The following is a 55,932-nucleotide window of genomic DNA, read 5'->3' as shown; positions in this document are numbered from 1 at the left end:
AACCGGTCGAGTGCCTCGCGCTGGGCTCGGGCCTGCAGGAGGCGGTGCTGGTCGGACTGACCGTGGATCGCGACCAGCGGCGAGGCGACGGTGCCGAGCGTGGTGAGCGGGACCGAGGCTCCGCCGACGAAAGCGCGCGAGCGTCCTTCAGCGGCGACGGTCCGGGCCAGGAGGAGACGGTCGTCCTCGATCTCGCCGCCGGCTTCGGCCACGGCAGCGCCGAGGGCCGGGAGGGCGGAGGTGACGACGGTGCCTTCGACCCGGGCGGCGCGAGCGCCGGTCCTGACCGAGCCGGCGTCGCCGCGGCCGCCGAGCAGCAGCCCGAGCGCGGTCACGATCATCGTCTTGCCCGCGCCGGTCTCACCGGTGACGACCGTGAGTCCGGGCCCGAGCTCGAGGGTCGAGGCGTCGATCACCCCGAGCGAGCTGATCCGGATCTCCTCAAGCATCGGCACCTCCACGGCGCTCGGTCGTGCCGCGCCAGCCGTCGACGGGCAGGTCGAACTTGGCCACCAGGCGGTCGGTGAACGGGGCCTCGTGCAGCCGGACCAGCCGGATCGGGTGCTCGCCGCGGGTGACTTCGATCCGGGCCCCCGGGGCGAGATCGATCGCACGGCGGCCGTCGCACCACAGGATCCCGGCACCGTTGGTGCCGCGGATGACCTCGACGGCCAGCGTCGAGGTCGGTGACACCACGATCGGTCGGGCGAACAGCGCGTGCGCGCTGATCGGCACCATCAGCAGTGCCTCGACGTCGGGCCAGACGATCGGGCCTCCCGCGGAGAAGTTGTAGGCCGTCGAGCCGGTCGGCGTGGCACACACGACGCCGTCGCAGCCGAACCGGGACAACGGGCGGTCGTCGACCTCGATGACCAGCTCGAGCATCCGCTCCCGGGATGCCTTCTCGACGCTCGCGTCGTTGACCGCAAAGGTACGGAAGGTCTCGACCCCGTCGGTCAGGACCCGGACGTCGAGGGTCAACCGGTCCTCGATCGCGTACCGGCGCCCGACGATGGCGTCGAGCACCGAGTCGACGGCGTCGGCCTCGGCCTCGGCGAGGAAGCCGACGTGTCCGAGGTTGACGCCGAGCACGGGGATGCCGCTGCCGTGGGTGACCTCGGCGGCGCGCAGGATGGATCCGTCACCACCGACGACGAGCGCCAGCTCGCACCCGTCGGCGGTCTCTCCGAGCTCGAACCCGGGAGTCAGCGCCGTGGTGTCGACGCCGAGCTCCGCTGCCTCGTCCGCCGACATCCGGACGACGACGCCGTGGGCCCCGAGGGCCTTCACGAACGCGGCGGCGATCTCGCGTGCCTCCGGACGCCCGGTGTGGGTCAGCATCAGGACCCTGCGGACGTCAGTGCCGGTCCCGCTCATCGACGCGGTCATGGATCCACCTTCTCATTGGCGTCGGACAGATCTGCCAGACCGACCTTCCGGAACACGGCGTCGGTGATCTCCTCGTCGGTGACCTCGCTGGGACCTCGCCGGAGCCAGAGGAAGAACTCGACGTTCCCGGACGGTCCCGGCAACGGACTGGTCGTGACCGCGCGGGTGCCCCACCCGCGGGTGCCCGCCGCGTGGGCGATCCCGAGGACGGCTTCGGCCCGCAGTGCCGAGTCGCGCACCACCCCGCCCTTGCCGACCCGATCCTTCCCGACCTCGAACTGGGGCTTGACCATCAGCGCGAGGTCACCGTCGGGCCGGACCACGCCGAGGAGGGCGTCGAGCACGAGCTCGAGGGAGATGAACGAGAGGTCACCGACGATCAGGTCGACCTGGCCGCCGAGGAGCTCGGGCGTGATCTCGCGGATGTTGGTGCGGTCGTGCACGACGACGCGTGGGTCCGACTGGAGCTTCCAGGCCAGCTGCCCGTAGCCGACATCGACCGCGAGGACCTCGGCTGCGCCCCGTTCGAGCAGGACGTCGGTGAACCCGCCGGTGGAGGCACCGGCGTCCAGGCACCGTTTCCCGGTGACCGCGAGCCCCAGCGGCCCGAACGCGTCCAACGCCCCGACGAGCTTGTGCGCGCCGCGGGAGACGTAGTCCGGGCTCAGCGGATCGTCCTTGACGACGATGGCGACATCGGTGGTGACCCCGGTCGCCGGCTTGGTCGCGAGCGCTCCGGCGACGGTGACCCGGCCGGCGGCGATCAGCTCGGAGGCGTGCTCGCGGGAGCGAGCCAACGTCCGTCGAACCAGCTCCGCATCCAGACGAAGGCGGCGAGGAGGCATCGCTCAGACCGACTCGTCCGCCGGGTCGCCGACCGGTTCGGTGGGTGCGTCGAGGGCGCGGCGGAGCTGCTCCTGGGCGCGCTCGAAGACGGCGACCTGGTCGGCGAGGGGCAGCGAGGCGGCAGCATCGACCGACTCGAGAATGGAGTCGACCAACGGCACACCGGTCCGCTCGGCCATCGGTTCCTCGCTCATGGGAGAAGGTTACCGAGGCGGGACGAGTCCGGAGGTGTCCGCCACGGTGCCGGTCGTGTCGAGCCAGTCCCAGGCGACGGCAGCGACGGTGCGCCACCAGTCCGAGGGCGACCCGCCGCCCGTGATCCGAAGACCACCGTCGGTCCCGATCTCGGCCTGCCACCCGCCGGCGCCGGCCTCCGGGTCAGCGTCCGGATGCGCTTCGAGCAGGCCGGCCAGGTCGACGGAGAGGTACGTCGGCCGTTCGTCGGGTCGCGCGGCGACGAGCTCGGAGAGCCCCGTGACCCCGGTCATCACGAGCAGGGTGTCCACGCCCGCGTTGGTGCCGCCGAGGATGTCGGTGTCCAGCCGGTCCCCCACCATCAGCGGCCGTGCGCCACCCGTGCGTCGGACCGTCTCGTCGATCAACGGTCGGTCGGGCTTGCCCGCCACGACAGGGGTGACGTCACTGAACCGGTGCAGGAGGTCGACCAGGACGCCGTTGCCCGGGGCGGTGCCGTACGGCGTCGGGATGGACATGTCCGTGTTGGTCGCGACCCACCACAGACCCTCGCGGATCCGGACGGCCGCGCGCATGATGTCGCGCCAGCGAACCTCGGGACCGTAGCCGTCCACGATCGCCTCGGCGTCCGGATCGTCGACGTCGACCACGACCAGCCCGACCTCGGCCAGCGCCTCGAAGAGGCCCTCAGCCCCCAACGCCGCGACCCGAGCCCCGGGGCCGAGACGGTCCACGAGGACCCGGGCCGCAGCCTGGGACGACGTGACCACGTCCGTGGCCTGAGCCTCGATCCCGAGATCGGTGAGGTGTGCGGCCACGACACGGGCGGGCCGAGCCGCGTTGTTGGTGATGAACGCGAGGTGCGCGCCCGACGTCCGGACCCGCGCCAGATGGGCGGGCGCGCCGGGGACCGCCTCACCCCCGACGTAGACGACACCGTCGAGGTCGAGCATCACGAGGTCGTGCAGGTCGATCAACGGCGCGGTCCCGGTCGACTTCATGGCCGCCACCCTACGATGGCCGGATGGACGCGCAGTCAGTGGTTCCGCCTGCGCTCGCGACCAGTCTGCGACTCCGTCCGTTCACGGCCCGCTCGATGGCGCCGTCCGCGGTGGGCGACCCGGCATCGAACCGCTTCTTCGCCCGCCCACGACTCGGCGTCGTCGGACGCCTCGACGGACGGCGCGGACGGTTCGTCGCCGATTCACAGCCGGCCCTCTACCTGCACGAGTACGTCGACCACGGTCGACGCATCCGAGGCCTGGTCGGCCTCCTCCCGATCACCGACCGCGCCCACGATCCCGGTGCTGCGACCGTCCTGCCGCACGAGGCGGTGCACCCGCGCCAGGTCGACGAGCTCGCGGACCGGATGCAGGCGGTCGGACTGCAGCCGGCACCGATCCTCATCGCGGTCCAGGACGTCGCCGGGCTCCCGGCCTTCCTCGCCGACGTGGCAGCAGAGCCCGCGGCCCGCCAGTTCGCCGACCACGCCGGCCAACGCCACCGGATCTGGGCGATCCGCGACGAGGCGTCCATCGCGGTGGCCGGAGACCTGCTGCAGACGGCACGCGGAGTGATCGCCGACGGCCACCACCGCTACGCCGCGTCGCACCGGCTCCAGGTCCGCACCCCGGGCGGCAGCTACGACGACGCGTTCGTGATGCTGGTCGACCAGGACGACACTCCGTTCATCATCGAACCCATCCACCGGATCCTGCCCCGGGTGCGACTCGACGACATCCGTGCCGCTGCTCGGGCGATCGGTGCGTCCTTCGAGTTCCGCCCTTCGTTCACCCGCCCACGGGAGTTCGAGACCGTCGTCACCGACGGCGAGCAGTGGGCGGTCCTGAGGGAGCAGACCGGACGCACGGCCGTCGAGTGGCTGCACGATCGCGTCCTTCCGGCGCTCCCGCGCGGACCGTGGGACATCCTCTTCGCCCGCACCACGACCGAGGCACTGCACGAACGTCAACGCCGCGGTGGAGTGGCGCTCCTGTTGCCGGCCCCGGAGTTCGTCGACGTCCAGCGGATCGCCTTCCAGGGACGGACCATGCCGGAGAAGGCGACCTCGTTCCAGCCCAAGCCGAGCCTGGGGCCCTTGATGCGCAGCATCCGGGACTGAACGAGACGGGGCCCTGAAATGAGGGCCCGAAATGGCGTGAAAAAGGGTCCTGAAATGGCAGCAGGCCCACCCCGGTACGGGGTGGGCCTGCGCAATGATTGTCCGGCGGTGTCCTACTCTCCCACAACCTCGCGGTTGCAGTACCATCGGCGCTGAAAGGCTTAACTTCCGGGTTCGGGATGGGACCGGGTGTTTCCCTTTCGCTATGACCGCCGTAACTCTTGCCCCAACATCGTCGATATCGACGTGTCGGGAAGTCACAGTTGTTTAGCTGTTTAGTGGACGCGGGCAACTACGCAATTTCAACTCCCTTGTGTGGGGGTCTTTGGCGTTTGTTGGTTTTGTTGAGTGCTTGTGTGACAAGCCCTCGGCCTATTAGTACCGGTCGGCTGGGCATTACTGCTGTACACCTCCGGCCTATCAACCCCATGGTCTGTGGGGGGCCTTAACCCATAACGGGTGGGAAACCTCATCTTGAGACGTGCTTCCCGCTTAGATGCGTTCAGCGGTTATCACTTCCGAACGTAGCCAACCAGCCATGCACCTGGCGGTACAACTGGCACACCAGAGGTTCGTCCATCCCGGTCCTCTCGTACTAGGGACAGCCTCTCTCAAGTTTCCTACGCGCGCGGCGGATAGGGACCGAACTGTCTCACGACGTTCTAAACCCAGCTCGCGTGCCGCTTTAATGGGCGAACAGCCCAACCCTTGGGACCTACTCCAGCCCCAGGATGCGACGAGCCGACATCGAGGTGCCAAACCATCCCGTCGATATGGACTCTTGGGGAAGATCAGCCTGTTATCCCCGGGGTACCTTTTATCCGTTGAGCGACGTCGCTTCCACTTGCCGACGCCGGATCACTAGTTCCGACTTTCGTCCCTGCTCGACATGTCTGTCTCACAGTCAAGCTCCCTTGTGCACTTACACTCAACACCTGATTGCCAACCAGGCTGAGGGAACCTTTGAGCGCCTCCGTTACATTTTAGGAGGCAACCGCCCCAGTTAAACTACCCATCAGGCACTGTCCCTGAACCGGATCACGGTCCGAGGTTAGATATCTAATTCGATCAGAGTGGTATTTCAACGTTGACTCCACACATGCTGGCGCATGCACTTCACAGTCTCCCACCTATCCTACACAAACCGAACCAAACACCAATACCAAACTATAGTAAAGGTCCCGGGGTCTTTCCGTCCTGCCGCGCGTAACGAGCATCTTTACTCGTAGTGCAATTTCGCCGAGTCCACGGTTGAGACAGCGCCCAAGTCGTTACTCCATTCGTGCAGGTCGGAACTTACCCGACAAGGAATTTCGCTACCTTAGGATGGTTATAGTTACCACCGCCGTTTACTGGGGCTTAAATTCTGAGCTTCGATATTGCTATCTAACCCGTCCTCTTAACCTTCCAGCACCGGGCAGGAGTCAGTCCGTATACATCGTCTTACGACTTAGCACGGACCTGTGTTTTTAGTAAACAGTCGCTTGGGCCTGGTCTCTGCGGCCCTTCACGCTTCCCCAGCAAGTGGGTTCACGATCCGGGCCCCCCTTCTCCCGAAGTTACGGGGGCATTTTGCCGAGTTCCTTAACCATGGTTCACTCGATCGCCTCGGTATTCTCTACCTGATCACCTGAGTCGGTTTGGGGTACGGGCGGCGCATAGCTCGCTAGAGGTTTTTCTCGACAGCATAGGATCATCGACTTCCCCATACGGGTCCCCATCAGATCTCAAGCTCGTGATCAAACACAGTGTTGCGGATTTGCCTACAACACGCCCTACATCCTTAGCCACGGACTACCATCGCCGTGGATCGACTACCTTCCTGCGTCACCCCATCGCTTGCCTACTACCAGCTCGGGTCATGCGCTACGCACACACGCCGCTCCCGAAGGATTGGTCGCGGTGTTTCGGGCACTTAGCATCACTGGGGTCAGCATGGGCGCTATTTTGCCGGTACGGGAATATCAACCCGTTGTCCATCGACTACGCCTGTCGGCCTCGCCTTAGGTCCCGACTTACCCAGGGCAGATTAGCTTGACCCTGGAACCCTTGATCAATCGGCGGATATGTTTCTCACATATCATTCGCTACTCATGCCTGCATTCTCACTCGTGTGGCATCCACGGCTGGATCACTCCGCCGCTTCACTCGCCACACGACGCTCCCCTACCCATCCACACAACTGGACCAACCTCAAGGGCGGCCTGTCTTATGTGAATGCCATAGCTTCGGTGGATAACTTGAGCCCCGCTACATTGTCGGCGCGGAATCACTTGACCAGTGAGCTATTACGCACTCTTTCAAGGGTGGCTGCTTCCAAGCCAACCTCCTGGTTGTCACTGCGACTCCACATCCTTTTCCACTTAGTTATCGCTTAGGGACCTTAGCTGATGATCTGGGCTGTTTCCCTCTCGACAATGGAGCTTATCCCCCACTGTCTCACTGCTGCGCTCTCACTTACCGGCATTCGGAGTTTGGCTAACGTCAGTAACCTGGTAGGGCCCATCGGCTATCCAGTGCTCTACCTCCGGCAAGAAACACGCAACGCTGCACCTAAATGCATTTCGGGGAGAACCAGCTATCACGGAGTTTGATTGGCCTTTCACCCCTATCCACAGGTCATCCCCTCCATTTTCAACTGAAGTGGGTTCGGTCCTCCACGACGTCTTACCGTCGCTTCAACCTGCCCATGGATAGATCACTCCGCTTCGGGTCTAGAGCGTGCGACTAAAACACCCTATTCGGATTCGCTTTCGCTACGGCTACCCCACACGGGTTAACCTCGCCACACACCGCTAACTCGCAGGCTCATTCTTCAAAAGGCACGCTATCACCCAACCAAACGGCAGGCTCTAACGGATTGTAGGCACACGGTTTCAGGTACTATTTCACTCCCCGCCAGGGGTACTTTTCACCTTTCCCTCACGGTACTGGTCCGCTATCGGTCATCAAGGAGTATTTAGGCTTAACAGGTGGTCCTGCCAGATTCACACGCCATTCCAGGAGTAGCGTGTTACTTGGGAACACTCTCAACAGACTCGAACTTACGACTACGGGACTATCACCCACTACGGTGCAGCTTTCCAACTGCCTCGCCCTCGATCGAGTTTTCTTACTGTTTCGCAGACCGGCAGATCTACACGAAAGGTCCCACGACCCCGCACACGCAACCCCTGCCGGGTATCACACGTATACGGTTTAGCCTCATCCGATTTCGCTCGCCACTACTCTCGGAATCACTCTTGTTTTCTCTTCCTGTGGGTACTGAGATGTTTCACTTCCCCACGTTCCCTCCACACGCCCTATATATTCAGGCGCGGGTACCACGACATGACTCGTGGTGGGTTCCCCCATTCGGACACCCCCGGATCAACGCTTCGTTGCCAACTCCCCAGGGCTTATCGCAGGCTCGTACGTCCTTCATCGGCTCTTGATGCCAAGGCATCCACCATGTGCCCTTCATAGCTTGTCGCACAAACACTCAACAAAAACAACAACCACCACCCACTCAGTGAGCAGCGCATGCTTCTCGTTGAATGCTGATTAGATCAACAAAACTCAACTACAAAAGACCAGACAAGACACTTAACTGTGATCTCATCTATTTCAAAATTGCTTACAAGATGCTCGCGTCCACTATCCAACAACCAAACAACACACCCACACCAACCATCAACCAGCAATACCGGCATCCGCGTCGATCGGGCAGCTGAGTCACACGCTTGCGGCGTGATTCCTCAGAACCCCAACAGTGTGCTTGGAAAACACGCGGCCCTATACCCATGAACTCTTTCCACTCCAGCAAGCTGGCTGTACTAAAGACAAGAGATACGGCCGCGGCCGTTCGTCGACGATTCCACTAGTGAACACCACGATTCCACCCGAACATTCGCCGGGTGCGAGTGTGTGTGCTCCTTAGAAAGGAGGTGATCCAGCCGCACCTTCCGGTACGGCTACCTTGTTACGACTTCGTCCCAATCGCCAACCCCACCTTCGACGGCTCCCTCCCACAAGGGGTTAGGCCACCGGCTTCGGGTGTTGCCGACTTTCGTGACGTGACGGGCGGTGTGTACAAGGCCCGGGAACGTATTCACCGCAGCGTTGCTGATCTGCGATTACTAGCGACTCCGACTTCATGGGGTCGAGTTGCAGACCCCAATCCGAACTGAGACCGGCTTTTTCCGATTCGCTCCCCCTCACGGGATCGCAACGGTTTGTACCGGCCATTGTAGCATGCGTGAAGCCCTGGACATAAGGGGCATGATGACTTGACGTCATCCCCACCTTCCTCCGAGTTGACCCCGGCAGTCTCCCATGAGTCCCCGGCATTATCCGCTGGCAACATAGGACGAGGGTTGCGCTCGTTGCGGGACTTAACCCAACATCTCACGACACGAGCTGACGACAGCCATGCACCACCTGTATACGAGTATCAAAGAGACCCACATCTCTGCAGGCTTCCCGTATATGTCAAACCCAGGTAAGGTTCTTCGCGTTGCATCGAATTAATCCGCATGCTCCGCCGCTTGTGCGGGCCCCCGTCAATTCCTTTGAGTTTTAGCCTTGCGGCCGTACTCCCCAGGCGGGGCGCTTAATGCGTTAGCTGCGGCACGGAACACGTGGAATGTGTCCCACACCTAGCGCCCAACGTTTACGGTGTGGACTACCAGGGTATCTAATCCTGTTCGCTCCCCACACTTTCGCTCCTCAGCGTCAGGTAATTCCCAGAGAACCGCCTTCGCCACCGGTGTTCCTCCTGATATCTGCGCATTTCACCGCTACACCAGGAATTCCGTTCTCCCCTGAATACCTCAAGTCTGCCCGTATCGAAAGCAAGCCCAGAGTTAAGCCCTGGGTTTTCACTCCCGACGCAACAAACCGCCTACGAGCCCTTTACGCCCAATAATTCCGGACAACGCTCGGACCCTACGTATTACCGCGGCTGCTGGCACGTAGTTGGCCGGTCCTTCTTCTGTGCATACCGTCACTTGCGCTTCGTCTGCACTGAAAGAGGTTTACAACCCGAAGGCCGTCATCCCTCACGCGGCGTTGCTGGATCAGGCTTCCGCCCATTGTCCAATATTCCCCACTGCTGCCTCCCGTAGGAGTCTGGGCCGTGTCTCAGTCCCAGTGTGGCCGGTCACCCTCTCAGGCCGGCTACCCGTCGAAGCCTTGGTGAGCCATTACCTCACCAACAAGCTGATAGGCCGCGAGCACATCCTGTACCGAAAAAACTTTCCAAACCCAACCATGCGATCAGATTTCATATCCGGTATTAATCTCAGTTTCCCAAGGCTATCCCAGAGTACAGGGCAGATTACTCACGTGTTACTCACCCGTTCGCCGCTCGAGTACCCCCGAAAGGGCCTTTCCGCTCGACTTGCATGTGTTAAGCACGCCGCCAGCGTTCGTCCTGAGCCAGGATCAAACTCTCCGTAGAAAACTACAAAAAATTATCTTCCCGACAGGAGATCACTGACTAACACCACCACCAAAAGGTAGCGGCGCCAATTGTCAGAATCATTGTCAAAGAAATCCATCAACCAAAGGCCGTTAGCCTCGGTCGACGGGTTACAAACTAATTCGTCGACTATCCAAACACACTGTTGAGTTCTCAAGAATCACACGCGCTCCGTGCCTGCCCTCTCGGACCGGCTGCGGGACAACCTGCAAAACATTACCTTCTCGTCCTTGCCCGGTCAACTTGACGCTGATCGGAGCCAGTCGGATCCGGTGTCACCGCGCACTGCTCCTGGGACCTGGTGGGGTTTCCCCCGGTCTGGGAGCCGCTCTCGGCGACAGGTGAAACATTACATGGAGGTATCCGGAGCAACAAATCTGGGTGCTGGGCGGTACGTGGAGACGGTCGGATCCCCCGTGATCCAGAAGCGCCACGGGCGTTCCGGCGCTCCACGGAGGCCCACACGTGGGCCGGTCGAGACGGTGTCGAAGGCCGGCCCCGGCACGAACCGGACCGGCCCGGTCTCCAGGCTCGCGCCGTCCTGGGCGCGGTCGAGTGCCAGCGCGCGGGTGAGGCGAGCTGGACCGCGGGCGAGGTCGCGGTCCTTCGAGCCCGGTCGCCGTGCGCGCGCCAGCTCGATCCCGTCGACGACCTCGCCGGCCCGGACCAGGCAGGCCGCCGGCTCGCCCTCGGGGCCGCAGACGATGTTGACGCAGAAGTGCATGCCGTAGGTGAAGTAGACGTAGAGATGCCCGGGTGCCCCGAACATCACCTGGTTGCGTGGGGTGCGACCCCGGAAGGCGTGCGAGCCAGGGTCGTCGGCACCGCCGTACGCCTCGACCTCGGTGAGGCGGACGGTGACCCCCGCATGCGCGAACAGGCCGCCCAGCAGAAGCGGGGCGACCTGTTCGGGTCGAGCTTGGAGAAGCTCAGCGAGTGCGCTCACGAGGAGCCAGCTCGTCGCGGTAGGTCGCCACCCGGGTGCGCAGCTCGGCGAGCTGTTCGGCCACGCGCGCGGGCGCCGTACCCCCGCGACCGTCACGCGAGGTGACGGAACCGGTGGCGGTGAGGACGAGCCGGACCTCGGGGGTGAGCGCCGGCGAGATGGCGGCGAACTCCTCGTCGGTGAGCCCGTCGAGCTCGGTGCCCTTCGCCTCGGCGGCGCGGACGCAGGCACCGGCGACCTCGTGGGCGATCCGGAACGGCGTGCCCTCCCGGACCAGCCACTCGGCGATGTCGGTCGCCAGGGAGAAGCCCTGCGGGGCGAGCTCGGCCATCCGATCCGTGTTGTAGATCAGGGTCGCGACCTGCCCGGTGAACGCCGGCAGCAGGACCTCGAGGGTGTCGATCGAGTCGAAGACCGGCTCCTTGTCCTCCTGGAGGTCGCGGTTGTAGGCCAGCGGCAACGCCTTGAGGGTGGCGAGCAGACCGGCGAGGTTGCCGATCAGACGCCCGGCCTTGCCGCGGGCCAGCTCCGAGATGTCGGGGTTCTTCTTCTGCGGCATGATCGACGATCCGGTCGACCAGGAGTCGTGCAGGGTGACGAAGTCGAACTCCTTGGTCGCCCACAGGATGATCTCCTCCGCGATCCGGGAGATGTCGACCCCGACCTGCGCCGCGACGAAGGCGAACTCCGCCACGAAGTCACGCGACGCCGTGCCGTCGATCGAGTTCGCCGACGACCCGGTGAAGCCCAGCTCGGACGCGACCAGCTCGGGGTCCAGGCCGAGGCTCTGCCCGGCCAACGCGCCCGACCCGTACGGCGAGTCGGACTGCACCCGACGGCGCCAGTCCCCCAGCCGGTCCACGTCGCGCAGCAGCGACCAGGCGTGGGCGAGGAGGTGGTGCGAGAGCAGCACCGGCTGCGCGTGTTGGAGGTGCGTCCGCCCCGGCATGATCGCCGGGCCGTTCGGGCCCTCGAGGTGCGTGCCGGCCTGACCGGCGAGCGCCTCGACCAGGTCGAGGACCAGCCCACCGACCACCCGGCTGTGGTCGAGCAGGTAGCAGCGGAACAGCGTGGCGATCTGGTCGTTGCGGGAACGTCCGGCACGCAGCTTGCCGCCGACGTCCGGGCCGACCTCCTCGATCAGGAGCCGTTCCAGCGCACCGTGCACGTCCTCGTCGGAGGCCGACGGACGCAGCGCTCCGGTGGTGAAGCGGTCGGCGAGCACGTCGAGCCCGCGGTGGAGCTCGAGCTCCTCGTCGGCGGTCAGCAGACCGGCCGCGCCCAGGGCCTTCGCGTGGGCGTGGGATCCGGCGAGGTCGTAGAGCGCGAGCCGCCAGTCGAAGTGGGTCGACCGGGACAACGCTTCGAGCTCGGGCGAGGGACCGCCGGCGAACCGGCCGCCCCACAGCTTGCCTTCGTTGGTGCCCTGCAGCTCGGTCATCAGTCGCTGCCCAGCTCCATGGCCGCCTCGTCGAGGCCGGGGTCGACCGCCTCGGCGGACTCGCTGGCCTCGTCGTTGCGGGTGATCTGCTCGTAGCCGCCGGCCGGGAGCTCACCGAACAGGGTCCCGTTCTCGACCAGGACGGTGCCCTGGTCCAGCGGCTGACCGGCGTAGATCTCGAGCTTCGCGCGCGAGTCGGCGATGTCGAGGTTGCGCATCGTCAGCTGGCCGATCCGGTCGGTCGGACCGAAGGCGGCGTTCTCGACGCGCTCCATCGAGAGCTTCTCCGGGTGGTAGGAGAAGTGCGAGCCCTCCGTCTTGACGATCGTGTAGTCGTCGCCACGGCGCAGCCGCAGCGTGACGGTGCCCGTGACCAGCGAGGCGATCCAGCGCTGGATCGACTCACGCACCATCAGCGCCTGCGGGTCGAGCCACCGGCCCTCGTAGAGCAGGCGACCGAGCTTGCGGCCCTCGTTGTGGTAGTTCGCGAGGGTGTCCTCGTTGTGCACCGCGTTGATCAGGCGCTCGTACGCCGCGAAGAGGAGCGCCATGCCGGGCGCCTCGTAGATGCCGCGGGACTTGGCCTCGATGATCCGGTTCTCGATCTGGTCCGACATGCCGAGACCGTGACGGCCACCGATGATGTTGGCCTCGAGCACCAGGGCGACCGGGTCGTCGTACCGCTTGCCGTTGATCGCGACCGGACGACCGGCCTCGAACGTGATCGCGACGTCCTCGGTGGCGATCGAGACGGACGGGTCCCAGAACTTCACGCCCATGATCGGGTCGACGGTCTCGAGCGAGACGTCGAGGTGCTCGAGGGTCTTGGCCTCGTGGGTGGCGCCCCAGATGTTGGCGTCGGTGGAGTACGCCTTCTCGGTGGAGTCGCGGTAGGGCAGGTTGTGGGCGACGAGCCACTCGCTCATCTCGTGCCGGCCGCCGAGCTCGGTGACGAAGTCCGCGTCGAGCCACGGCTTGTAGATCCGGAGCTCCGGGTTGGCCATCAGGCCGTAGCGGTAGAACCGCTCGATGTCGTTGCCCTTGTAGGTCGAGCCGTCGCCCCAGATGTTGACGTCGTCGGCCTGCATCGCACGGACCAGCATCGTGCCGGTGACGGCGCGACCCAGCGGGGTGGTGTTGAAGTACACCTTCGCCCCGGAACGGATGTGGAAGGCGCCGCAGGCGAGGGCGGCCAGACCCTCCTCGACCAGCTGGGGCTTGATGTCGACCGCGCGCGCGATCTCGGCGCCGTACGCCTTGGCCCGGGACGGGACGCCGGAGATGTCCGGCTCGTCGGCCTGGCCGATGTCGGCGGTGTAGGTGCACGGGATGGCGCCCTTGTCACGCATCCACGCCACGGCGACGGAGGTGTCGAGGCCTCCGGAGAAGGCGATGCCGACGCGCTCGCCGACGGGAAGGGAGGTGAGGACCTTGCTCACGAGTGCTGCTCCTGGCTGTGGATGGTGGTGTCGTTGCTGGTGGTGTCGGTACTGCTCGGTTCGGTGGTGCTGTGCTGGTCGGCGAGGGCGAGGAACCGGCGGGCCAGCTCGTCACCTCCGACGGGATCGCGGCTGATCACGAGCACTGTGTCATCGCCCGCGATCGTGCCGAGGACCGGGGCCAACTCTGCCTTGTCGACGGAGCTGGCCAGGAACTGGGCGGCGCCCGGCGGGGTGCGGAGGACGACCAGGTTGGCGCTCGCGTCGGCGGAGAGGAGCAGCTCGTTGCAGAGCCGCGCCAACCGGGCCTGCGAGGTGGCCGACTCCCCCGGCGCGACCGGCCGGCGGTCGCCGCCCTCGGCGGGGACGGCGTAGACCAGCGAACCGTCGTGAGCGCGGACCTTCATCGCCTCGAGCTCGACGAGGTCGCGCGACAGGGTGGCCTGGGTGACCTGGACGCCGCGGGCGGCGAGCAGGTCGGCGAGCTCGGACTGGGACCGGATCTCGTGGCCGGCGACCAGGTCGAGGATCAGCTGGTGGCGCGCCCCCTTCGTGGCCGGCCGCATCGACTCGTTCACGGACGTCAGCGCTCCTCGAGCAGGAACGCGATGATCGCCTTCTGGGCGTGGCGCCGGTTCTCGGCCTCGTCCCAGATGACGCTCTGAGGACCGTCGAGGACCTCGGCGTCGATCTCCTTGCCCCGGTAGGCGGGCAGGCAGTGCAGCACGATCGCGGCGGGGTCGGCCTCGGCGAGCAGTCCGCTGGTGAGCGAGTACGGCGAGAAGATGGCCAGCCGCGCGGCGGCCTCGTCCTCCTTGCCCATCGACACCCAGGTGTCGGTCACGACGACGTCGGCACCGCGCACCGCAGCAGCCGGGTCGAGCACCCAGCCGACGCTGCCGCCGGTGGTCTCGGCGATCGCCGCGGCCCGGGCGAACATGGCCTCGTCCGGCGCGTAGCCCTCGGGCGCGCCGATGGTGACGTGCATGCCGGCGGTCGCCCCGGCCAGAAGCCAGGAATTGCCCATGTTGCAGGCGCCGTCGCCGATGAACGCCACCTTGAGCCCGGCGAGCTCGCCCTTGTGCTCCCGGATGGTGAGCAGGTCGGCGATCAGCTGGCAGGGGTGGAACTCGTCGGTGAGCGCGTTGACCACCGGGACGCCTGAGTACTCCGCCATCTCCTCGATCGCGCTCTGGGCGAACGTGCGCCAGACGATGACGCTGGCCTGCCGACCCAGCACCCGGGCGACGTCGGCGACCGACTCGCGCTGGCCGATGCCCGCGAGCTTGCCGTCGACCAGCATCGGGTGGCCGCCGAGCTCGGCGATCCCGGCGGCGAAGGACGACTGGGTCCGCAGCGTCGGCTTGTCGTAGATCGTCGCGACGGTCTTCGGTCCGGCGAGCGGCTTCTCCTCGTACGGCGCCGCCTTGAGCGTGGCCGCGAGGTCGAGCACCCGACCCTGCTCCTCGGGAGTCAGGTCGTCGTCGGCGAGGAAGGATCGCACCGTCATGCCGCATCCCCGAACGCCGCGTCGAGGATGGCCGGCCAGGCGGCGAGAAGCGCGGCCGCGTCGTCGTCGCTCAGGTTGAGCGGCGGCGCGATCCGGACGCGGTCCGGGGCGGCGTTGTTGACGATGAAGCCGGCGGCCAGGGCCGCGGCGGCGACCTCGACCGAGCGGGGCTCGGTCAGCACGATGCCGAGCAGGAGCCCGGCGCCGCTGACCTCGCTGACCCGCGCGTCGGCGCTCAGGCCCTCGCGGAGCGTGGCACCGATCGTGACGGCGTGCTCCAGCAGCCCTTCGGTCTCGATCGTCCGGATCACGGCGAGCGCCGCGGCGCAGGCCACCGGGTTGCCGCCGAACGTGGTGCCGTGGTTGCCCGGCTCGAGCAGGGTCGCTGCCCGGCCGAGCCCGAGGCAGGCCCCGATCGGGAAGCCGCCGCCCAGGCCCTTGGCGAGGGTGATGATGTCGGGCACCACTCCGGCGCGCTGGAAGGCGAACCAGTCCCCCGTCCGGCCCATGCCGGTCTGGATCTCGTCGAACCAGAGCAGCGCACCGTGCGCGTCCGCGATCGCGCGCGCCTCGGCGAGGAAGTCAGCGGGCGGCACGACGACGCCGGCCTCCCCCTGGAGCGGCTCGATCAGGACGGCCGCTGTGCTCTCGGTGACCGCTGCCGCCAGCGCGGCGGCGTCGCCGTACGGCACGAACTCCACTGTTCCGGGGAGGGGCTCGAAAGGCTGCCGGTAGGCCTCCTTCGAGGTCAGCGCCAGCGCGCCCATCGAGCGGCCGTGGAAGGAGCCCTCCATCGCCACCACGTGGGTGCGCCCCGTCCGGCGGGTGATCTTGAACCCCGCCTCGTTGGCCTCGGTGCCGGAGTTGGTGAAGAACACCTTGACCGGGACCGGGACGTCGACGAGCTCGATCAGCTTGTCGGCGAGCTCGATCTGCGGCCCGCTGGCGAAGAAGTTCGAGATGTGTCCGAGCGTCTGCAGCTGCTCGGTCACGGCGCCGACCAGGGCCGGGTGGCCATGGCCGAGCGCGTTGACCGCGATCCCGCCGAGGAAGTCGACGTACTCCCGCCCGTCGGCATCCCAGACGTGGCTGCCGGCACCCCTGGTGAGGACCAGCTTCGGCATGCCGAAGGTGTTCATCAGCGCGTGCTGGTACCGCTCGACGTAGGTGCTGGTGGACGCGCTCATCCGTCGGCCTTCCGGATCTTGGTCTCGACACCGGGCAGGACCTGGGTGCCGATCCCCTCGGCGGTGAAGATCTCGAGCAGCACGGCGTGCGGCTCGCGACCGTCGACGACGGTGGCCCGCGGGACACCGCCCTGCACGGCCTGGAGGCAGGCGCCCATCTTGGGCACCATCCCGCTGGCCAGGGACGGCATCAGGACCTCGAGCGACTCCGGGCTGATCTCCTGGATGACGTCGTCGGAGTTGCCGTAGTCGCGGTAGAGCCCCTCGACGTCGGTGAGGACGAGCAGCTTCTCGGCCTTGAGCGCGATCGCGAGGGCCGCGGCGGCCGTGTCGGCGTTGACGTTGTGGATCTGACCGCCGAGGTCCGGCGCGACCGACGAGATCACCGGGATCCGGCCGGCCTCGATGACGTCGAGGACCGCTTCGGGGCGGACCTGGGTGACCTCGCCGACGAGGCCGAGGTCGACCTCCTCGCCGTCCACGATGGTGTTGGTCCGGCTGGCCGTGAAGAGGCCGGCGTCCTCACCCGAGAGCCCGACGGCCAGGGGTCCGTGCTGGTTGAGCAGACCGACGAGCTCGCGCTGCACCTGGCCGACGAGGACCATCCGGACGACGTCCATCGCCTCGGGGGTGGTGACGCGCAGGCCGCCGCGGAACTCGCTCTCGATCCCGAGCCGGTCGAGCATCTGGGAGATCTGCGGACCACCGCCGTGGACGACGACGGGCTTGAACCCCGCCAACCGGAGGAAGGCGATGTCCTCGGCGAACTTCACCTTGAGGTCGTCGTCGATCATCGCGTTGCCGCCGTACTTGATCACGATGATCTTGCCGTTGTACTTCTTCAGCCACGGCAGGGCCGCGGCGAGCACGCCGGCGTTGGTGCGTTCTTGCATGGTCGTCTCGCTCACGATGAGTACGCGCTGTTCTCGTGCACGTAGGCGTGGGTCAGGTCGTTGGTCCAGACGGTCGCGGTGTGCGTGCCGGCCTTGAGGTCGATCGTGACGGTGACGTCGCGGGCCTCGAGGTCGATCTGGCTCGGGTCCTCCGCCGGCGTGGAGGCGCGGCAGACCCACACGCCGTTGAGGGCGACGTCGAGGTCGGCCGGGTCGAAGGCGGCCTGGGTGGTGCCGACACTGGCCAGGATGCGGCCCCAGTTCGGGTCCTTCCCGAAGATCGCGGCCTTGAACAGGTTGGAGCGGGCGACGCTGCGGCCGACCTCGAGCGCGTCGGCCTCGGTGGCCGCGTTCACCGTCGTGATCGCGATCGAGTGGTCGGCACCCTCGGCGTCAGCGAGGAGCTGGAGCGCCAGGTCCGTGCAGAGCTCGGTCAGCTTGGCGGTGAACTCGTCGGCCGTCGGTGCGATCCCGCTGGCGCCCGAGGCGAGCAGGGTCACCGTGTCGTTGGTGGACTGGCAGCCGTCGGAGTCGAGGCGGTCGAACGACGCAGCCGTCGCGGCCCGGAGCGCGGCGTCCAGGTCGGCAGCGGGTACGTCGGCGTCGGTGGTGATCACGACAAGCATCGTGGCCAGCGCGGGGGCCAGCATGCCGGCGCCCTTCGCCATCCCGCCGATGCTCCAGCCCTCACCGTGGACGAGCGCCTCCTTGGAGACGGTGTCGGTGGTCATGATCGCCGTCGCCGCTGCCGAGCCGCCGTCGGCCGCCAGCGCGTCGGCCGCCAGGTCGACGCCGTGCAGCAGCACCGCCTGGTCGTTGAGCAGGCCGATCAGGCCGGTCGAGCAGACCACCACGTCGCCGGCGCCGATCCCGAGCCGGTCGGCGACCCGCTCGGCGGTGGCGTGGGTGTTCTGGAAGCCGGCCGCGCCGGTGTAGCAGTTGGCGCCGCCGGAGTTGAGGACGACCGCACGGACGACCCCGTCCTTGACGACCTCCTTGCTCCACAGCACCGGGTTGGCCTGGCAGCGGTTGCTGGTGAAGACACTGGCGGAGGCGAACGACGGACCGTCGTTCGCGACGAGGGCCATGTCGGGGTTGCCCGACGCCTTGAGGCCGGCGGTGACGCCGGCGGCCCGGAAGCCGAGCGGGGTGGTGATGCTCATCAGGGTGCCAGTCCGATCGTGGAGAGTCCGGTGTTCTCGGGGAGGCCGAGGGCCAGGTTCATGCACTGGACCGCGGCGCCGGCCGTGCCCTTGGTGAGGTTGTCGATCGCGCCGACCGCGACCAGCCGGCCGGCCGCGTCGTCGACGGTGACCTGGAGGTGGACGGCGTTGGAGCCGGCGACCGCCTTGGTCTGGGGCCACTGGCCCTCGGGCAGCAGGTGGACGAACTGCTCGTCGGCGTAGGCGGCCTCGTAGGCGGCCCGGACCTGCTCCGCGGTGACGCCGGGAAGCAGCTTCGCGGTGCAGGTGGCGAGGATGCCGCGCGGCATCGGCACCAGCAGCGGGGTGAAGCTGACCGTCACGGTGTCCGCGTCGGCCGCGTCCGTCAGGAGGGCGCTGAGGTTCTGGGTGATCTCAGGGGTGTGCCGGTGCACTCCCCCGACGCCGTAGGCGGAGACGTTGCCCATCACCTCGGAGCCGAGGAGATTGGTCTTCGCCGCCTTGCCGGCACCGCTGGTGCCGCTGGCTGCCACGACGACGACGTCGGGCTCGACCAGGCCGGCCGCGATCGCCGGGGCGAGGGTGAGCGAGGAGATCGTCGGGTAGCAGCCGGGCACGGCGATGGTGGTCGCCCCGGCCAGCTTCTCCCGGTGGCCCGGCAGCTCGGGCAGGCCGTAGGGCCAGGTGCCGGCGTGCGGGGTGCCGTAGAAGTGCTCCCACGCCGCGGCGTCCTCGAGCCGGAAGTCGGCACCGCAGTCGACGACGACGACGTTCGGGTCCTCGGCCTGGAGCGCGGTCGCGACCGCACCGGACTGGCCGTGCGGCAGGGCCAGGAAGACGACGTCGTGACCGCGCAGGACCTCGATGGTGGTCTCGGAGAGGATCCGGTCGGCCAGCGGCAGCAGGTGCGGCTGGAGCGCACCGAGGGCCTGGCCCGCGTTGGACGCGCCCGTGAGGGCGCCGATCTCGACCTCGGGGTGGGACAGCAGCAGGCGCAGCAGCTCCCCGCCGGCGTACCCGCTGGCTCCGGCGACAGCGACGGACTTCGTGCTCATATGTATGACTATACAGTCCAGTGCATCTTCGTGCATGCCGGTATCGGCGTGAAGCGCGTGAAAGGCGTGAAGCCGGCGTGAAAGCGCGGTGAAACCGGCCGGGTCCACGATAGAGCCATGACGAACCCATCATCTTCCGGACTGGCCGTCGCCGCCACCGGCCTGGTGAAGCGCTTCGGCGACTTCACCGCGGTCGACGGCGTCGACCTCGCCGTCCGCCCCGGGGAGGTCTTCGGCGTGTTGGGACCCAACGGCGCCGGGAAGACCACCACCCTGTCCATGCTCGCCACCCTCCTCCCGATCGACGGGGGCCACGCCAGCATCTTCGACGTCGACGTCGCCGCTGAGCCGCACAAGATCCGCCAGCTGGTCGGTGTCACGGGGCAGTACGCCTCCGTGGACGAGAACCTGACCGGCTACGAGAACCTCTGGCTCTTCAGCCGGCTGCACGGTCGGTCGGTCAAGCAGTCCAAGGCACTGGCCGACGACCTGCTCGGCCGGTTCGGACTCGAGGAGGCGGCGCGCAAGCAGATCAAGGAGTACTCCGGCGGCATGCGTCGGCGCCTCGACCTGGCCGCCTCCCTGATCAGCTCCCCGCCGCTGATCTTCCTGGACGAGCCGACCACCGGGCTCGACCCGCGCACCCGCGGGCAGATGTGGGACACCATCCGCGACCTGGTCGCCAACGGGTCCACCATCCTGCTCACCACCCAGTACCTCGACGAGGCCGACCAGCTCGCCGACCGGATCGCGGTGATCGACCGCGGCATCAAGGTCGCCGAGGGTACCCCCGCCGAGCTCAAGACGAGTGTCGGCGAGTCCAGCCTGCAACTGCGCCTGTCCGACACGGACCTGCTCGACGAAGCCGGCCGGATCGTCCACCGCGTCGCCGGCGTCTCACCGGTGATGACCCCGGAAGCGGGCGCTCTCAACGTCCCGCTCCCCGATGCCAACAAGGCTGCGGACGTCCTGATCGCCTTGCGCGAGTCCGGCATCTCGATCACCTCAGCCGCGGTGCAGCAGCCCTCGCTCGACGAGGTCTTCCTCGCCCTGACCGGCCACGACGCATCGAGCACCGCGAACACCGAATCCGACCTTGAGGAGGCCCTCCGATGAGCGCCCTCGTTGCTGAGCGCAGCATCGCGGCTGCGAAGCAGAACCTGACCAGTCGTCCGTCGCTGGCCGACACCGTCTCCCAGACGCTCACGATGGCGTGGCGGTCGCTGGTGAAGATGCGCCGCAACCCGGAGCAGTTCTTCGACGTGATCATCCAGCCCCTGCTCTTCACCGCGATGTTCACCTACATCTTCGGCGGGGCTGTGGCCGGTTCAGTGCAGGACTACCTGCCGCTCGTGATCACCGGGGTTCTGGCGCAGACGGCTCTCACCGCCTGCATGGCGACCGGTACCCAGATGCGCGAGGACATGGAGAAGGGCGTCTTCGACCGCTTCCGCTCGCTCCCGATGGCCCGGATCGCCCCATTGGCCGGTCCGATGCTGGCCGACGTGCTCCGGTACGCCATCGCCGCGACCTTGACGCTGGCCACCGGGTTCGCGATGGGTTACCGCCCGGAGGGTGGCGTGACCGGAGTCGTCGCCGGCTGGTCGCTGGTGATCTTCGCTGGCTGGTCGATGTCGTGGATCTTCGCCTGGCTGGGCACCGTGGCGCGTTCGGCCCAGGCCGTGCAGGGCATCGGCATGATGATCATGTTCCCGCTGACGTTCCTCTCTGACGCGTTCACCCCGGCCGACACGATGCCCGAGTGGTTGCAGAAGTTCGTCGCGGTCAACCCGGTCACCCTGGTCATCCACGCCACCCGCGACCTGATCAACGACGGGAACCTCACCGCGAACGTCGGCTGGGCCCTCCTCGGCTGTTCCGTGATCGTGGCGATCTTCGCCCCGATGGCGGTGCGGTCCTACAACAAGAAGGTCTGACCCCTCCCGCTCCTGGGGCCAGCTTCAGACGAGCTCCGTGACGACGGCCAACGCTGTCGCGCGGAGCTCGTCGGCGTTCCGGGAGGCGTACGTCGCCCGGACGGCGCCGACCGTCACCGGATCGACCAGCGGGTCGCCGTACGACGGGTCGAGCGAGGGCAGCATCCGGTTGAGCGAGAGCGCCTCGGCGAGGGCCAGCAGGTGCGCCGCCCGATCCGGATCACCGGCGCGCGCCGCCCAGAACCCGAGCGCGGCGAGCGAACAGCCGAGGATCGGGACGTCGACCCAGGCCTCCTCGATCGTCAGGAGGGTGCGGGCGCGTTCGATCAGCGCCTGCCGACGGGGTGCCCGGCCGGCGAGGCGGTCGTGCCGGGCGGCGGCGGCCAGGGCACCGGACTGAGGCAGCAGGGCCCACGGCTCGAAGCCGTCGGCCCAGTCGAACGTCGGGACGCCGCCGGTCGAGAGCCGGTCGATCGCCTCCTCGTACGACGCGATGCCCGCATCGATGTCGCCGCGGGCCAGCAGCACCTCGGCGCGGCCGCAGAGCAGGGCGATCCCGGCACCGAAGACGTTGGCTCCGTGGTCGCTCGCCCCGACCTCGTCCAGGATCGCGTCCGCCTCGTCGAGCTGGCCCTCGCGCAGCGCGACGAGGGCCGACATGGCCAGCACCTGGGCCGCGTCGTCGTCGGCACCGAGCTCGGAGAGCACGCCGTGGGCCTCGGCCGCGCGGGCGCGGACCTGCCCGATCTCCCCCGCCTGGAGCTCCAGCCCGGCGAGCTGGGACATCAGCATCGCCCGCATCCACGGACCCTCCCCCGGTTCGAGGAGCGGCAGCGCCCGGCTGGCTGCCTCGCGGGCGCCGTCGATGTCGCCGAGGTTCTCCAGAGCCTGGCTCGTCCACAGGCAGGCGATCCGCGCGACCGCCGAGTCGGGGTCGTCGGTCAGCGCCCGGATCACCTCGACCTGGTTCAAGCGCTCGGAGGCGAGGATCGCCAGCACCACCCGGACCGTCGCCCGCACACCGGTGGCGCCCTCGCCCGGACCGAGCCGGGTGAGCAGCTCGGTGGCTCCCTCCGCCGCCGGTCGGCCGAAGATGACCGCGTTGGACAGCGCGGCGCTCAGGCAGATCCGGGCCGCGTCCTCGGCGCCGGCCGGGATCTCCCGTCGGGTGACGAGCTCCACGACCGGGTCGGCGAGGGTCAGCACCTTGAGGTGGGACCCCTCGATGGTCCAGAACGAGACCAGGCCGGCGAAGACCCGCAGCGCATGGCCCAGGCGGTCCGCCCGCACCGAGGTGCGCACCACCTCGGCGAGGTTGCCCTCCTCGGCCCGGACCTCGGTCATCATCGCGATCTGGTCCGTGGTGTAAAGCCGCGCCGTGGCGCGGTCCCCCAGGTCGGCGGCCCAGTCCGCGACCCGATTCTCCGCGTCCTCGAGCTCGCCGTGCTCCTCCAGCTGGCGCAGGCCGAACTCGCGGACGGTCTCGAGCAGCCGGTACCGGACTCCGCCGGCGTTCTCGTCGACGACGACCAACGACTGGTCGACCAGGGCGGAGATCCGGTCGAGGGCGTCGGACCCGATCACGGCCTCGGCCGCCTCGAGGGCGAAACCTGCACGGAAGACGGCGAGGCGGCGCAGCGCACGACGTTCGGGGTCGGCGAGCAGGTTCCAGCTCCAGTCGATCACGGCCTGCAGGGTCTGGTGGCGTTCGGGAGCATCCCGGCTCCCGCCCCGGAGCAGCGCGAAGCGGTCCTCGAGCCGGCGCTCGATCTCGGGCACGCCCATCACCCGGACCTTCGCCGCGGCCAGCTCGACCGCGAGCGGGAGACCGTCGAGGCGTCGTACGACGGCGCGGACCTGCTCCGGATCGAGGATCACCCCGGGCCGGGCCGCGGTGGCGCGTTCGACGAAGAGCGCGATCCCGTCCTCCTCGGCGAGCTCGGGCAGGAGGTAGACGCGTTCGGTGGCCAGCGCCAGCGGGGACCGACTGGTGGTGAGCACCGTGGTGCGGGGCGTGCGCCGGAGCACGACGGCGACCAGGTCGGCGACGGCGTCGACGACCTGTTCGCAGTTGTCGAGGATGAGGAGCGCGGGGACGCTGCCGAGCATGTCGACGATCCGGTCGACGGCGTCGGCGTTGCGGGCGGACCGGCTGAGTGCGGTCGCCGCGGTCCCCTGGGCGCCGAGCGCGTCGGCGACCGCGACTGCGACGCCGTCGGGAGCGGTGACCGAGGCCAGCGGCACGAAGTGGACGACCGGCCCGTCCGTCAGCCGGCCGACCAGGTGGGCCAGCCGGGTCTTGCCCAGTCCACCCGGTCCGATGATCGAGACCAGCCGGTGGCTGTGCACCAGACGGAGCAGCTGGTCGACGTCGTGGGCGCGACCGACCAGGTCGTCGGCGTCGAAGCGCAGACCCGAGCGCACCGGGCGGTCGCGACGCAGGAGCTCGGCGTGCAGGTCCCGCAACGCGGGCGCCGGGTCGATCCCGAGACGGTCGGCGAGGTCGGACCGGTACTGCTCGTAGAACTCCAACGCCTGCGGAACCCCGTGCACACCGGCGATCGAGCGCAGCTGGGCAGCGGTCACCTCGTCGTCGGCATCGAGCCGTTCCAGCATCGGCAGTGCCTCGGCGAACCGGCCTTCGGCGGCGAGCCGGAGACCGGTGGGACGGACCGACCAGGCATCGACGTCGGCGGTCTCCAGGGCGAGCCGGTACCCCGTCGGCGTCCGTTCGATCGCCGTCGCCGACGTGGCGGTCCGGGCCCGCGAGACGACGACCTGCAGGGCCTTCGCCGGATGCGCCGGGGCCTCCCCGGCCCAGATCTCCTCCACCAGCGCGTCGTCGCTCAGGCCGCGCCGGCCAGAGTCGACGAGGGCGCGCAGCAGCGCATGAGTGCGCTCTCCTGGGACGGGGACACCGTCCCAGGAGACCTCGTCGAGGACGCGGAGACGAACCACGCGGGCGATCATGCCAGGGCCGTCGTGGCGCCCGGTCAGGCGCGCTGGACGGCGCCCGTCAGCTCCGCCGCCTTCGCGACGGCAGCGTCGCGAGCCGCGGCGGCCTCTCCCTCGGCCAGGGTCCGGTCGGGCGCACGGAACCGCAGCGAGAACGCGAGCGAGCGCTTGCCCTCACCGATCTGGGCGCCGGTGTAGACGTCGAAGAGACGCACCGACTCGAGCAGCTCCCCGGCTCCTTCCCGCAGGGCGGCCGTGACGGCGGCGACCGGGACGTCGGCGTCGACGACCAGGGCGACGTCCTCCTTGGCGACCGGGAAGGTGGAGAAGGTCGGCGCGAGACGCTGCTCGGGCGCGACCCGGAGCAGGAGGTCGAGGTCGAGCTCGACCGCGGCGGTCCGGGCCGGGAGACCGAAGGAGGCGCACACGGCCGGGTGGAGCTCGCCGGCGAAGCCGAGCTCCTGGCCCTCGACGCTGAGCACCGCGCAGCGGCCCGGGTGCCAGGGCTGGCGGGTCGTGTTGGCCACGTCGATGCTCACCCCGAGCTCGTCGCCGAGGCGACGTACGACGGCGAGCGCGTCAGCCCACCCGGCCTGGGTGCCCTCGCCCCACCAGCCGGAGCGCTCCCGCTCGCCGGAGAGGACGACACCGAGGTGGAGCTCCTGGGTGGGGATGGCCGCCAGCAGCTCGGCGAGCTGCTCGGGGGTGGGTCGGGTCTCGACGCCGTAGATCGGCGCTGCACCGTCGACGGGGAACGCGACCGCGCCGGTCTCGAAGATCGCCACGCCGTTGGCACCGCGCCCGATGTTGCGCGCGGCCGTCTTCAGCAGCCCGGGAAGCAGCGTCGTGGTGTAGCCCGGCTCCTCCTGGGAGATCGGGTTGGCCAGCTTCACGGTGTCGCGGCGCGGGTCGTCGGCCGGCAGACCGAGCTGGTCGAAGGCGGCGTCGCCGACGAATGGGAAGTTGATCACCTCGGCGAGACCGGCACCGGCCAGGGTGCGGCCGACGCGACGGCGCAGCTTCTGCTCGCGGGTCAGCCCGCGCCCGTTGAGGGGACGCGGCAGGATCGACAGGACCTCGTCGTACCCGACGATCCGGACGACCTCCTCGACCAGGTCGTAGGGGTCGGACAGGTCCGGGCGCCAGCTCGGCACGGTCACCGTGAGGGTGTCGCCCTCACCGCCGTCCTGGGTGGCCACCTCGGCGCCGATCGCGTGGAGGTTGGCGATGGTGACGTCGTCCGGGATGTCGATGCCACTGAGCCGCGCCGGCAGAGCGGCGTCGATCGTGATCTGCGGGCTCGGTGCCGGCTGGCCGACGACGGTGACGCCGGGCTCAGCGGTGGCGCCGCCGTACTGGACGAGGAGCTCGACCACGCGGTCGGCTGCCGCCTCGCAGATCCGTGGGTCGGCGCCACGCTCGTTGCGCTTGCCGGCCTCGGAGCTGATCTTGTGCCGCTTGCCGGTGCGGAACATCGCGACCGGCTCCCAGTGCGCGGCCTCGACCAGGATCGACGTCGTGGTCGCCGAGATCTCGGTGGACTCCCCACCCATCACGCCGCCGAGACCGATGATGCCGGAGTCGTCGGTGACGACCAGGTCCTCGACGCTCAGGGTGCGCTTGGTGCCGTCCAGGGTGACCATCTGCTCACCGGCTTCTGCACGGCGCACGCGGAGGGCGCCCTGGAGCCGGTCGCGGTCGTACCCGTGGATCGGGCGACCGATCTCGAGCATCACGTAGTTGGTGATGTCGACGGCCAGCGAGATCGAGCGGATCCCGGCCTGCTCCAGCCGCTTCTGGATGAAGTCGGGCGTGGGCACCGTGGGGTCGAAGCCGACGACGGAACGCGCGACGAACACGGGGCAGCCGACGGCGTCGTCGACGACCACCGGGTACCCGTCCGCGTTGGCAGCCGGGGTCTCCCGGTCGGCGGGGTCACGGAACGTGGTGCCCTCGAAGCCGAGGGCGGCCTCGCGGGCGATGCCGCGCAGGCTGAGCGCGTAGGCGCGGTCCGGGTTGATCTCGAACTCGATAACCTCGTCGCCGAAGCCGAGGAACTCGCGGGCGTCGGTGCCCGGCTCGGGGCCGTCGGCGGGGACGACGATGATGCCGTCGTGGTCCTCGCCGAGCCCCAGCTCCCGCGCGGAGCAGATCATGCCGGCGCTGATGTGCCCGTAGGTCTTGCGCGCCGAGATCTCGAAGTTCCCCGGCAGCACGCCGCCCGGGAGGATCACGACGACCTTGTCGCCGGGACCGAAGTTGTGCGCGCCGCAGATGATGCCCTGAGGCTCACCGGTGCCGTTGGCGTCACCGACGTCGACGGTGCACCAGTTGATCACCTTGCCGTTCTTCTGCGGCTCCTTGTCCTGCGTGAGGACGCGTCCGATGACCAACGGTCCGGTGATCCCGGCGCCGGCGGACTCGATCGCCTCGAGCTTGAGCCCGAGCGCGGTGAGTCGGTCGGTGAGGGCCTCGGTGGTGAGCCCCTCGGGGAGGTCGACGAGCTCCTTGATCCAGGAGACGGGGGCCTTCACAGTTCACTCCCAAAAGCAGTGCTGAAACGGACGTCGCCCTCGAAGAGCGTGCGGAGGTCGGACAGGCCGGTGCGGAACATCAGGGTCCGGTCGATCCCCATCCCGAACGCGAAGCCGCTGTACCGGGTCGAGTCGACGCCGCAGGCCTCGAGGACCCGCGGGTTGACGATGCCGCAGCCACCCCACTCGATCCAGCCCTCGCCCTTGCAGGTGCGGCACGGCCCGTCACCGGTGGCGTTGAGCTGCGAGCCACGGCAGACGAAGCAGGTCAGGTCGACCTCGGCGCTCGGCTCCGTGAACGGGAAGTACGACGGCCGGAACCGGGTCACGATGCCCTCGCCGAACATCTGGGTGGCGAAGTGGTCGAGGGTGCCCTTGAGGTGCGCCATCGAGATGCCCTCGTCGATGGCGAGACCCTCGACCTGGTGGAACATCGGCGAGTGCGTGGCGTCGTACTCGTCGGTGCGGAACACCCGACCGGGGCAGACCACGTAGATCGGGGGCTCACGGGTGAGCATGGTGCGCGCCTGGACCGGGCTGGTGTGGGTACGCAGCACGACGTGGTTCTCGGCCGGCTCGGTCCAGAACGTGTCCTGCATGGTGCGGGCCGGGTGGTCCGGACCCAGGTTGAGCGCATCGAAGTTGAGCCACTCCGCCTCGATGACGGGGCCCTCGGCGACCTCCCAGCCCATCGCCACGAAGATGTCGGCGATCAGCTCGGCACCGGTGGTCAGCGGGTGCCGGGCGCCGGCGGGGACGCGGTCGGTCGGGAGCGTGAGGTCGACGGTCTCCTCGACCAGCATCCGGGCCTCGTGCTCGGCCTCGAGGACCTGCTGCCGGGCAGCGAGGGCCTGGTTGACCTGGCCTCGGGCCTGGCCGATCCGCTGGCCGGCGTCCTTGCGGGCCGCCGGCGGCAGCGCACCGATCTCACGGTTGGCCAGGGCGAGCGCTGAACGGTCACCGACGTGGTCGAGCCGGACCTGCTTCAACGCTTCGAGATCGGCGGCGTCGGCGATCGCGGCGAGGGCGGCATCGCGCGCCGCCTCGACCTCTTCGGACTTGAGCGGGGTGACTTCGACCGGGTCGTAGTCAGAGTTCGGGCCGGACATCGGTGCCTTTCAGGGCGGGTGGCGTGCGGAGCGAGTCTAGTCGGCCGGTCTGCCGTCGCTCGGCCAGGTCACGGCGACCTCGAAGCCACCGTCGGGGTCGGCGAACTCCAGCACGCCGCCGTGGGCCCGGACGAGTCCGTCGACGACGTACAGACCGAGGCCGGTGCCGGGACTGGACGCGTCGCGCCAGTACTTCGCCACCACCCGGTCCCGGTGCTCCGCCGGGATCCCGTGCCCGTCGTCACGGACGGCGACCCGGACACCGTCCGTGGTGGGGCCGAGCGTCACCCGGACGTGACCCTCGCCGTGACGCAGGGCGTTGTCGACCAGGTTGGTCACCACCTGGGCGACCTTGTCCGGATCGGCGAACACCGGCTCCAACCCGTCAAGGACGGTGAGCTCGATCGGCGTGCTGGTCGCCATCGTTGCGTTGTCGACCACGCGCGTGACCACATCGGTGACGTCGATGCGGCGGCGGTGGAGCTGGAGTCGACCGGTGTCGAGGCGGGCGACGTCGAGCATCTCGGTGATCAGCCGGGACAGCCGGTCGGCGTCGACGACGGCCGTGGTGAGCATGAACTTCTTCTGCTCGTCGCTGAGCACGTCCCAGCGGTCGAGGACGGCCTGGACGAAGGCCTTGACTCCCGTGAGGGGGCTGCGCAGCTCATGGGCCAGGGCGACGACGAGGTCGCTGCGCTCCCACTCCGCGTCGCCCGCCATGCTTGCACCCTAGTCTTTGCGGCGTGGTGCGGGCCGGATCGATCTTTCTGCTGCGGTTCGCGTGGCTCGAGGCGCTGTCCTGCGTCTTCGCCGTGGGCATCTTCGTCGGCCTCGGCCTGACCTTCCTGCTCGACCTGCCGTGGTCGCGCTACGACGTCATGCTGGTCTGGTGCCTCGGCCTCACCTTCGGGTTCTGGGTGGCCGGCTGGGAGAGCTGGCGCGAGGTGCTCGTCATCGGCGCGTTCCACCTGCTCGGGCTGGGCCTCGAGATCTTCAAGGTGCACCAGGGTTCCTGGTCGTATCCCGGTTCGGCGACGCTGGCGATCGCCGGCGTCCCTCTCTTCGCCGGCTTCATGTACGCCGCCGTCGGTTCGTACATCTGCCAGGCGTGGCACCGCTTCGACCTGCGGGTCTCGCACTACCCGGCGGTGTCGGCCGCCGTGGTGGCGCTGGCGATCTACGCCAACTTCTTCACCCACCACTGGATCGTCGACCTGCGCGTTCCGCTGGCGGTGCTGGGGCTGCTGGTCCTGCGCCGCAGCTGGGTCCACTTCACCGTCGGACCGGCGCGCTATCGGATGCCGCTCGCGCTGTCGTTCATCCTGATCGGGGTCTTCCTCTGGGTCGCGGAGAACGCCGCGACCTTCCTGGGCGCCTGGCAGTACCCGGACCAGACCGTCGCCTGGCAGTCGGTGCACGCGGCCAAGATCGGCGCGTGGGCCCTGCTGGTGACGATGAGCTTCGTGCTGGTGGCGAGCGTCAAGGCCCAGGAGGGGCGGCTCTACCACCGCTGACCCAGCGCGGACTCAGCACGGACTCAGCGCGGCTCAGCGCTGAGCGCGGGCGCTGGCGTAGAGGCACAGCGCTGCGGCGGTGGAGAGGTTCAGGCTCTCCGCCTTCCCGAAGATCGGGATCGAGACGACGTGGTCGGCGTGCTCGCGCAGCTCGGCCGGGAGTCCCCAGGCCTCGTTGCCGAAGAGCCAGGCGGTCGGCCGGGCGAGCAGCTCGTCGGCGTCGAAGAGGTCCGCGTCGCCGTTCATGTCGGCGGCCAGGACCGTGAGCCCGGCCTGCTGGGCGGCGACGACGGCGGCGACCGGGTCGCGCTCGACAGCCACCGGGACGTGGAAGGCGCTGCCCACACTGGCCCGGATGGTCTTGGGGTTGTAGAGGTCCACCGAGTCACCGGCGAGGACGACGGCGTCGGCACCGGCCGCGTCGGCGCACCGGATCACGGTGCCCGCGTTGCCCGGGTCACGCACGTCGGCGCAGATCGCGGTCAGGCGCTGCTCCCCCAGGGTCCGCTGCGGGACGTCGAGGAAGGCGCAGAGCGCGACCACGCCGGCCGGGCTGACGGAGTCGGAGAGGCCGGCGAGGGCGCGGTCGTCGACCAGGGTCACCTCGTGGGACGCGAGCAGGTCGGCGTACTCCTCGAGGGCCTGCGGGGTCGCGAAGATCTCCCGCACGCAGTCGGGGACGCCGAGGGCTCCTTCGACGGCCTTCGGGCCGTCGGCAAGGAAAAGCCGCCGCTCCGTTCGAACGGAGCGGCGGCTGAGTTTCCTCAGCTCCTTCAGGCGCACGTTGGACGCGGCCAGCGGAGCAGACGTCATACGACGATCAGGCGTTGACCGGAGCGTTGACGTCGGCCGGAAGGGCGGCCTTGGCAGCCTCGACCAGCGTGTTGAAGGTGGCGACGTCGTTGACGGCCAGCTCGGCAAGGATCTTGCGGTCGACCTCGATGCCAGCCAGGTTCAGGCCCTGGATGAAGCGGTTGTAGGTCATGCCCTGGGCACGCGCCGCAGCGTTGATCCGCTGGATCCACAGCTTGCGGAAGTTGCCCTTGTTCTTGCGGCGGTCGTTGTACGCGTAGACCAGGGAGTGGGTGACCTGCTCCTTGGCCTTGCGGTAGAGGCGCGAGCGCTGGCCGCGGTAGCCCTCGGCACGCTCGAGGGTGGTACGACGCTTCTTAGCAGCGTTTACTGCGCGCTTGACGCGAGCCATGGTGTTACTCCTTCAGGAAGGGGGGAAGTCGGGGTTGCCGTACGGCAGGTTCAGCGGCCGAGAAGCTTCTTGGCGCGGGGGACGTCGTTGGCGGACACCTCGACGGTGCCGGTCAGGCGACGGGTGACCTTGGAGGCCTTCTTCTCAAGGTTGTGGCGCTTGCCGGCCTTCTCGCGAAGGATCTTGCCGGAACCGGTGACGCGGAAGCGCTTGCCGGCGCCGGAGTGGCTCTTGTTCTTCGGCATGGGTGTCTCTCTTTCGTACGGGGAAACTCGGGGGGTCTTACAGGTCGATGTCGGGATCGAGCGCCTCGTTGCGGCGCTTCTCCTTCTTCTGAGCCACGGGCTTGTCGCCGGCCTGGGCCGTGCGGACCGCCTGCTCCGCGGCGGCGTCGGCCGCACGCTCGGCGGCCTTCTCCTCCTTGGCGACAGTCATGTCGACCTTGGCGTCAGCCTTCTTCTTCGTCGGGCCCAGCACCATGACCATGTTGCGGCCGTCCTGCTTCGGCGACGACTCGACGAAACCGAGCTCGGCGACGTCCTCGGACAGCTTCTGCAGCAGGCGGAAGCCGAGCTCCGGGCGGTGCTGCTCACGACCACGGAACATGATCGTGATCTTGACCTTGTCGCCCGCCTTCAGGAACCGCTCGACGTGACCCTTCTTGGTGTCGTAGTCGTGCTGGTCGATCTTGGGACGGAGCTTCATCTCCTTGATGATCACGTTCGTCTGGTTCCGACGAGCGTCGCGCGCCTTCTGCGCGTTCTCGTACTTGAACTTGCCGTAGTCCATGATCTTGGCGACCGGCGGGTTGCCCTGCGGGGCGATCTCGACCAGGTCGAGGTCGGCCTCCTGCGCAAGGCGCAGTGCATCGCCCGTCGGCACGATGCCGACGGTCTCGCCGTTGGGACCAACAAGACGGACCTGGGGAACCCGGATCCTGTCGTTGATACGAAGCTCGGTGCTGATGTGTCCTCCAAATGAGAAATGGGCTTCCGACGCAAGCGGAAGCCCAACTGACGTCCACCCACCTCAACGGCAGGCGCACGCCGACACATTCCCTGAAATGACTTCAGGTGATGCGGGTCCGACCCGACGATCTGATGGAGCGGCGATCGATGCGGGTGGGAAGATCCGAAACGGTCTTCCACTTGTGTACTCCAGACACCCTACGGGATCACTCCTCCGCAGGCCGAATCCACGCGGACCGGGCGCCGATCCGGACCAGCTCCCACCCGGAGGCCAGCGCGACCAGGTCCTCGCCCTCGACGGCGAAGGTGGTCGGCCCGGCGACGTCGACGACGAGCGCGTCGGCTCCGTCCTGGATCGCCGCCTTGGCCGCATCGGCCGCGGTCACCGGCACCGGCCGGGCCTCGGGCTGCCAGCGCTGGAGCGTCTCCATCCCGGTGAACCCGAGCAGTGCGGAGCGACCGTCGGCGCCGCGCAGCAGGACCGTCGCCATGTCGGCGGTCTTGTCGTGGGCGAGGCCGTTCTCGTCGATCTCGACCTCGCCGAGGACCGCGACCACCGGCACGATGATCCGGGCCCGGACCAGGGCAGCGAGCACGTCGGCGTACGTCGTGGCGCCTCCACCGAGTCCGGCGAGGGCGTCGGTCAGCTCGGCGTCGGCGGTCCCGGCGTCGTCGGGGAACGCCGGGGCCAGGATGTCGCGGTCACGCACGCCGAGGATTCTCGCACCCCGCCTCCGCACGTCCCGCTTCCGCGCATGACAGACTCCGAGCCGTGGGTAGGGATCCGATGACGACGAGTGCGCGCAACCAGCTCTGGACACGACTCTCCGGGGCGGTCGAGAAGCACGACACTCCCCTGGCAACACCGATCATGGTGGTCGACCTCGACGCGTTCGACGCCAACGCCGACGACCTGGCGCGCCGCGCCGCCGGCGTGCCGATCCGGGTCGCGTCGAAGTCGCTCCGCGTGCCGGCTCTGATCTCCCGCGCTCTCGCCCACCCCGGGTTCGCCGGGGTGCTCGGCATCACCCTGGCCGAGGCGCTGTGGTTGGAGGAGCACGGGATCAGCGACGACATCGTGGTCGCCTATCCGACCGTCGATCGGGGGGCTCTGACCCGGCTGGTCTCATCCCCGACTGCCGCTTCGCACATCACCCTGATGGTGGACTCGGTCGACCACCTCGACGTGGTCGACTCCGTGCGGCACTCGCACGCGGTGCCGATCCGGATCGCGATCGACCTCGATGCCGGCCTCGACCTCAAGGTCACCCGGATCGGTCCGCGCCGATCCCCCGTCACCGGGGCGGACGGCGCACTCGCCCTCGCCCGAGCGATCGTGGAACGTCCCGGATTCACCCTGGTCGGCGTGATGACCTACGAGGGTCAGGTCGCCGGCCTGGCCGACGACGTCCCCGGCCAACGCCTGCGCTCCGCGATCATCCGGGGGCTCAAGGACCGCTCGATCGACCAGCTCCTGACCCGGCGCCGCGAGGTGATCGACGCGATCGGTTCCCTGGCCCAGATCGAGTTCTGGAACGCCGGCGGCTCGGGCTCGATCGAGTCCTCGGCCTCGGACCCGGTGGTCACCGAGGTGACGGCGGGCTCCGGGCTCCTCGTGCCGGGGATCTTCGACCACTACCGCAGCTTCGCTCCGCGCCCCGCCGCCTACTTCGGGGTGCGGGTCTCGCGCCGGCCCAATGCGTCGACCGCCACCGTCCACGGTGGCGGCCTGATCGCGTCGGGCCCGACCGGGGCCGACCGCTCGCCGATCCCGTGGGCTCCCGCCGGGCTCGAACTCACCGGGCTCGAAGGTGCCGGCGAGGCGCAGACCCCGTTGGTGGGGCCCGCCGCGGAGCACCTCCGGATCGGCGACCTGGTCTGGTTCCGGCACGCGAAGTCCGGCGAGCTCTTCGAGCACTCCAACGACGCCCACCTGCTGGCCGGCGACCACTTCGTCGAGACCGTGGCGACCTACCGGGGTGAGGGCCTCGCCATCTGAGGCCCGACCCCGCGTCCTCCTGATCGACGGTCCGGCCGGCGCGGGCAAGACGACGCTGGCCGCGCTGGTGCCGGTCCTGACCGACTGCGTCGTCGTGCACATGGACGACCTGTACGACGGCTGGGACGGTCTGGCCGCCGGGGTCGGTCAGGTCGACGCGATCCTGGGTGCGGTCGCCGCCGGCCGGCCGGCGAGCTACCGGCGCTACGACTGGGTCGAGGACCGGTACACCGACGAGGTCGCGGTGCCCGCGACCCCGCTCCTCGTCATCGAGGGGGTCGGGGCCGGCGGCACCGACCACCGGGCCGACCTGCTGGTGTGGGTCGAGGCGCCCGTCGCCGTACGGCTGGAGCGGGTGACAGCGCGAGGTGACTTCGGGGACCACTGGGAGCGGTGGGCCGAGCAGGAGTCGCGGCACTTCGCCGCTGCCCGGACCCGGGAGCGGGCCGACGTCGTGATGACGCTTCCGGACGAGCGATAACCCTCAACTCGGCTGCAACAACCCTCAACTCGGCTGCGCCAACCCTCAAGTCGGCAGCAGGAAGCCTCAATTCGGGGTGCTGAGGGCGTCCGCGAGGCGGCGCAGCTCGCGCACGGCGACCTTGGCGCGGCCACCGTCGGAGGACTGGATCCCCATCGCCGAGATCTCCTCCCCGTCGGAGAGGTCGAGGCGGACCCAGGGGGCACCCGACGGCAGCCGGATGGCGATCACCTGCGCCCACTCGAGGTCGCGCCGCTTGTACCCGTTGACCACGATCAGATGGTCACGGGTGGCGGTGACCCGGGAGCGGGTCAGGGCGTGGATGCAGGTCAGGATCAGGAGCGCGATGAAAGCCAGCGTGAGCAGCTGGAACGTCGTGTACTTCGCCTGCTCCTCCGGCCCCATGGCGATCCAGGAGGTGGCGCAGACGACACCGAGACCGATGACCAGCACGATCGCGACGATCCGCGGGCCGAGCGGACGCCAGGTCCGCGGCAGGCCCGCCAGCATGTCAGAGTCGGCAGGCATGGATCTCGGTGAGCAGGATCCCGCGGGCGCCGATGGCGTAGAGCTGGTCCATCAGACGCTGCGAGCCGTCGGTCGGGACCATCGCCCGGACCGCGACCCACCCCTCGCGATGCAACGGCGAGACGGTCGGGCTCTCGATCCCCGGGGTGAGCGCAACGGCCGCGGAGACCGTGGCAGCGGGGATGTCGTAGTCCATCATCAGGTAGCTGCGCGCGACCAGGACGCCCTCGATGCGGCGGCGGAAGATCTCGAGCTCGTCGGCGCCTGAATCGACACCGTGGCGAGCGATCATCACTCCCTCGGAGTCGAGGATGGTCTCGCCGAAGACCTCGAGGCCCGCCTGGCGCAGCGTGCTGCCGGTCTCGACGACGTCGGCGATCGCGTCGGCGACACCGAGCTGGATGCTGGTCTCGACCGCACCGTCGAGACGGATCACCTCGGCCTCGATGCCCTCGCGCTCGAGGAACGCGCGGACCACCCCGGTGTAGGAGGTGGCGATCCGCTTGCCGGCGAGCTCGGCGACGGTGGTGAACACCCCGGCCGGCCCGGCGAACCGGAAGCGGCTGCGACCGAAGCCGAGCTGCAGGACCTCGTCGGCCTTGGCGCCGGAGTCGTGCAACAGGTCGCGGCCGGTGATGCCGACGTCGAGGGTGCCCGAGCCGACGTACAGGGCGATGTCGCGGGGGCGGAGGTAGAAGAACTCGACCCCGTTCGCCTCATCGATCAGGGTGAGCTTCTTGGAGTCGTCCCGCTGCCGGTAGCCGGCCTCGCGGAGCATGCCGGAGGCGGACTCGGAGAGCGATCCCTTGTTGGGGACCGCCACGCGGAGGAGCTTCGCTGCGGAGGTGGCGTCAGTCATCAGGGCCTCACAGGTGGGAGTAGACGTCGTCGAGGGTCAGGCCGCTGGCGATCATCAGCACCTGGGCGTGGTAGATCAGCTGGCTGATCTCGAGTGCTGCAGCGTCCTTGCCCTCGTGCTCGGCCGCCATCCAGGACTCGGCGGCCTCCTCGACCAGCTTCTTGCCGATCGCATGGACGCCCGCGTCGAGCTGGGCGACGGTGCCGGAACCGGCTGGACGGGTGCGGGCCTTCTCGTTGAGCTCGGCCCACAGCTCCTCGAACGTCTTCACGCTGGACAAGCCTAGGGGGTCCACCAGGTGGATACCCACCGGGTATCAGTCCCAGAGATCACGCCCGGACGTCGCCGCTAGGCGTGCTTGCGGATCCGGTGGAGCGTGTGGGCGGTGGCCAGCGCGGCGGCCGTCGCCTCGTAGCCCTTGTCCTCGGCCGAGCCGGGCAGCCCCGCACGGTCCAACGCCTGCTCGTCGGTGTCGCAGGTCAGGACCCCGAAACCGATCGGGACCGACTCGTCGAGGGCGACCCGGTTGAGGCCGTCGGTGGCGGCGGAGCAGACGTACTCGAAGTGCGGTGTGCCGCCGCGGATCACGACGCCGAGCGCGATCACCGCGTCGAACCCCTGCCGGGCGAACGCCTGGGCGGCGACCGGCAGCTCGAACGTGCCGGGGACCCGGACGATCACGGGAGCCGCGACCTGGTGGTCGTCCAGGGCACGCTGGGTGCCGGCGAGGAGTCCGTCCATCACCTCGGTGTGCCAGCTGGCGGCCACCACGGCCACCCGCAGGCCGCTGCTGTCGATCGGTTCGGGACGCGGGGCTCCTGCTCCACTCATCGGGCTGCTCCTTCGGTGTTCGTGGCTGCACGGGTCTGGTCGGCCGGGAGGGTGTGCCCCATCCGGTCGCGCTTGGTCGCCAGGTAGGCGCGGTTGTGCGCGGTCGGTTCCAGGGCGAGCGGGACCCGCTCGGTGACGCCGACGCCGTAGAGCGAGAGGGCGTCGATCTTCTGCGGGTTGTTCGTCATCAGCCGGACGGTGTCGACGCCGAGGTGGCGCAGGACCTGGGCGGCGATGGCGTACTCGCGGGCATCGACGGGCAGGCCGAGGGCGAGGTTGGCCTCGACCGTGTCGTGGCCGTCGTCCTGGAGGGCGTAGGCCTGCAGCTTCGCGCCGAGCCCGATCCCCCGGCCCTCGTGGCCGCGGAGGTACACGAGGACGCCACGTCCGGCCGCCTGGATCATCGCCATCGACGCCTCGAGCTGGGGGCCGCAGTCGCAGCGCAGGCTGCCGAATGCGTCACCGGTCAGGCACTCCGAGTGCACCCGGGCGAGCACCGGGCCGCCGGTGGTGATGTCACCGACGGCGAGGGCGACGTGCTCCTCGCCGGTGATCAGGTCACGCCAGCCGGTGGCCGTGAAGGTGCCGTGCCGGGTCGGGAGCTGGGTCGTGGCCAGCGGGGCGACGAGGGCGTCGTGGCGTCGGCGCCACTGCGCCAGGTCGTCGATCGAGACCAGCGCGAGGCCGTGCTCGTCGGCGAACGTGCGCAGGTCCTCACCGCGCTTCATGGTGCCGTCGTCGTTGACGATCTCGACCAGGACCCCCGACTCGCCGCGACCGGCCAGCCGGGCCAGGTCCACGGCCGCCTCGGTGTGGCCGCGGCGGACCAGGACACCACCCGGGGCGTAGCGCAGGGGGAAGATGTGGCCGGGCCGGGTGAAGTCACCGGCGGTCGCGGTCGGGTCGGCGAGCAGCCGGGCGGTGTGGGCCCGGTCCGCCGCGGAGATGCCGGTGGTGACCCCGTGGGCGGCGTCGACGCTGACGGTGAAGGCGGTCCGGAGCGGGTCCCGGTTGCGCGCGACCATCAGCGGCAGCTCCAGCTCGTCGGCACGGTCGGCCGTGACGGGCACGCAGAGCACACCGCTGCTGTGCCGGATGGTGAAGGCCATCAGCTCGGGGGTGGCGGCGGAGGCGGCGAAGATCAGGTCACCCTCGTTCTCGCGGGACTCGTCGTCGACGACGACGACGGCCTTGCCCGCGGCGATGTCCTCGATCGCTCGCTCGATGCTGTCCAGGCGCAGCGTGCCCACGGGAGGCGTGTTCGGAGTGCTCATCGGTTCACCAGCTTCTCGACGTGGCGGGCGATGATGTCGGTCTCGACGTTGACCGGATCACCGACCACCTTGGTGCCCAGCGTGGTGCGGGCGAGGGTTTCGGGGATGAGGCTGACCGTGACGACGTCCTCGACGATCGTGACGACGGTCAGGCTGACGCCGTCGAGGGCGATGGAGCCCTTGTCGACGACGTACTTGGTGAGCGCGGCGGGGATCCGGATCGAGACCAGCTCCCAGTGCTCGCTCGGCGTTCGCTCGACGATCTCGCCGGTGCCGTCGACGTGGCCCTGCACCAGGTGTCCGCCGAGGCGGGTGGCCAGGGTCGCGGCGCGCTCGAGGTTGACCGGGGAGCCCGGCACCAGGACGCCGAGCGAGGTCTTCGCCAGCGTCTCGGCCATCACGTCGGCCGTCCAGGTGACGCTGTCGTGCGTGGCGACCGTGAGGCAGCAGCCGTTGACGGCGATCGAGTCGCCGAGCTGGACCCCGTCCAGGACGTGGCTGGCGCTGAGCGTGAGTCGGACGGCGTCGCCCTGGTCCTCCAGGGCGGCGACGGTGCCGAGCTCTTCGACGATTCCGGTGAACATCAGGGTGTGACCTCCTGCGGCGTCAGGGTGAGCCGCGCTGTGGTGGCTTCGGCGCCCGCGATGGCACTCACCTCGGTGAGTGCCGGTCGGAGCGCGTCGGCCAGGGTGGTGATGCCGAGGTCGGCGACGGCGGTGGGGCCGGCTCCGAGCAGGACGGGGGCGATGTAGGCGACGATCTCGTCGACGAGGCGGGCGCGCAGGAATGCAGCGGCGAGGGTGGCGCCGCCTTCGAGGAAGACGTGGCGTCGCTCGAGGTCCCACAGCTGTCGGAGCGCCTCGCCCGGGTCGTGGGTGTCCAGGAAGGCGGTCGCGGCGGAGTCGTCGCGGAGCTTGGCTCCGGCCGGCACCGTACGCCGGCCCATCACGACGCGCAGCGGCTGGTGCGGGAGCGGGTGACCGGCAGTGTCGCGCACCGTGAGTGCCGGGTCGTCGGCCAGCGCGGTCCCGGTGCCGACCAGGACGGTGTCGGCCTCGGCGCGGAGCCGGTGGACGTCGGCGCGAGCCTCGGGCGAGGTGATCCACTGGCTGGTGCCGTCGGCGGCGGCGATCCGACCGTCGAGTGTCATCGCCGTCTTCCACACCACCCAGGGGCGTCGTCGGCCGACGGCCACGCCCCACCGGCGGGTGAGCTCGTCGGCCGCCTGCGTCGGGGTGACGTCGACGTCGATCCCGGCGTGCCGGAGACGTTCGATCCCGCCGGCGGCCTCGGCGTTGGGGTCAGTGCGGCCGACCACGACGCGGGCGACGCCGGCGTCGATCAGGGCCTGGGCGCACGGCCCGGTGCGTCCGGAGTGGTTGCACGGTTCGAGGGTGACGACCGCGGTCGACCCGCGGGCGGCACCTCCGGCCCGGTTCAGCGCGTCGACCTCGGCGTGCGCGGTCCCGGCGCCACGGTGGACGCCCTCGGCGATCACGGTGCCGTCGGGATCGAGCAGGACGCAGCCCACCCGCGGGTTCGGCAGGATCGGTCCCGGCACGGAGGCGGCGATGTCGACGGCGCGACTCAACGCGCGCTCTTCGGCGCTGCTCCTCATCGGGGGCCTCCTAGTGTCCGCGTACCGCGAACCAGGGGGCATCGACGCCACCACGGACACCGTCGCGAGGACGGCACCGTTCGGCGTTGCGTGCGCTTCTCATCCGGACTCTGACCGTCGGTCCAGGAATTTCACCTGCTCAACCTGACACGGGCTGTGTCAGGGTCGCGGACTTCTGAGTCTCCTCAGTCACCGCCGGTGCGGAATTTCACCGCCCCCAGTGCACGCGAGCTGTTGCTCGTCCGATCAGTGTGCCACAGCGGCGGCGGCGTCTCGCAAGGATCGCACCATGTGGTCAGGATCACCCGCACCGAAGACGGCGCTGCCGGCGACGAAGACGTCCGCCCCGGCCTCGGCGCAGCGCTCGATGGTCTCCAGGCTGATCCCGCCGTCGACCTGCAACCAGCACTCGCCGCCGTGCCGCTGGATGAACTCGCGGGTCCGACGGATCTTCGGCAGGCACAGGTCGAGGAACTTCTGCCCGCCGAAACCGGGCTCGACGGTCATGATCAGGATCATGTCGAGCTCCGGGACCAGCTCTTCGTACGGCTCGATCGGGGTGGCGGGCCGCAGCGCCATGGAGGCGCGGGCCCCGGCCTTGCGGATCTCGCGGGCCAACCGGATCGGGGCTGCGGCGGCCTCGACGTGGAAGGTGACGCTGGCGGCTCCGGCCTCGACGTAGGCCGGCGCGTGCCGGTCGGCGTCGGCGATCATCAGGTGGGCGTCCAGCGGGGTGTCGGTCGCCCGGCTCAGCGCCTCCATCATCGTCGGCCCGAAGGTCAGGTTCGGGACGAAGTGGTTGTCCATCACGTCGACGTGGATCCAGTCGCTGCTGGGGATCCGGGCCACCTCGGTGGCCAGGTTCGCGAAGTCGGCGTTCAGGATGCTGGGGGTGATCTGGACGTGCGTCACAGCCCGCATCCTAGGGCCGGCTCACTCGCCGGTGGTGGCCGCCTTCTTCCGACCGAGGCCGAGGTACCCCAGCGGCCCGACGGGTTGGACCGCCATGGCGAGCACCCACAGTGCCTTCGGGCCCCGCACGCCCGCGGCCGGGCGGCTCCTCAAGTCGCGCAGGGCGACCGTGGTGAGGACGATCTCGGCGACTCCCGCCGCGATCACGGCGCCCTTCTGGGCGTCGGAGAGATCGGACCAGCTCTTCTTCGTACCGGGCATCGTCACGCCTTCCTGAGCAGTGCCATGAACATCGCATCGGTCCCGTGCCGATGCGGCCATAGTTGCACGGTCCCGGTGACAGGCCCGGCGCTGTCACCGATGGCTCCGACCGCGCCCGCGATGGGTTCGAGCACCACGTCCGCGCGCCGGGCCAGGACCGTCTCGACGACGCCGCTGGTCTCGGCGAGCACGGGGCTGCAGGTGGCGTAGAGCACGACGCCGCCGGGTCGGACCAGGTCGAGGGCGCTCTCGAGGAGCGCGACCTGGAGCGGGACCAGTGTCGCGACGTCAGCGGGCGTGCGACGCCAGCGGGCCTCCGGACGTCGACGCAGCGCCCCCAGCCCCGAGCAGGGCGCGTCCACCAGGACCCGGTCGAAGGACCCGGCCCGGTACGGCGGCCAGGTGCCGTCCCCCGCGACGACCCCGCTCACCCCGTCGGCGCCGGTCAGGTTGCGGGCCACCAGTCCGGCGCGGTGGACCTGGACCTCGTTGGCGACCAGACCCGCGCCGGCGCCGGTGGCCAGGGCGGCGAGCAGCGCGGACTTGCCGCCCGGCCCGGCGCAGAGGTCGAGCCACCGGGTGTCGGACCCGGAGAGGGGCGCCTCGGCGGCGGCGATCGCGACCAGCTGGGAACCCTCGTCCTGGACGCCGGCGCGTCCGTCGGCGACGGCAGCGACCTCCGAGGGCGATCCTCCGGGAAGGACGGTGCCGTAGGGCGAGTAGGCGGTGCGTTCGCCGGGCAGCTCCGCGACGTCGGCGCGTCCCGGGCGGGCGACGAGGACGACTCGTGGTGGTGCGTTGTCGGCGGCCAGGAGTGCGCCGAGCTCAGATTCGCCGGCGGCGTCGGCGAGCAGGTCGACGATCCACGCGGGGTGGGAGAACTCGAGGGCATCGCGGGCACGACCCGGGGTCGGGGCGAGCTCGTCGACCCACTCGGCCAGGGTGTGCCGAGAGACCTTGCGCAGCACGGCGTTGGCGAACGAGGCGGCACCGGGACCGGTGGCGGACTTGACCAGCTCGACGGTGGTGCTGATCGCGGCGTGGTCGGGCACCCGCATCGACAGCACCTGGTGGCAGCCCAGCCGCAACGCGTCACGGACCTTCGCCTCGACCTTGGCCAACGGCCGGTCGATGCAGGCAGCCAGGATCGCGTCGTAGGTGCCCTGCTGACGCAGCGTGCCGGAGGCGAGCTCGGTCGCGAATGCGGCGTCGCGACCGCTCAGGCCGTGCTTGGCCAGCGCGTGGGGCAGCACCAGGTTGGCGTAGGCCTCGTCGACCCGGACGGCCTTGAGCACGTCGAAGGCGGCCAGTCGCGCCGGATCGACCCGCGGCCGGTTGGCGGGGCGCGCCGCGGGGCGACGGCGGCCGGGCCGGCGCTCACTCATCGAAGGCCCTGACGAGTCGCTTCGGCGCGACCGCGCGCCAGGCATCGGTCAGCACCTCGCGCAGCTCCTGCACGGTGATCTCTCCTAGTCGCGACTCCTGGACGAGGACCGCGTTGTAGCCGTTGAAGTGGTCGATGGTGAAGTACGGGCCGCCGGCGACGAGCGCCAGCTTCTCGGCCTCGGTGGCGGTGCGGATGACCAGCAGGTCGTCGTACTGCTCGCCGGTGCTGGGATCGATCGCGCTCTTGTGCGGGGCGCGGTGCAGGACGAAGCCTCGCCCCTTCTCCCCCGCCGGCACCTTGTAGGTCGGACGGTCTCCCCAGGTGATGCCGAACTCCACCTCGGGCAAGGCGAGGCAGATCGCCTCCACGTCGGACGGCGTGGCGGGCCGGCGCGGATCGTCGGCGCTCATGCGTCGAAGGTAGTCCCCGCGGCCAGTCCGGCGCCCCTGCCCCAGTCGGCGGCGGGCATCTCCTTCTTGCCGAACGCCTTGACCAGACCGAGCCGGACGGCTCGGGTCGCGGTGCCCACCAGGACCTCGTTCTTGCCGATCCTCAGCTCACCCGCAGGCAGGGTCTCGTCGCTGATCGTGACAGGAGCGACCTTGAAGCGCTCGCCGGCCAGCAGCGTCCAGGCACCGGGAGCCGGGGTGCAGGCCCGGATCCGCCGCTCGACCGCCACGGCCGGTTCGGTCCAGTCGATCCGGGCGTCCTCGACGGAGATCTTGGGTGCGAGGGTGATGCCGTCCAGCGGCTGCGGGCGCGCCTCGATCTGGCCGCCGTCGATGCCGTCGAGGGTGGCGACCAGGAGCTGGGCGCCGCCCTCGGCCAGCCGGCCGAGCAGGTCGCCGGAGGTGTCGGTGGCTCGGATCCGCTCGGTCATCACGCCGTACGTCGGCCCCGCGTCGAGCTCGCGGACGATCCGGAAGGTGGTGGCGCCGGTGAACTCGTCGCCGGCCCACACGGCGTGCTGCACGGGGGCCGCGCCGCGCCAGGCTGGGAGCAGCGAGAAGTGCAGGTTGATCCAGCCGTGCCGCGGGATCTCCAGCGCCGAGGTCGGCAGCAGGGCGCCGTAGGCGACCACCGGGCAGGCGTCGACTGCGAGAGCGCGGAGCTCGTCCTGGAACGCGGGGTCGCGGGGGTGCTCGGGCTTCAACACCGGGATGCCGAGCTCCTCCGCGCGCTGGGCGACCGGGCTCGCGACCAGCTTGCGCCCCCGCCCCGACGGGGCGTCCGGGCGGGTGATCACCGCAGCGACCTCGTGCGGGGAGGCGAGCAGCGCCTCGAGGGAGGGCAGCGCGACCTCGGGCGTGCCGGCGAACGCGACCCGCATCAGAAGCCGAACCCGCCCGTGCGGTGCGGGCTGACCTTGACCGTGGGCCGGTCGAGACCGAACCACTCCGACTCGCGGATCTGCTTCATCGCGGCCTTGCGGGCGGCGTCGTCGAGCTTGTCGATGAAGAGCACCCCGTCGAGGTGGTCGGTCTCGTGCTGGATCGCGCGCGCGAGCAGGTCCGAACCCTCGATCACGACGGGCTCGCCGTGCATATTGAAACCCCCGGCGACGACGGAGCGTGCGCGGCGGCAGTCGTACATCAGGCCGGGCAGGGAGAGGCAGCCCTCGTCGCCCTCCTGGATCTCCTCGGACAGCGAGAGCACCGGGTTGATCAGGTGCCCGACCTCGCCGTCGACGTTCCAGGTGAAGACCCTCAAGCCCACACCGATCTGCGGTGCGGCCAGGCCGGCACCGCGGGCTTCCAGCATGGTGTCGGTCAGGTCCGCGACCACCGTGCGGAGCTCACGGTCGAAGTCGGTGACCTCGACGGCGCGCCGCCGGAGCACGGGGTCGCCGAAGAGGCGGATGGGCTGGATGGGCATAGCGGAATCCTAGGAGGAGCCGGCGTCTCAGAGCGACGCGGGATCGAGCTGGATCCGGACCGCGTCGAGCCTGCGGGCCGAACGGACCCGGGCGAGCTCGCCCAGCGCGGCCGCGAGCGCGTCGCCCTCGGCGGCCGGGGTGCGCACGACCGCCCGCCAGACGTCCCCGTCGGGCGTCGGCCCGAGCACCTCGGCCGCCGCGGGCAGGGACAGCAGGGTGAGGGCGTCGTCGATCGCTCCGGCGTCGCCGGTCACGGTGGCGATCCGGGCGGCGGGCGGCAGGTGCGCCGAAGCACGGTCGGCCGCCTCGCGGGTTACGAATCCGGGCTGGTCCCAGCGCACCAGTGCCTGCAGCACGGGGTGGGCCGGGTCGCCCACCACCATCCCGGCGCCGCCCGGACGGGCCAACGCCAGGGCGGCGGAGAACCGGCGCAGCGCCTCCTCGTCGGAACGCAGTCCGGGCCAGCCCAGGGCGAGCCAGCTGTCGAGCACGACGACCGCGGCGTAGCCGCCCTCGTGGGCCGCGGGCGGCTCGGCGCCTGGGGTGGCGACCACGATCGTGCGGGCGGTGCCGACGTCGGTCACGGACCGGTCACCGGTCGAGGAGACCACCCGGACGCCCGGGAACGCCCGGCCGAGCTCCTCGGCGGTCCGCGCCTCCCCGACCACCGGGGCACGCAGGCCGAGCCCACCGCAGGACGGGCACTGCCACGGAGTCACCGCGGTCCCGCACCACCGGCACGACGGCGGCGCCGAGGGCTCCGGTTGGTGCAGCGGCCCGGAGCAGGCGCCGCACCGGGCCGGGGTTCGACAGGTCTCGCACGCCAGGGCCGCGGCGTACCCGCGTCGGGCCACCTGGACCAGCACCGGCCCGTGGGCGAGGGCGTCCCGGATCAGGACGTGCGCCTCGCGAGGGATCCGGGCCGCGTGGGCGTGCGGGTCCCGGGCGAGCGCGATCTCGCTGGCGCCCGGCACGCTCACGCGGAGCCGGGACCGGCTCAGTGCCCTGGTCGGGACGATCGCATGGACTCCTCCGGCCCGGGTCAGCTCGAGCGCCTCGGCCGACGGGGTGAAGCCGCCGAGCAGCAGCGCCGCGCCTTCGCCCTCGGCGCGCAGCTGTGCGACGGCGCGGGTCTGCGGGTACGGCGCACGCGGCTCGGCCAGGAGCGGGTTGCCCTCGTCCCAGACCGCGACCAGCCCGAGGTCGGCGACCGGAGCCCAGATCGCCGCGCGGGTGCCGATCGCGACCCGCAGGGCACCGCGGCGCAGCTCCAGGAAGGCGCGGTACCGCGCGGCCGGGCCGAGATCGGCGGCGAGGACGGCGTGCTGGCCTGACCCGAGCACCTCGTCGAGGGCGGCCGAGAGCCGTGTCAGGTCCCGATGGTCGGGGACCACCACGATGGCACCACGCCCACCGGCACGGGCCGCCGCCACTGCCTGGGCGAGCAGCTCCGGCCATGCGGTGCCCGGAGCGGCGTGCCAGACCGCCTGGGGTGCCCCGCCGGTGCTCAGGTGGGTGAGGAACGCCGCACCGGGCTCGTGTCCCGCCCAGGCTGCCTGGGCCGCCGCCAGGTCGACGTGCGGCTCGGCCGCCGGCCGGGAGACGAGCCGCTCGGTGGCGGCATGGCGCGGCGGGATCGCCAGCCGGAGCACGTCGGCTCGGCTGCCCGCGTAGTGCTGGGCGACCCGGCCGACGAGACGGGCGACGGGTTCGGAGAGCACCGGTTCGGTGCCGACGACGCGTCGGAGCGGGGTCAAGCGTCCGCCCGCGTCGCTGTGCTCGGATCGGTTGCTGCGTGCGAGCAGGTAGCCGTCGACGTCCTGGCTGCCGAAGCTCGCCTTGATCCGCACGCCGGGCTGGGCGGCCTCGGCGAGGGCCGCGGGCACGGCGTAGTCGAAGACCCGGTCCAGGTGGGCGCCGGGCAGGTCCAGCAGAACCTGGGCGACCGGCTCGTCGTCGGTGATCGCCGCCTCGGCCGCCTTCCGGGCCCGGGTCTCGGCGGCCTTGCGGGCGCCCTCCTTGGCTCGATCGCGGACGAGGCCGGGCAGCTCCAGTGCCTCGGGCTCGTGCGGTGTCGCCATGGCGCCAGTTGTATCAGGCACCACCGACGCTCAGCGACGCACCTTCTTCGCGGCCGACACCGTCCGGGTGAGCGTGGTGAATCCGGGCCGGCTGATCGTCACGGTGACACTGATCCGCTTGCCGGCGTCCTTCTTCGTCAGCTTGTACTGGAACTTCGTGGCCTTACGGATCGGCTTCCCGTTGCGCTTCCACTGGTAGGCGAGCCGATCCGCGTCATTCGCATTCGACCGAGCACTCGGGCCAACGATCCATTGCCCCACCTTGAGCAATCCGCGGATCTTGGGGTCGAGCAGGCGGAAGGTGCCGCGCTTGACGACGAAGGATCCGGCCGACACCGAGATCGACTCGTATCCCTCCCGGTACGGCGAGACGGTGGCGCTGATGCGGTGACCGACGTCGGCCGCGACCGGGATGTACGTCGGCCCGCCGGTGTTCAGCATCACGCCGTCGCGGAACCAGGTCATCCCCCACGCGGCCTCGTCCGCGTTCAGCGCAGGGCTCCAGGTCCCCAGGAGCACGCGCATCGGACTTCCCACCGTCGCCGGGCCGACCAGGTGAGGTGCCGTCAGGTTCACCCGCTTCGGAAGCGGGACCGGGTCGCAGGTGTAGACCACGATGTCGTCGAGGAACCAGCCGGGCATCAGGTAGTCCCCGTCGGTCGCGAGCTCGAACTCGGGGACGATGGTCGAGCCGCCCAAGGAGGTCAGCTCGGCGCGGCTGGCGACCCAGCCGCGGCTGTCCCCGCTGAATCCGTCGCGATAGGCCCCCCACCACCGGTCGTGCTTCCGGGCGGTCGGGCCGTTGATCCAGTCGAGATCCTCACCGCGGCTCGTGCCGCCGGACACCGTGCCGCCGGCTCCGTCGCCGATCCGGCGGTCGAAGTTGACCAGTCCGGCGTCGTAGAAGGTCGACGCACCGTTCTCGCGGACGTAGTCGAGCAGGTACCAGTTCTCGAACCACAGGAAGGTCTGCTGCCCGCTCGGGATCTCGATCGGGTCGGCGGCGCTCAGGGTCCCCTCCTGCCAGACCCCCTTCCCCGACCAGGGCGCGGTGATCGACCAGGAGTCGCTTCCCGACGTCGCGTTGGCGCCGTAGTACGGCGACTGGCCACGCACCCACGATCCGGTCGCCGTGAACGTCGAGGCTGGGTCGCCGGTCTCGCTCTCGAGCAGGACCCGCTTGGTGGTGTACTTCGGGCAGGTCTGCGGCGCATCCGCGGGCTGCGGGGCGGACCGCGGCGTCGTCCGCAGGCCGGTGGCGACCGTGGCGGCGTGCACCGCGTCGCAGTTCGCGGCGGTGAATCCCGCCTCGCCCGCCGAGACCAGGTCGGAGCAGCTCTGCTCCAGGACGTCGGCGAGGTCCGCGTAGTCGCTGCCGGAGCTGAGCTTCATCAGGACGTCGGCGTAGAGCGTGCCGGTCCGGTTCAGACCCGGGTCGCCGGCGTCGATCCCGACGACCGTGGTGCCCCGGAACGTGCCGCCCTGCGAGATCAGGTACGCCGTCTTGTTGCCGACACCGGAGTCGGTGTGGACGCCGCCGTTGTCGTCATAGGCCTCGTCGTCGGCGGTGTAGAGGGTGCTCCCCGTCCAGTCGGGCTGGCCGTGCAGCGTCGGGTTGAGCATCGACCGCGTGGCCCCGCCGGGCAGGTCCTCCCCCAGGTCCCAGTTCGTCTGCTGGGCGGGGCTGGTGGCGTTGCGGTGCTGGACGATCTCGCCCAGCACGTCGGCGATGGACTCGTTGATCGCACCCGACTGCCCCCAGTAGAAGAGGTTCGAGTAGCGCTCGATGACGCCGTGCGTGAGCTCGTGACCGACGACGTCGACCGCGTCGGCGTAGCCCGTGCCGTAGTACATCTGGTGTCCGTCCCAGAACGCGTTCGGGAACGGGCAGTCCTCGCCGGTGAAGCACCAGGCGACGGTCGAGGCGATCGCCTTCTCCCCGGCCACGGTGATGCCCAGCAGGCTGGTCAGGTCGATGTCGGCGAGCTCGGCGTAGGTCGCGGCGGTGGCGCCGGCGGCGTCGAAGGCGTGGTCGACGTCGCTCGCCCCGGTCGGTCCCGAGGCCTCGGTGCGCGCCACGCCCGACGTGCACGGCACGACGTCGTTGCGCGCGACGTTGGCGTTGTCGCAGACGACGCGGTTGATCCCGCGGTTCTGGTCGAGGTCGAGCAGGACGCGGCCGTCGTGGTCGTCGACGAGGACGAGACGGTTCAGCATCCCCGCGCCACGCACCTCGAACGCCCAGCCGCTGCGTGCCTCGGTCGTCGAGGTCGCGCCGAGCACGCTGGGGTCGTAGACCCGGCGCCCGACGGACGTCACCGCCAGCTCACGCCCGCCGTCGGTCCGGGTGACCTGGAGCGTCGCGGCGCGGGCGGCCTCGTCCTCGGTCACCTGGGCAGCACTCACGGTCGCGGTCGACGTGCTGGAGGAGGCCGACACCATCTGGCCCTCCGGGTCGAGACCGAGGACGACCTGGGCGCCGATCACGGGGACGCCGTCGATGCTCTGGTCGTAGCGCACCACGTCGATCCCGCTCGGCGACGACTGGGGCGCCTGTGCCTCGAAGGTCGATCCCGGTGCGCTGGTGCCGAGCGCGGCGCCGTACCGACGCAGGTGGCGCCGTGCGGCGTCGGCCGCACTCATCCGGGGCGTGACCTCGGGATTGTCGAAGGGCCGCCCGGCGGCGGTGCCGACGAACCGGTAGCGTCCCGCGTCGCGTTCGAAGGTGACACCGCGCGGAGCGTCGGAGTGCAACCGGCTCGTGGCGTCCCCGGTCGGATCACTGCGGACGGCCGTGGCCGGGGTGGCAGCGAGGCCGACCAGCACCAACGATGCCGCCGTCAGGCCTCCGACGAGGGTGGGGACGGCGCGCCGACGACGCTGCTTCACTCTGTGCTCCTACGACGAACGGCCGAGCGAGTCTCGCCCGGCCGTCCGAAGTATCACAGGTTGACGTGCCAGCGTGCACGAAAGCGCGTCTCAGGCGCCGGCGACCGCCCTGAGCTGCTCGGCCCGGTCGGTGCGCTCCCAGGTGAACTCGGGGAGCTCGCGGCCGAAGTGGCCGTACGCCGCGGTCTTTGCGTAGATCGGGCGCAGCAGGTCCAGGTCGCGGATGATCGCGGCCGGACGCAGGTCGAAGACCTCGAGCACGGCCTTCTGGATGTTCTCCACGGGGACGGTCTCGGTGCCGAAGGTCTCGACGAACACCCCGACCGGGTGCGCCTTGCCGATCGCGTAGGCGACCTGGACCTCGGCGCGGCGGGCGAGCCCGGCGGCGACGATGTTCTTGGCGACCCAACGCATCGCGTAGGCGGCCGAGCGGTCGACCTTCGACGGGTCCTTGCCCGAGAAGGCGCCACCACCGTGACGGGCCATGCCGCCGTAGGTGTCGACGATGATCTTGCGTCCGGTCAGACCGGCGTCACCCATCGGACCACCGACGACGAACTTGCCGGTGGGGTTGATGTAGAGGTTGTAACCGTCGAACGGGACGCTCGACTTGAACTGCTCGAGGACCGGCTCGATGACGTACTTCTTGACGTCGGCGGCGAGCTGCTCCTGGGTGACGTCCTCGGCGTGCTGCGTGGACAGCACGACGGTGTCGACCCGGACCGCGTGGTTCTCGTCGTCGTACTCGATCGTGACCTGGGTCTTGCCGTCGGGACGGAGGTAGGCCAGCGTGCCGTCCTTGCGGACCTCGGTGAGCTTCTCGGCCAGCGTCTGCGCGATCTTGATCGGCAGGGGGAAGAGCTCCGGGGTGTCGTCGCAGGCGTAGCCGAACATCAGGCCCTGGTCGCCGGCACCCTGCTTGTCGAGCTCGTCGACCGAACCGTCGACGCGGTTCTCCTCGGCGGTGTCGACACCCTGGGCGATGTCGGCCGACTGGGCGCCGATCGCCACCTGGACGCCGCACGAGTTGCCGTCGAAGCCCTTGGCGGAGGAGTCGTAGCCGATCTCGAGGATCTTCTGGCGGACCAGCTGGGCGACCGGGGCGTAGGCCGAGGTGGTCACCTCGCCCGCCACGACGACGAGGCCCGTGGTCAGCAGCGTCTCGACCGCGACGCGACTCTTCGGGTCGTGCTCGAGCAGGTAGTCGAGCACGGTGTCGCTGATCTGGTCGGCGATCTTGTCCGGGTGACCTTCGGTCACGGACTCCGACGTGAACAGGCGTCCAGTCACTTTGCTACTCCAGTCTCAGGGGTGAGAAGAACGATTCGAACAATAGCCGCCCGGTCCGGTCGACTTTTCGGGTGTCTCACGAGAGTCGGCGAACGACCTCGTCGAGGATGACCTGGGCGAGGGCCTGCTTCGACCCGATCGGGACATCGATCGGGTCGTGATCGGCGCTGATCAGCACGGCGGCGTTGTCGGGCTGACCGAAGACCGCGCCGCCGCTGACGTCGTTGACGACCAGGAAGTCGGCGCCCTTGCGCTCCAGCTTGGCCTGGGCGTACTCGGCGACGGTGTGGTTCTCGTCCCCGGTCTCGGCCGCGAAGCCGACGACGACCTGGCCGGCGTGGGAGCGGTGCGCTCCGAGACCGGCGAGGATGTCGGGGTTCTCCACGAGCTCGATCGTCGGGGCCTGACCGTCGGCCCGCTTCTTGATCTTCGCGTCGCTCGTCGAGGTCGGTCGGAAGTCGGCGGGCGCGGCGGCCATGATCACCGCGTCGGCGCCGGCAGCGGCGGTGACGACGGCGTCACGCAGCTGGGCCGTGGTCTCGACGGCCGTGACCTTGACCCCGGCCGGGGCGTCCAGCGCGGAGTTGGCCGCGACCAGGGTCACCTCGGCGCCGCGAGCCGCCGCGGCCCGCGCGATCGCGAACCCCTGCAGCCCGCTGGACCGGTTGCCCAGGAACCGCACCGGGTCGAGGTACTCCCGGGTCCCCCCGGCGCTGACCACGATCCGCCGTCCGGCGAGGTCGGTCCGCCCGCCGCGCTCCAGCACGGCGCGGCACAGGTCGAAGATCTCGACGGGCTCGGGCAGGCGTCCCTTGCCGGTGTCGGTCCCCGTCAGGCGACCCTCCGCGGGGTCGATCACGATCACGCCGCGAGCGCGCAGCGTCGCCACGTTCGCGACGGTGGCCGCGTGCTCCCACATCTCGGTGTGCATCGCCGGGGCGAACACGACCGGGCAGCGTGCGGTCAGCAGGACGTTGGTGAGCAGGTCGTCGGCCATCCCGTGGGCGGCCCGGGCGATCGTGTTCGCGGTGGCCGGGGCGACCACCACCAGGTCGGCCTCCTGGCCGATCCGGACGTGCGGGACGTCGGTGATGTTCTCGAAGACCTCGGTGCTGACCACCTTGCCGGACAGCGCCTCCCAGGTCGGCGCGCCGACGAAGCGCAGGGCCTCGCGGGTGGGGACGACGGTGACGTCGTGCCCGGACTCGGTGAAGTGGCGCAGCAGCTCGGCGGCCTTGTAGGCCGCGATGCCGCCGGTGACCCCTAGAACGACACGAGGCCGCCCCTCACCCTCAGGGGTGGGAACGGCCTGCGTCGTCATGCTGTCGCTCAGCGTGAGCTCACTCAGCGACGGCGAACGGGTCGGCGATCGCGGCAGCGCGCGCAGCAGCCTCTTCGGCGGCGAGCTCGGCCGGGTCGACCTCTTCGCAGGTCAGCAGGTCCTCGTTGATCTCGCGCAGCGCGATCGAGAGGGGCTTCTCCTGGACGTGGGTCTCGACCAGCGGGCCGACGTACTCGAGCAGGCCCTCGCCGAGCTGGGAGTAGTAGGCGTTGATCTGGCGGGCGCGCTTGGCACCGTAGAGGACCAGACGGTACTTGGAGTCGGTCTTGCTCAGCAGGTCATCGATCGAGGGGTTCGTCACGCCCTGGGCGTCGATCTCGGGGGCAGCCACGTGTTCAGGCCTCGCTGTCAGAAGTCGGTCGTGTGTTCTCCGGTGGGAGACCACCAGTCATCAAGGTTACCAATTGCTGCGCGGCATCGTGAACTTCACGGTTCACAATGGTCACATCGAACTCGGTCTCGTGGGCAAGCTCGACCCGGGCGGTCTCCAGGCGGCGCTCGCGTTCCTCGGCCGTCTCGGTCCCCCGGCCGACCAGACGACGCACCAGCTCCTCCCAGGTCGGCGGTGCCAGGAACACGAACAGCGCCTCCGGCATCGTCTCCCGAACCTGCCGCGCGCCCTGCAGATCGATCTCCAGCAGCGCCGGTCGTCCGGCAGCCAGAGCCGCCTCGACCGGGCCGCGCGGGGTGCCGTACCGGGCGACCTTGTGGACGGTCGCCCACTCGAGGAGCTCGTCCTCGGCGACCATCCGGTCGAACTCCTCGTCGGAGACGAACCAGTAGTGCACGCCGTCGACCTCGCCCGGACGCGGCGCGCGGGTGGTGGCGGAGACGGAGTACCAGACGTCGGGGTACTCGTCCCGGACGGCGGCGGCGACGGTGCCCTTGCCGACGGCGGTCGGGCCGGCGAGGACGACGAGCCGGCTGGGGGTGATCTGCTCCGCCACGGTCTCAGCCACGGTGGCCGAACTCGCGGGTCAGGGCGGCGATCTGGTTGACCCCGAGACCCCGGACCCGACGGCTCTCGGCGATCTCGAGCCGCTCCATCAGAGCCTTGGCACGAACCTTGCCGACGCCCGGCATCGACTGCAGCAGGTCGACGACCTTCATCTTCCCGATCACTCGACCGAGCTCGTCGTCGCCCTGCCCCTGCTCGATGACGGCGATGATCGAAGCACCGGAGTTCTTCAGCCGGTTCTTGATCTCAGCGCGCTCCCGGCGGGAGGCCGCGGCCTTGTCCAGGGCGGCCTGACGCTGTTCGGGAGTCAACGGGGGGAGTGCCACGGCCGCCACCCTAGCCGACCGGACGGGTGCGTCAATCCGGCGCTGCGGGCTGACCGCTCAGAGCGTCAACGGGGTGTGACAGACGTCGCGAACCTGCTGCTGCACCGCGGTCATCGCGGTGCCCACCTGATCGCTGCTGAGACGGGTCGCAGCGGCGGTGATCGCTGCCTCGTCCTTGCTCGCCACGGCCTTCTTCAGGGCCTCGATCGCGTCGATCACGGTGTGCCACGACGGTGCGATGTCCTCCGGCGCATCGGCTGCCAGGGCCCGGAAGTCGGGCAGTGCCCTGATCAGTGCGTCCTGGTCGCCGCCGGCCACCGTCTCGCTCAGGGCGGCCTGGCGGTCGCTGACCGTCTCGCAGTACGACGCCACGGCGTCCTGGCCGCAGCCGGCCGCGACCGCGGCGACGGCGACGAGCGCCCCCACCGCCAGCCGGCGTCGGCCGCGGGTCACGCCTGCAGCTCGGCGTTGGTACGTCGGGCGGCGTCGGCCAGGGCGGCGACGCTCGGTCCCTGCCGGAGCAGTCCGCGGCTGGAGCTGGGCAGCACCGGCAGGTCGCCGAAGATCCGGCGGATGTCGCTGACGGTCCCGCCCTGCTCCCCGAAGCCGGGGGCGAGGATCGGACCGTTGAACCCGAGCGATCCGGAGGCGTCGCCGATGGTCGCACCGACGACGGCCCCGAACGATCCGAGGGGGCTCTCCCCCGCGTTCAGCTCGGCGAGGTGGCCGAACATCCGCTCGGCGACGCTCTCGCCGGTGTCCGTGGTGGCGTGCTGCACCTCGGGGCCCTCCTTGTTGGAGGTCAGGCCGAGCACGAAGAGTCCGGCGTCGAACGTCCGAGCGGTCTCGACGAACGGGTCGAGCGAGCCGAAGCCGAGGTAGGGGCTCACCGTGACCGCGTCCGAGGCCAACGGTGAGGTCGGGTCGAGGTAGGCGTCGGCGTACGCCTGCGAGGTGGAGCCGATGTCGCCCCGCTTGATGTCGAGGAGCACCAGGGCGCCGGCGGCGCGGGACTCGGTGATCACGCGCTCCAGGACGGCGACGCCGCGCGACCCGAACCGCTCGTAGAAGGCGCTCTGCGGCTTGATCACCGACACGTGCGGCGCCAGGCCCTCGACCGCGGTCAACGCGAAGCGCTCCAGGCCGGCGACGGTGTCGTCGAGGCCCCACTCGGCCAGCAGGTTCGCGTGCGGGTCGATGCCCGCGCACAGCGGCCCCCGGTCGGCGACTGAGGCGTGAAGGCGTGCTCCGAAGGTGGCCATGGGCGACATCTTCGCCGATCCCCCGGAATGCTCGGGAATCGGCCCGCCGCAGGCCCTAGCATCGCGGCCATGGGGACTCCGGTCGGCACTCCACGCAGCGTCCGCACGATCGCGGCACTCCTGGTCGCGACGGTCGTGTACGCCCTGCCGGCAGGGCTGGTCCTGGGCGGCGTGTGGTTGATCTGGTCGCGGACCAGTGTCTGGCTCGGCGTGGTCGTCCTGGCGGCGGCGCTCGGCCTGATGTGGCGTCCCCGGGTGCGGCGCGACACGACGGTCAGCGCCGTGGACCTGGCGTCCGCTCCGCAGAGCGCTGACGTGCTCGATGCGATCGCGGCGGCGGTGGACGCCCCGACCCCCCGCCGGCTGTGCCTGAGCCGGGGATTCGGCGCGGAGGTGTTCCACGGACGTCGCGGGTGGACGATCACGATCGGTGCGCCGTTGTGGCTGGGTCTCGGCCCCGACGAGCGGGTGGCGTTGCTGGCGCAGGCCCTCGCCCCGTTCGGCAACGAGCCGGGCTGGAGCGAGCGGTACGTCGGCGGCGCACTGACCACCTTGGACCGGGTGATCGCGGTGCTCTCCCCCGATGCTTCCGGGGACCCGCACACGGTCTACGACCCGATCATCGTGGCCGGCAGCCCGCAGACCCTCGTCGGTCGGGCCGGGAACCGGCTCCTGCTCGACATCGTGACCGTCCTGCTCTGGCCGCTCCGGTTCCTGGCCAGCCTGTACCGGCGACTGCTGGCGGGCGCCGCGGCCCGGATGATCGACCTCCACCAGGAACGGATCGACCGCGCGGTCGCCACCGTCGCCGGCGCGGACGCGGTGACCCGCCTGCACCGCGACCTCGTCCACGCCGAGGCGATCGCCACCTTGGCTCAGCGGGCCGCGAACACCGGTGAGGACATGCAGATGGCCGTCCGGCAACGCACCGCGAGACTCCCGATGGATCCCGAGTCCGGGCTCGGCCCCGGACGGATCCGGATCTCGCTCGGCCGCTGGGAGACGATCGACGCGGAGTGGGCGAACGCTCTCGACGAGCAGTTCGCCCTCCTCCGCCGCGACTATCGCTGAGCCAGGCCCTTGGCGATCGTCCGGGGCCAGGTCGGACCCTCGTAGATGAACCCGGTGTAGCCCTGCACCAGGGTGGCGCCGGCGTCGAGCCGGGCCTGGGCGTCGTCGACCGTGGTGATGCCGCCGACCGAGATCAGGGTCAGCTGCTCCCCGACCTGCTCGCGCAGCAGCTTCAGCACCTCGAGAGAACGGGCCGCGACCGGGCGGCCGGAGAGTCCGCCCGCCCCGATCTCCTCGATCTCGGCGGGGTGGGACCGCAGGCCGTCGCGCGAGATCGTGGTGTTGGTCGCGATGATCCCGTCCAGCTTGATGTGCTGCGCCATCGCTGCCACCGCGACCACGTCCTGGTCGGCGAGGTCGGGGGCGATCTTGACCAGCAGCGGGACGCGACGGTCCGTGACCGAGTCCGCGGTGGCGCGGACGTGCTCCAGCAGCGGCTGGAGCTTCTCCACCGACTGCAGGCTGCGCAGGCCCGGCGTGTTCGGCGAGCTCACGTTGACCACCAGGTAGTCGGCGTACGGGGCAAGCTGTCGGGCCGAGTGCGCGTAGTCGGCGTGCACGGCCTCCTGGTCGTCCTCGGGGACCACCTTGGTCTTGCCGATGTTGATCCCGAGGATCGGGCCCTCGCCGTGGTGGCGGCGGGCTCGTCGCTCCTTCAACCGGGCCGCGACGACGTCGGCGCCGTCGTTGTTGAAGCCCATCCGGTTGACCACGGCACGGTCGCTGATCAGCCGGAACAGTCGCGGCTGCGGGTTCCCCGGCTGCGCCTGACCGGTGACGGTCCCGATCTCGATGTGCCCGAAGCCGAGGCCGGCCAGG

General features: G+C 69.8%; 53 protein-coding genes, 3 rRNA genes and 1 riboswitch (2 of these 57 only partly in view). Of the genes, 7 read left to right on the top strand and 49 right to left on the bottom strand.

Features of this window, described 5'->3' with window-relative positions; genetic code table 11:
- The 5 genes in view from recN to ACZ5J1_RS06775 are tightly spaced (at most 9 nt apart) and all read right to left on the bottom strand, a layout consistent with a single transcriptional unit that may run on beyond the window.
- Positions 1-449: the start of a DNA repair protein RecN gene (recN, locus tag ACZ5J1_RS06795; RefSeq protein WP_464563734.1), read on the bottom strand. 1,288 nt of this gene lie to the left of the window's left edge; only the first 449 of its 1,737 coding nucleotides appear in the window; its start codon is at positions 447-449; its stop codon lies off the left edge, out of view.
- Positions 442-1,389 (bottom strand): NAD kinase, encoded by a 948-nt coding sequence (locus ACZ5J1_RS06790; RefSeq protein ID WP_464563733.1) that lies wholly within the window; start codon positions 1,387-1,389, stop codon positions 442-444. The genes recN and ACZ5J1_RS06790 overlap by 8 nt, the downstream gene beginning before the upstream one ends.
- Positions 1,386-2,234 (bottom strand): TlyA family RNA methyltransferase, encoded by an 849-nt coding sequence (locus tag ACZ5J1_RS06785; RefSeq protein WP_464563731.1) that lies wholly within the window; start codon positions 2,232-2,234, stop codon positions 1,386-1,388. Before ACZ5J1_RS06785 ends, ACZ5J1_RS06790 begins: the two co-directional genes overlap by 4 nt.
- A gap of 3 nt (positions 2,235-2,237) precedes the next feature.
- Complete coding sequence (locus tag ACZ5J1_RS06780; RefSeq protein WP_464563729.1) at positions 2,238-2,429, bottom strand: hypothetical protein; 192 nt, start codon at positions 2,427-2,429, stop codon at positions 2,238-2,240.
- Between the two features lie 9 nt (positions 2,430-2,438).
- A complete protein-coding gene (locus ACZ5J1_RS06775) occupies positions 2,439-3,431 on the bottom strand; it encodes an HAD-IIA family hydrolase (protein ID WP_464563727.1) in 993 nt (330 codons plus the stop codon).
- Between the two features lie 23 nt (positions 3,432-3,454).
- Between ACZ5J1_RS06775 and ACZ5J1_RS06770 the strand changes: the two genes are divergently transcribed.
- A complete protein-coding gene (locus tag ACZ5J1_RS06770; RefSeq protein WP_464563725.1) occupies positions 3,455-4,552 on the top strand; it encodes a DUF1015 family protein in 1,098 nt (365 codons plus the stop codon).
- A gap of 100 nt (positions 4,553-4,652) precedes the next feature.
- Here ACZ5J1_RS06770 and rrf read toward each other — a convergent pair.
- From rrf to argC, 12 genes are all read right to left on the bottom strand, one after another.
- Positions 4,653-4,769, bottom strand: a 5S ribosomal RNA gene (rrf, locus tag ACZ5J1_RS06765).
- A 138-nt stretch (positions 4,770-4,907) separates the two neighbouring features.
- A 23S ribosomal RNA gene (locus ACZ5J1_RS06760) occupies positions 4,908-8,024 on the bottom strand.
- A 447-nt stretch (positions 8,025-8,471) separates the two neighbouring features.
- Positions 8,472-9,992, bottom strand: a 16S ribosomal RNA gene (locus tag ACZ5J1_RS06755).
- Together the 16S, 23S and 5S rRNA genes form the textbook arrangement of a ribosomal RNA operon.
- Positions 9,993-10,362: 370 nt before the next feature.
- On the bottom strand, positions 10,363-10,959 hold the full coding sequence (locus ACZ5J1_RS06750) for a DNA-3-methyladenine glycosylase (protein WP_464563723.1): 597 nt from the start codon (positions 10,957-10,959) through the stop codon (positions 10,363-10,365).
- A complete protein-coding gene (gene argH / locus ACZ5J1_RS06745; protein ID WP_464563721.1) occupies positions 10,943-12,400 on the bottom strand; it encodes an argininosuccinate lyase in 1,458 nt (485 codons plus the stop codon). Before argH ends, ACZ5J1_RS06750 begins: the two co-directional genes overlap by 17 nt.
- Positions 12,400-13,839, bottom strand: coding sequence for an argininosuccinate synthase (gene argG / locus ACZ5J1_RS06740; RefSeq protein WP_464563719.1), 1,440 nt, complete (start codon positions 13,837-13,839; stop codon positions 12,400-12,402). The genes argH and argG overlap by 1 nt, the downstream gene beginning before the upstream one ends.
- Entirely contained in the window at positions 13,836-14,405 is a 570-nt protein-coding gene (locus tag ACZ5J1_RS06735) for an arginine repressor (RefSeq protein WP_464564732.1), read from the bottom strand. The genes argG and ACZ5J1_RS06735 overlap by 4 nt, the downstream gene beginning before the upstream one ends.
- A 17-nt stretch (positions 14,406-14,422) precedes the next feature.
- Positions 14,423-15,349, bottom strand: a complete 927-nt coding sequence (argF, locus tag ACZ5J1_RS06730; RefSeq protein ID WP_464563717.1) for an ornithine carbamoyltransferase — start codon at positions 15,347-15,349, stop codon at positions 14,423-14,425.
- Positions 15,346-16,536 (bottom strand): acetylornithine transaminase, encoded by a 1,191-nt coding sequence (locus tag ACZ5J1_RS06725; RefSeq protein WP_464563715.1) that lies wholly within the window; start codon positions 16,534-16,536, stop codon positions 15,346-15,348. Before ACZ5J1_RS06725 ends, argF begins: the two co-directional genes overlap by 4 nt.
- Positions 16,533-17,429, bottom strand: a complete 897-nt coding sequence (gene argB / locus ACZ5J1_RS06720; RefSeq protein WP_464564731.1) for an acetylglutamate kinase — start codon at positions 17,427-17,429, stop codon at positions 16,533-16,535. The genes ACZ5J1_RS06725 and argB overlap by 4 nt, the downstream gene beginning before the upstream one ends.
- Before the next feature lie 11 nt (positions 17,430-17,440).
- The gene (argJ, locus tag ACZ5J1_RS06715) at positions 17,441-18,592 is read right to left on the bottom strand and encodes a bifunctional glutamate N-acetyltransferase/amino-acid acetyltransferase ArgJ (RefSeq protein WP_464563713.1); all 1,152 of its coding nucleotides are present in this window, start codon (positions 18,590-18,592) and stop codon (positions 17,441-17,443) included.
- Positions 18,592-19,647 (bottom strand): N-acetyl-gamma-glutamyl-phosphate reductase, encoded by a 1,056-nt coding sequence (gene argC, locus ACZ5J1_RS06710; protein ID WP_464563712.1) that lies wholly within the window; start codon positions 19,645-19,647, stop codon positions 18,592-18,594. The genes argJ and argC overlap by 1 nt, the downstream gene beginning before the upstream one ends.
- Positions 19,648-19,764: 117 nt before the next feature.
- Here argC and ACZ5J1_RS06705 point away from each other — a divergent pair, with 117 nt between their 5' ends.
- Both ACZ5J1_RS06705 and ACZ5J1_RS06700 read left to right on the top strand, forming a co-directional pair.
- Positions 19,765-20,763: an ATP-binding cassette domain-containing protein gene (locus ACZ5J1_RS06705; RefSeq protein ID WP_464563710.1), complete on the top strand. Its 999-nt coding sequence runs from the start codon at positions 19,765-19,767 to the stop codon at positions 20,761-20,763.
- Positions 20,760-21,584: an ABC transporter permease gene (locus ACZ5J1_RS06700; RefSeq protein WP_464563708.1), complete on the top strand. Its 825-nt coding sequence runs from the start codon at positions 20,760-20,762 to the stop codon at positions 21,582-21,584. The genes ACZ5J1_RS06705 and ACZ5J1_RS06700 overlap by 4 nt, the downstream gene beginning before the upstream one ends.
- A 24-nt stretch (positions 21,585-21,608) precedes the next feature.
- Here ACZ5J1_RS06700 and ACZ5J1_RS06695 read toward each other — a convergent pair whose 3' ends face one another.
- Genes ACZ5J1_RS06695 through ACZ5J1_RS06680 form a run of 4 tightly spaced genes read right to left on the bottom strand, consistent with a single transcriptional unit; the run spans position 21,609 to position 28,902 of the window.
- Positions 21,609-24,542, bottom strand: coding sequence for an ATP-binding protein (locus ACZ5J1_RS06695; RefSeq protein WP_464563706.1), 2,934 nt, complete (start codon positions 24,540-24,542; stop codon positions 21,609-21,611).
- Between the two features lie 35 nt (positions 24,543-24,577).
- Positions 24,578-27,073: a phenylalanine--tRNA ligase subunit beta gene (gene pheT / locus ACZ5J1_RS06690; RefSeq protein ID WP_464563704.1), complete on the bottom strand. Its 2,496-nt coding sequence runs from the start codon at positions 27,071-27,073 to the stop codon at positions 24,578-24,580.
- Positions 27,070-28,182 (bottom strand): phenylalanine--tRNA ligase subunit alpha, encoded by a 1,113-nt coding sequence (gene pheS, locus ACZ5J1_RS06685; protein WP_464563703.1) that lies wholly within the window; start codon positions 28,180-28,182, stop codon positions 27,070-27,072. Before pheS ends, pheT begins: the two co-directional genes overlap by 4 nt.
- Positions 28,183-28,218: 36 nt before the next feature.
- Positions 28,219-28,902: a sensor histidine kinase gene (locus ACZ5J1_RS06680; RefSeq protein WP_464563701.1), complete on the bottom strand. Its 684-nt coding sequence runs from the start codon at positions 28,900-28,902 to the stop codon at positions 28,219-28,221.
- Positions 28,903-28,925: 23 nt separating this feature from the next.
- Between ACZ5J1_RS06680 and ACZ5J1_RS06675 the strand changes: the two genes are divergently transcribed.
- Positions 28,926-29,696 (top strand): DUF817 domain-containing protein, encoded by a 771-nt coding sequence (locus tag ACZ5J1_RS06675; RefSeq protein WP_464563699.1) that lies wholly within the window; start codon positions 28,926-28,928, stop codon positions 29,694-29,696.
- Between the two features lie 33 nt (positions 29,697-29,729).
- Here ACZ5J1_RS06675 and ACZ5J1_RS06670 read toward each other — a convergent pair whose 3' ends face one another.
- The 5 genes from ACZ5J1_RS06670 to ACZ5J1_RS06650 form a co-directional block, all read right to left on the bottom strand.
- The gene (locus tag ACZ5J1_RS06670) at positions 29,730-30,509 is read right to left on the bottom strand and encodes a TrmH family RNA methyltransferase (protein ID WP_464563697.1); all 780 of its coding nucleotides are present in this window, start codon (positions 30,507-30,509) and stop codon (positions 29,730-29,732) included.
- Between the two features lie 7 nt (positions 30,510-30,516).
- On the bottom strand, positions 30,517-30,900 hold the full coding sequence (rplT, locus tag ACZ5J1_RS06665) for a 50S ribosomal protein L20 (protein WP_464563695.1): 384 nt from the start codon (positions 30,898-30,900) through the stop codon (positions 30,517-30,519).
- 50 nt (positions 30,901-30,950) lie between these two features.
- Positions 30,951-31,145 carry a 50S ribosomal protein L35 gene (rpmI, locus tag ACZ5J1_RS06660; protein WP_464563693.1) on the bottom strand — a complete coding sequence of 65 codons (195 nt, stop codon included), beginning with the start codon at positions 31,143-31,145 and terminating at the stop codon, positions 30,951-30,953.
- A gap of 37 nt (positions 31,146-31,182) precedes the next feature.
- Positions 31,183-31,836, bottom strand: coding sequence for a translation initiation factor IF-3 (gene infC, locus ACZ5J1_RS06655; protein WP_464564729.1), 654 nt, complete (start codon positions 31,834-31,836; stop codon positions 31,183-31,185).
- A 238-nt stretch (positions 31,837-32,074) separates the two neighbouring features.
- Positions 32,075-32,578, bottom strand: coding sequence for an SseB family protein (locus tag ACZ5J1_RS06650; protein WP_464563691.1), 504 nt, complete (start codon positions 32,576-32,578; stop codon positions 32,075-32,077).
- A 62-nt stretch (positions 32,579-32,640) separates the two neighbouring features.
- Here ACZ5J1_RS06650 and ACZ5J1_RS06645 point away from each other — a divergent pair, with 62 nt between their 5' ends.
- Positions 32,641-33,867, top strand: coding sequence for an amino acid deaminase/aldolase (locus ACZ5J1_RS06645; RefSeq protein ID WP_464563689.1), 1,227 nt, complete (start codon positions 32,641-32,643; stop codon positions 33,865-33,867).
- Positions 33,848-34,348 carry a nucleoside/nucleotide kinase family protein gene (locus ACZ5J1_RS06640; RefSeq protein ID WP_464563687.1) on the top strand — a complete coding sequence of 167 codons (501 nt, stop codon included), beginning with the start codon at positions 33,848-33,850 and terminating at the stop codon, positions 34,346-34,348. Before ACZ5J1_RS06645 ends, ACZ5J1_RS06640 begins: the two co-directional genes overlap by 20 nt.
- 66 nt (positions 34,349-34,414) lie before the next feature.
- On the opposite strand, the gene ACZ5J1_RS06635 is transcribed toward ACZ5J1_RS06640, so the two are convergent.
- The 22 genes from ACZ5J1_RS06635 to pyrF form a co-directional block, all read right to left on the bottom strand.
- Positions 34,415-34,876, bottom strand: a complete 462-nt coding sequence (locus ACZ5J1_RS06635; protein ID WP_464563685.1) for a PH domain-containing protein — start codon at positions 34,874-34,876, stop codon at positions 34,415-34,417.
- The gene (gene hisG / locus ACZ5J1_RS06630) at positions 34,860-35,735 is read right to left on the bottom strand and encodes an ATP phosphoribosyltransferase (protein ID WP_464563683.1); all 876 of its coding nucleotides are present in this window, start codon (positions 35,733-35,735) and stop codon (positions 34,860-34,862) included. Before hisG ends, ACZ5J1_RS06635 begins: the two co-directional genes overlap by 17 nt.
- Positions 35,736-35,742: 7 nt before the next feature.
- On the bottom strand, positions 35,743-36,006 hold the full coding sequence (locus ACZ5J1_RS06625; RefSeq protein WP_464563681.1) for a phosphoribosyl-ATP diphosphatase: 264 nt from the start codon (positions 36,004-36,006) through the stop codon (positions 35,743-35,745).
- A 77-nt stretch (positions 36,007-36,083) separates the two neighbouring features.
- A complete protein-coding gene (ribH, locus tag ACZ5J1_RS06620; RefSeq protein WP_464563679.1) occupies positions 36,084-36,566 on the bottom strand; it encodes a 6,7-dimethyl-8-ribityllumazine synthase in 483 nt (160 codons plus the stop codon).
- Complete coding sequence (locus ACZ5J1_RS06615) at positions 36,563-37,840, bottom strand: bifunctional 3,4-dihydroxy-2-butanone-4-phosphate synthase/GTP cyclohydrolase II (RefSeq protein WP_464563677.1); 1,278 nt, start codon at positions 37,838-37,840, stop codon at positions 36,563-36,565. Before ACZ5J1_RS06615 ends, ribH begins: the two co-directional genes overlap by 4 nt.
- Positions 37,837-38,424, bottom strand: coding sequence for a riboflavin synthase (locus ACZ5J1_RS06610; RefSeq protein WP_464563675.1), 588 nt, complete (start codon positions 38,422-38,424; stop codon positions 37,837-37,839). The genes ACZ5J1_RS06615 and ACZ5J1_RS06610 overlap by 4 nt, the downstream gene beginning before the upstream one ends.
- Positions 38,424-39,458: a bifunctional diaminohydroxyphosphoribosylaminopyrimidine deaminase/5-amino-6-(5-phosphoribosylamino)uracil reductase RibD gene (ribD, locus tag ACZ5J1_RS06605; protein ID WP_464563674.1), complete on the bottom strand. Its 1,035-nt coding sequence runs from the start codon at positions 39,456-39,458 to the stop codon at positions 38,424-38,426. The genes ACZ5J1_RS06610 and ribD overlap by 1 nt, the downstream gene beginning before the upstream one ends.
- Positions 39,459-39,544: 86 nt before the next feature.
- Positions 39,545-39,688, bottom strand: a riboswitch (FMN riboswitch).
- Positions 39,689-39,704: 16 nt separating this feature from the next.
- Entirely contained in the window at positions 39,705-40,370 is a 666-nt protein-coding gene (gene rpe, locus ACZ5J1_RS06600; RefSeq protein ID WP_464563672.1) for a ribulose-phosphate 3-epimerase, read from the bottom strand.
- 21 nt (positions 40,371-40,391) lie between these two features.
- A complete protein-coding gene (locus ACZ5J1_RS06595) occupies positions 40,392-40,631 on the bottom strand; it encodes a hypothetical protein (protein ID WP_464563671.1) in 240 nt (79 codons plus the stop codon).
- 2 nt (positions 40,632-40,633) lie between these two features.
- Complete coding sequence (locus ACZ5J1_RS06590; protein ID WP_464563669.1) at positions 40,634-42,016, bottom strand: RsmB/NOP family class I SAM-dependent RNA methyltransferase; 1,383 nt, start codon at positions 42,014-42,016, stop codon at positions 40,634-40,636.
- Complete coding sequence (locus ACZ5J1_RS06585) at positions 42,009-42,428, bottom strand: MmcQ/YjbR family DNA-binding protein (protein WP_464563668.1); 420 nt, start codon at positions 42,426-42,428, stop codon at positions 42,009-42,011. Before ACZ5J1_RS06585 ends, ACZ5J1_RS06590 begins: the two co-directional genes overlap by 8 nt.
- A complete protein-coding gene (gene fmt, locus ACZ5J1_RS06580; RefSeq protein WP_464563666.1) occupies positions 42,425-43,348 on the bottom strand; it encodes a methionyl-tRNA formyltransferase in 924 nt (307 codons plus the stop codon). Before fmt ends, ACZ5J1_RS06585 begins: the two co-directional genes overlap by 4 nt.
- On the bottom strand, positions 43,348-43,893 hold the full coding sequence (gene def / locus ACZ5J1_RS06575; RefSeq protein ID WP_464563664.1) for a peptide deformylase: 546 nt from the start codon (positions 43,891-43,893) through the stop codon (positions 43,348-43,350). Before def ends, fmt begins: the two co-directional genes overlap by 1 nt.
- Before the next feature lie 27 nt (positions 43,894-43,920).
- Positions 43,921-45,975, bottom strand: a complete 2,055-nt coding sequence (locus ACZ5J1_RS06570) for a primosomal protein N' family DNA-binding protein (RefSeq protein ID WP_464563662.1) — start codon at positions 45,973-45,975, stop codon at positions 43,921-43,923.
- 30 nt (positions 45,976-46,005) lie between these two features.
- Positions 46,006-48,864 (bottom strand): M4 family metallopeptidase, encoded by a 2,859-nt coding sequence (locus ACZ5J1_RS06565; protein WP_464563660.1) that lies wholly within the window; start codon positions 48,862-48,864, stop codon positions 46,006-46,008.
- A gap of 90 nt (positions 48,865-48,954) precedes the next feature.
- A complete protein-coding gene (metK, locus tag ACZ5J1_RS06560; protein ID WP_464563658.1) occupies positions 48,955-50,154 on the bottom strand; it encodes a methionine adenosyltransferase in 1,200 nt (399 codons plus the stop codon).
- Positions 50,155-50,230: 76 nt separating this feature from the next.
- The gene (gene coaBC, locus ACZ5J1_RS06555) at positions 50,231-51,475 is read right to left on the bottom strand and encodes a bifunctional phosphopantothenoylcysteine decarboxylase/phosphopantothenate--cysteine ligase CoaBC (protein ID WP_464563656.1); all 1,245 of its coding nucleotides are present in this window, start codon (positions 51,473-51,475) and stop codon (positions 50,231-50,233) included.
- A gap of 19 nt (positions 51,476-51,494) precedes the next feature.
- Positions 51,495-51,827, bottom strand: coding sequence for a DNA-directed RNA polymerase subunit omega (gene rpoZ, locus ACZ5J1_RS06550; protein ID WP_464563654.1), 333 nt, complete (start codon positions 51,825-51,827; stop codon positions 51,495-51,497).
- A gap of 4 nt (positions 51,828-51,831) precedes the next feature.
- Positions 51,832-52,455, bottom strand: a complete 624-nt coding sequence (gmk, locus tag ACZ5J1_RS06545) for a guanylate kinase (protein ID WP_464563652.1) — start codon at positions 52,453-52,455, stop codon at positions 51,832-51,834.
- Positions 52,448-52,780 carry an integration host factor, actinobacterial type gene (gene mihF / locus ACZ5J1_RS06540; protein ID WP_464563650.1) on the bottom strand — a complete coding sequence of 111 codons (333 nt, stop codon included), beginning with the start codon at positions 52,778-52,780 and terminating at the stop codon, positions 52,448-52,450. The genes gmk and mihF overlap by 8 nt, the downstream gene beginning before the upstream one ends.
- A 57-nt stretch (positions 52,781-52,837) precedes the next feature.
- A complete protein-coding gene (locus ACZ5J1_RS06535) occupies positions 52,838-53,233 on the bottom strand; it encodes a hypothetical protein (protein ID WP_464563648.1) in 396 nt (131 codons plus the stop codon).
- Positions 53,230-54,042: an orotidine-5'-phosphate decarboxylase gene (pyrF, locus tag ACZ5J1_RS06530; RefSeq protein ID WP_464563647.1), complete on the bottom strand. Its 813-nt coding sequence runs from the start codon at positions 54,040-54,042 to the stop codon at positions 53,230-53,232. The genes ACZ5J1_RS06535 and pyrF overlap by 4 nt, the downstream gene beginning before the upstream one ends.
- A gap of 69 nt (positions 54,043-54,111) precedes the next feature.
- Between pyrF and ACZ5J1_RS06525 the strand changes: the two genes are divergently transcribed.
- Positions 54,112-55,113 (top strand): M48 family metalloprotease, encoded by a 1,002-nt coding sequence (locus ACZ5J1_RS06525; protein WP_464563645.1) that lies wholly within the window; start codon positions 54,112-54,114, stop codon positions 55,111-55,113.
- Here the strand turns inward: ACZ5J1_RS06525 and ACZ5J1_RS06520 are convergent.
- Positions 55,104-55,932: the 3' portion of a quinone-dependent dihydroorotate dehydrogenase gene (locus ACZ5J1_RS06520; RefSeq protein ID WP_464563643.1), read on the bottom strand. It continues 215 nt past the right edge of the window; 829 of the gene's 1,044 nt are visible here — the last part of the coding sequence; its start codon lies beyond the right edge, outside the window — the gene reads right to left on this strand; it ends in the stop codon at positions 55,104-55,106. The two genes, ACZ5J1_RS06525 and ACZ5J1_RS06520, sit on opposite strands and share 10 nt — an antisense overlap.

This window comes from Nocardioides sp. JCM 18999 (assembly GCF_055391175.1).
This window is presented reverse-complemented; position numbering and strand designations above follow the sequence as displayed.

Bases quoted from the DNA above. Each gene is read 5' to 3' on its own strand.
- def (WP_464563664.1), bottom strand. From the start codon at position 43,893: ATGCCCATCCAGCCCATCCGCCTCTTCGGCGACCCCGTGCTCCGGCGG.
- ACZ5J1_RS06780 (WP_464563729.1), bottom strand. From the start codon at position 2,429: ATGAGCGAGGAACCGATGGCCGAGCGGACCGGTGTGCCGTTGGTCGAC.
- ACZ5J1_RS06700 (WP_464563708.1), top strand. From the start codon at position 20,760: ATGAGCGCCCTCGTTGCTGAGCGCAGCATCGCGGCTGCGAAGCAGAAC.
- ACZ5J1_RS06670 (WP_464563697.1), bottom strand. From the start codon at position 30,509: ATGACGTCTGCTCCGCTGGCCGCGTCCAACGTGCGCCTGAAGGAGCTG.
- argF (WP_464563717.1), bottom strand. From the start codon at position 15,349: ATGACGGTGCGATCCTTCCTCGCCGACGACGACCTGACTCCCGAGGAG.
- rpmI (WP_464563693.1), bottom strand. From the start codon at position 31,145: ATGCCGAAGAACAAGAGCCACTCCGGCGCCGGCAAGCGCTTCCGCGTC.
- ACZ5J1_RS06525 (WP_464563645.1), top strand. From the start codon at position 54,112: ATGGGGACTCCGGTCGGCACTCCACGCAGCGTCCGCACGATCGCGGCA.
- ACZ5J1_RS06785 (WP_464563731.1), bottom strand. From the start codon at position 2,234: ATGCCTCCTCGCCGCCTTCGTCTGGATGCGGAGCTGGTTCGACGGACG.
- fmt (WP_464563666.1), bottom strand. From the start codon at position 43,348: ATGCGGGTCGCGTTCGCCGGCACGCCCGAGGTCGCGCTGCCCTCCCTC.
- ACZ5J1_RS06610 (WP_464563675.1), bottom strand. From the start codon at position 38,424: ATGTTCACCGGAATCGTCGAAGAGCTCGGCACCGTCGCCGCCCTGGAG.
- pyrF (WP_464563647.1), bottom strand. From the start codon at position 54,042: ATGGCCACCTTCGGAGCACGCCTTCACGCCTCAGTCGCCGACCGGGGG.
- hisG (WP_464563683.1), bottom strand. From the start codon at position 35,735: ATGACTGACGCCACCTCCGCAGCGAAGCTCCTCCGCGTGGCGGTCCCC.
- argJ (WP_464563713.1), bottom strand. From the start codon at position 18,592: ATGAGCATCACCACCCCGCTCGGCTTCCGGGCCGCCGGCGTCACCGCC.
- argC (WP_464563712.1), bottom strand. From the start codon at position 19,647: ATGAGCACGAAGTCCGTCGCTGTCGCCGGAGCCAGCGGGTACGCCGGC.
- ACZ5J1_RS06680 (WP_464563701.1), bottom strand. From the start codon at position 28,902: ATGGCGGGCGACGCGGAGTGGGAGCGCAGCGACCTCGTCGTCGCCCTG.
- ACZ5J1_RS06735 (WP_464564732.1), bottom strand. From the start codon at position 14,405: ATGCGGCCGGCCACGAAGGGGGCGCGCCACCAGCTGATCCTCGACCTG.
- ribH (WP_464563679.1), bottom strand. From the start codon at position 36,566: ATGAGTGGAGCAGGAGCCCCGCGTCCCGAACCGATCGACAGCAGCGGC.
- ACZ5J1_RS06790 (WP_464563733.1), bottom strand. From the start codon at position 1,389: ATGACCGCGTCGATGAGCGGGACCGGCACTGACGTCCGCAGGGTCCTG.
- ACZ5J1_RS06725 (WP_464563715.1), bottom strand. From the start codon at position 16,536: ATGAGCGCGTCCACCAGCACCTACGTCGAGCGGTACCAGCACGCGCTG.
- argB (WP_464564731.1), bottom strand. From the start codon at position 17,429: ATGCAAGAACGCACCAACGCCGGCGTGCTCGCCGCGGCCCTGCCGTGG.
- argH (WP_464563721.1), bottom strand. From the start codon at position 12,400: ATGACCGAGCTGCAGGGCACCAACGAAGGCAAGCTGTGGGGCGGCCGG.
- ACZ5J1_RS06595 (WP_464563671.1), bottom strand. From the start codon at position 40,631: ATGCCCGGTACGAAGAAGAGCTGGTCCGATCTCTCCGACGCCCAGAAG.
- rplT (WP_464563695.1), bottom strand. From the start codon at position 30,900: ATGGCTCGCGTCAAGCGCGCAGTAAACGCTGCTAAGAAGCGTCGTACC.
- ribD (WP_464563674.1), bottom strand. From the start codon at position 39,458: ATGAGGAGCAGCGCCGAAGAGCGCGCGTTGAGTCGCGCCGTCGACATC.
- ACZ5J1_RS06570 (WP_464563662.1), bottom strand. From the start codon at position 45,975: ATGGCGACACCGCACGAGCCCGAGGCACTGGAGCTGCCCGGCCTCGTC.
- ACZ5J1_RS06635 (WP_464563685.1), bottom strand. From the start codon at position 34,876: ATGCCTGCCGACTCTGACATGCTGGCGGGCCTGCCGCGGACCTGGCGT.
- ACZ5J1_RS06770 (WP_464563725.1), top strand. From the start codon at position 3,455: ATGGACGCGCAGTCAGTGGTTCCGCCTGCGCTCGCGACCAGTCTGCGA.
- ACZ5J1_RS06615 (WP_464563677.1), bottom strand. From the start codon at position 37,840: ATGAGCACTCCGAACACGCCTCCCGTGGGCACGCTGCGCCTGGACAGC.
- ACZ5J1_RS06775 (WP_464563727.1), bottom strand. From the start codon at position 3,431: ATGAAGTCGACCGGGACCGCGCCGTTGATCGACCTGCACGACCTCGTG.
- ACZ5J1_RS06585 (WP_464563668.1), bottom strand. From the start codon at position 42,428: ATGAGCGCCGACGATCCGCGCCGGCCCGCCACGCCGTCCGACGTGGAG.
- ACZ5J1_RS06590 (WP_464563669.1), bottom strand. From the start codon at position 42,016: ATGAGTGAGCGCCGGCCCGGCCGCCGTCGCCCCGCGGCGCGCCCCGCC.
- ACZ5J1_RS06705 (WP_464563710.1), top strand. From the start codon at position 19,765: ATGACGAACCCATCATCTTCCGGACTGGCCGTCGCCGCCACCGGCCTG.
- coaBC (WP_464563656.1), bottom strand. From the start codon at position 51,475: ATGACGACGCAGGCCGTTCCCACCCCTGAGGGTGAGGGGCGGCCTCGT.
- pheS (WP_464563703.1), bottom strand. From the start codon at position 28,182: ATGTCCGGCCCGAACTCTGACTACGACCCGGTCGAAGTCACCCCGCTC.